The following is a 57,671-nucleotide window of genomic DNA, read 5'->3' as shown; positions in this document are numbered from 1 at the left end:
GGCTGCGCGCCGGCGTTCGGCCAATCCCTGGTGGTCTGCACCGAGGCCAGCCCGGAAGGGTTCGACATCACCCAGTACACCGCCGCCACCACCGCCGACGCCTCGGCCGAGACGGTGTTCGAGCGCCTGGTGCAGTTCGCCCCCGGCAGCGCCCGCGTGGTGCCGGCGCTGGCGGAAAGCTGGACGATCAGTGACGACGGCCTGCAATACACCTTCGCCCTGCGCCAGGGCGTGAAGTTCCACAGCACCGACTACTTCAAGCCCACCCGCGCGCTCAACGCCGACGACGTGCTCTGGAGCTTCCAGCGCCAGCTCGACCCGCAACACCCGTGGAACAAGCTGGCTCCGCGCGGCTTCCCCTATGCCGAGGCGATGGGCCTGCCCAGCCTGATCAGCGCGGTGGAAAAGCTCGACGACCAGCACGTGCGCTTCACCCTCAAGCATCCCGAGGCGCCCTTCCTCGCCGACCTGGCGATGGGGTTCGCCTCCATCTATTCCGCCGAGTACGGCGACCTGCTGCTGGCCGCCGACAAGGCCGGGCAGTTGAACAACCTGCCCATCGGCACCGGCCCCTTCGTCTTCCAGCGCTACCAGAAGGACGCCCAGGTACGCTTCAACGCCAACCCGGACTACTGGGGCGGCAAGCCGAAGATCGACCGCCTGCTGCTGGCGATCACCCCCGATCCGAACGTGCGCATCCAGAAGATCAAGGCCGGCGACTGCCAGATTGCCCTCTACCCCAAGCCCACGGACATCCCCGCACTACGCCAGGCGCCGAACCTGAAGGTGGAGGAACTGGATTCCCTGCTGGTGGCCTACGTGGCCCTCAATACCCGGCACAAGCCGCTGGACGACGTGCGCGTGCGCCAGGCGATCAACCTCGCCTTCGACCGTGCCGCCTACCTCAAGGCGCAGTTCGGCGAAGGTGCCGCCACCCCGGCGGTCGCGCCCTACCCGCCGACGCTCTGGGGCTCGGACCCGCAGCTCAAGGGCTGGCCGCACGATCCGGCGCGGGCGAAGCAACTGCTGGAAGAAGCCGGCATCAAGCCCGGCCTGAAGCTGTCGATCTGGACCCGCCCCGGCGGCGGCCCGACCAATCCCAACCCCGGTATCGGCGCGCAGATGCTCCAGGACGACCTGGGCAGGATCGGCATCCAGGCCGACATCCGCGTGTACGAATGGGGCGAGCTGATCAAGCGCGCCAAGCAGGGCGAGCACGACCTGATCTTCATGGGCTGGGTCGGCGACAACGGCGACCCGGACAACTTCCTCACGCCGAACCTGTCCTGCGCGGCGGCGAAGAGCGGCGAGAACCAGGCCGGCTGGTGCAACGCCGAATTCGACGAACTGCTGCGCCTCGCCCGCGCCAGCACCGACCAGCCGACCCGCGCCGGGCTGTACCGCCAGGCCCTGGCGATCTTCCAGCGCGAGGCGCCGTGGATCGCCCTGGCCTATCCGAAGCAGTTCGCGGTGGTGCGCCCGGAGGTGAAGGGCTTCACCCTCAGCCCCCTGGGCTCGAACAACTTTTCGCGGGTTGAACTCACGCCCTGAGCCTTTGCTGTAGGAGCGAGCTTGCTCGCGAACAAAACCCCGCAGTAAAGCGATTCGCGAGCAAGCTCGCTCCTACGAAGAGCCGCCAGCCTCAAGCTTCCAGGCCGAACGGATCGTCCACCGAGTGGCTCGGCTGGGTGAACCAGCGCGGCCCTTCGGCCGTCATGTAGAAGTGGTCTTCCAGGCGGATACCGAACTCCCCCGGCACGCAGATCATCGGCTCGTTGCTGAAGCACATGCCGGCTTCCAGCGGGGTTTCGTCGCCGCGGACCAGATAGGGGCCCTCATGCACGTCCAGGCCGATGCCGTGGCCGGTGCGGTGCGGCAGGCCGGGCAAGGCGTAGTCCGGGCCCAGGCCGCCGGCTTCCAGGCAGCGCCGCGCGGCGGCGTCCACCGCCTGGCAGGGCTGGCCCGGCATGGCGGCATCGAAGGCCGCCAGCTGGGCGGCCTTTTCCAGGTTCCAGAGGGCGCGCTGGCGGTCGCTGGGCGTGCCGAAGACGTAGCTGCGGGTGATGTCCGACTGGTAGCCGTGCAGCTGGCAGCCGGTGTCGATCAGCACCATGTCGCCCTCGCGCAGCGGGCGCGGCTCGCGCACGCCGTGGGGAAAAGCGCTGTCCTCGCCGAACAGCACGATGCAGAAGGTCGAGCCGGGGGCGCCGACGCAGCGGTGCGCCGCCTCGATGAAGCGCACCATCTCGGTGGCGCTGATGCCTTCGCGGAGGATGCTGGCGGCGGCCTTGTGCACTTCCAGGGTCATGTCCTTGGCGCGCTGCATCAGCGCCAGCTCGGCCGCCGACTTGCGCTGCCGGCCCTGGTCGACCACGGCGCTCGCATCCACCAGGCGCAGCGAACCGGCGGCCTGGCGCAGACGCTCGACCATGCCGAACGGCAGGCTCGGGCATAGGCCAAGACAGGCGTCGGCCGGCACGCCCAGTTCCACCAGCATATCCGCCAGCAGGCGATAGGGGCTCTCGTGCTCCTGCCAGGTGCGGATCGCCCCGGGCAGCACCTGGAAATCGCGCACCGTGCCCTCCTCGAAGGCCGGGGCGAGGTACAGCGGCTCGCCGTCGGCGGGCACCAGCAGGCCGACCAGGCGTTCGCTGGGGTTCCACTTCACCCCGCTGAAATAGCGCAGGTAGCTGCCGGCATCGATGAACGCCGCCGCCATGCCCTGCTCGCTCAAGCGCGCCTGCAGGCCGGCCACGCGGGCGCGGTATTCGGCCAGCCCGATCGGCTCGACGCCGCCGCTCATGTCGCGTAGATCCGCCAACGCCTGCTCGGGAGTACGCCCCCCAACACCCATTGTCATCGCCCAGTTCTCCTGGTGAAAAGTCTGCGAAAATTTAAGCACAGCTTAAAAAGCTCACCAAACAGAATTTAAGTAGAACTGAAAAATCATTGAGAGGAGGAATCCTCCCATCGTGCGCTCCCACGGTGATCCTTCGCCGGTATACTGCCGGCATTCCCCAAGAGCTCAACCCATGACCGTCGATCGAATCGGAGAGCGCCTGCGCCGCTACCGGCGCGCCGCGAAGAAGACCCTCAGCCAGGTGGCCAGCGAGTCCGGCCTGACCGCCAGCTTCCTGTCCCAGGCCGAGCGCAACCTCACCGGAGTTTCCATCTCTTCCCTGGCCAGCATCGCCAGGTCCCTCGGGGTGCCGCTCAACGAGCTGTTCGACCAGCCGCAGCAGGCCCAGCCGGACTCCCACCAGGGCGAGCGCGTGCGCTACACCATCGAGGGCCAGCCGCTGGGCTACGAACGCCTGACCACGGCCTTCCCCGGCAACCAGCTCAACGCGGTGAAGATGAACATGCCGGCCGGCTACCAGTCCGAGTTGATCGCCCACGAGGGCGCGGAATTCGCCTACGTGCTCAGCGGCAACATCGTCTACACCATCGACGGCCGCAGCTACCCCCTGGGCCCCGGCGACTCGGTGCACTTCGATGCCGGCAAGCCGCACTGCCTGCGCAATGCCGGCGAGGAAACCGCCGAAGTGCTGACCGTCACTACCATGCCGCTGTTCGGCGAGCATCCGGGCACCTGAAAGATATTCCCCGAGTGTGGAAGGACGCTTCCGATTTTTGCAGTGGCACTGAATTTAAGTTGACCTTAATTTCACCCTGACTTAACTTCGCGTTCGACATTCGCCGGCGCCCCCGGCGACATCCGGCCATCGCCCACGGAGGAGCGATGGCGCCCGAGCCGGCGCAGGCCCACAACGCCCATGCCAGGCTCCCTCAGAAAAAGAACAACGAGGTTAGGCATGCGTATGAAGCGTCGTATCTCCATGCATTCTCTGGTCGCCGGCAGCCTGCTGCTGGCCAGCTCGGCGAGCTTCGCCGCCAGCAATCTGGTGTTCTGCTCCGAAGGCAGCCCGGCCGGCTTCGACCCGGGCCAGTACACGACCGGCACCGACTACGACGCCACCTCGGAAACCCTGTTCAACCGCCTGGTGCAGTTCGAGCGCGGCGGCACCGAGGCCGTGCCGGCCCTGGCCGAAAGCTGGGAAACCAGTGCCGACGGCAAGACCTGGACCTTCCAGTTGCGCCGCGGCGTGAAGTTCCACAGCACCGGCTATTTCAAGCCGACCCGCGAGTTCAACGCCGACGACGTGGTCTTCACCTTCCAGCGCATGCTCGACAAGGACCACCCCTTCCGCAAGGCCTACCCCACCGAGTTCCCCTACTTCACCGACATGGGGCTGGACCGCAACATCGCCAGGGTGGAGAAGCTCGACGACCATACCGTCCGCTTCACCCTCAACGAGGTCGACGCCGCCTTCATCCAGAACCTGGCGATGAGCTTCGCCGCGATCCAGTCCGCCGAGTACGCCGACCAGTTGCTCAGCCAGGGCAAGGCCAGCGAGATCAACCAGAAGCCCATCGGCACCGGGCCCTTCGTGCTCAGCCGCTACCAGAAGGACGCGCTGATCCGCTTCAAGGCCAACAAGGATTACTGGAAACCCGAGGACGTGCGTCTGGACAACCTGATCTTCGCCATCAACACCGACGCCTCGGTGCGCATGCAGAAGCTCAAGGCCGGCGAATGCCAGATCAGCCTCAACCCGCGCCCGGCGGATCTCGACTCGCTGAAGCAGGACACCAACCTGGACATGCCGTCGCAGCCGGGCTTCAACCTCGGCTACCTGGCCTACAACGTCACCCACCAGCCGCTGGACCGCGTCGAGGTGCGCCAGGCGCTGGACATGGCGGTGAACAAGCAGGCGATCATCGAGGCCATCTACCAGGGCGCCGGCCAACTGGCGGTCAACGCCATGCCGCCGACCCAGTGGTCCTATGACGAATCGATCAAGGGCCAGGCCTACGACCCGGACAAGGCCCGCGCCCTGCTGAAGCAGGCCGGCATCGCCGAAGGCACCGAAATCACCCTGTGGGCCATGCCGGTGCAGCGCCCCTACAACCCCAACGCCAAGCTGATGGCCGAGATGATCCAGGCCGACTGGGCCAAGGTGGGCATCAAGGCGAAGATCGTCAGCTACGAGTGGGGCGAGTACATCAAGCGCGCCCACGCCGGCGAGCACGACGCCATCCTGTTCGGCTGGACCGGCGACAACGGCGACCCGGACAACTGGCTGGGCACTCTCTACGGCTGCGATTCGGTCAACGGCAACAACGTCTCCAAGTGGTGCGACCCGGCCTACGACAAGCTGGTGAAGCAGGCCAAGGCGACCAATGACCACGCCCAGCGCGTCGCCCTCTACCAGCAGGCCCAGCAACTGCTCGCCCGGCAGTTGCCCATCAGCCCCATCGCCCACTCCACCGTGTACCAGCCCATGCACAAGTCGGTGCACGGCTTCCTCATCAGCCCCTTCGGGCGCAACTCGTTCTACGGCGTGAGCAACCAGCCCTAGCCGAAGCCCGCGGCGTCCGCCGCAGGCAGGCCGGCCCGGCGCAGACCGGGCGGCCCTTCGTTTCGCCACTGCCTATTCCCAGCGCGCCCGCCCCGGCAGGCGCGGCGGGATGCGTTTGCCGTCTGGAAAACAACAACGAAGAAGAAGGAGCAATCCCATGCAGTGTCCGTATTTCAAACCCGCCGTACTGGGCCTGGCGATCGGCGCCGGGCTGCTCGGCCAGGCCTGGGCCGCCGAGGACGATGCGAACAGGGGCCAGGCCGGCGCCACAGGCTTCGTCGAGGGCCAGAGCCTGACCCTGACCACGCGCAACTTCGCCTCCCGCGAGCAGATGCACGACAGCTTCGGCTTCCGCATTCCCAAGGACGGCGGTTCGGAATTCACCCACAGCCGCCGCACCTGGGTGCAGGGCACCATCCTCCAGTACAGCTCCGGCTACACCCAGGGCACCGTGGGCTTCGGCCTCGACGTGGCCGGTTTCAACGCCATCAACCTGGAGCGTGGCAAGGGTGTGATCGGCGGTGGCGGCAACCGCACCCTCACCCACAGCGATGGCGAGGCCGTGGACGAGTGGTCGAAGATGGGCATCGCCAACCTGCGCCTGCGCGTTTCCAACACCGAACTCAAGGCCGGGCGTTTCCAGGTCGAGACACCGGTGTTCAACAGCATCGACAACCGCGCCCTGCCGTCGAGCTTCAACGGCGTGGCGCTGCTCAGCGAGGAACTGGCCGGCCTCCCGCTGCAGGCCGGCAGCTTCACCCGCGCCAGCCCGCGCACCGGGGCGGGCGACGAGGACTTCACCACCGAGTACGGCACGCGCCAGGTCAAGGGCGACCGCTACAGCTACATCGGCGGCAGCTACAAGGTCGCCGGGAACCTGTCGGTGATGGCCTACGGCGGCCACTTCGAGAACATCTGGAATCAGTACTACCTCGGCCTCTCCCACGACCTGGGCGATGCGCAGAGGCTGCTGCTGAACACCAGCTTCAACCTCTACAGCACCCGCGACACCGGCAACCGCGAGGCGGGCTACATCGACAACGACACCTGGAGCCTGGCCTTCACCCTCGGCCACGGCGCCCACTCGCTGATGCTCGGCTGGCAGCAGGTCGACGGCAACGAGTATTTCGACTACGTGCACGAGACCTCGGCCATCTACCTGGCCAACTCGCTGCTGTCGGACTACAACGGACCCAACGAGAAGTCCGTGCAGTTGCGCTACGGCACTGACTTCGCGCCCTACGGCGTGCCCGGCCTGACCACCGCGGTGTGGTACGCCAAGGGCTGGGACATCGACGGCACCCATTACGACGGGGACCGCAATGGCGCCTTCGGCAACTACGCCGAGGTCCGCGCCCAGGATGGCGAAAAGCACCACGAACTGGGCCTGATGGGCACCTACGTGATCCAGGACGGGCCGCTCCGGAGTACCAGGTTCCGCCTGATGTACATGAAGCACCTGGCCAGCCAGAACCAGGTCGACGGCAGCGTCGACGAAATCCGCCTGGTCAGCACCTTCCCCTTCGCCCTGCTGTAGGAGAACCGGCATGAACCCGCGCTACCTGCCCCTGCTCCTGGCGCTCGGCGCCGGCCCCGCGCTGGCGCAGAACCTGGTGGTCTGCACCGAAGCCAGCCCGGAAGGCTTCGACATCGTCCAGTACACCGGCGCGGTCACCGCCGACGCCGCCGCCGAGACGGTGTTCAGCCGCCTGGTGGCGTTCCGCCTGGGCACCACGGAGATCGTCCCGTCCCTGGCGCAGAGCTGGGAGGTCAGCCCCGACGGGCTGGCCTACACCTTCCACCTGCGCCCGGGGGTGAAGTTCCACAGCACCGCGTACTTCAAGCCCGACCGCGACTTCAACGCCGACGACGTGCTCTGGAGCTTCCGGCGCGCGCTGGACCCGCAGCATCCCTGGCACGATTCGGCGCCACGCGGCTACGCCTACTTCGAAGCGATGAACATGGGCGAGCTGATCAAGTCGGTGGACAAGCTCGACGACCTGACCGTGCGCTTCACCCTGAACCACCCGGAGGCGCCCTTCCTCGCCGACATGGCCATGAGCTTCGCCTCCATCTACTCGGCCGAGTACGGCGACCAGTTGCTCGAGGCCGGCCGGCAGGACCGGCTCAACGCCCAGCCGATCGGCACCGGCCCCTTCGTCTTCAGCCGCTACGCCCGCGACGCACAGGTCCGCTACAAGGCCAATCCGGACTACTTCGGCGGCAAGCCGGCGATCGACAACCTGGTGTTCGCCATCACCCTCGACCCCAACGTGCGCATGCAGAAACTGCGCCGCGGCGAGTGCCAGGTCGCGCTCTACCCCAAGCCGACCGACGTGCCGCAGTTGCAGAAGGAAGCGGGCCTGGCGGTGGACAGCACCGACGCCCTGCTGACCACCTACGTCGCCCTCAATACCCAACACAAGCCGCTGGACGACGCGCGCGTGCGCCAGGCCATCAACCTGGCGATCGACAAGCAGGCGCTGCTGGACGCGGTGTTCGGCCCCGGCGCGGCGACGCCGGCGGTCAACCCCTACCCCTCGACGCTGCTCGGCTACAACGAGCGGCTCCAGGACTGGCCGCACGACCCCGCGCGCGCCCGGGCCCTGCTGAAGGAGGCCGGGGCGGAGGGCGCGAAGCTGACGCTGTTCATCCGCAACGGCAGCTCGCCGACCATTCCCAATCCGGCGCTGGCGGCACAGATGATGCAGGCGGATCTCGCCAAGGTTGGTATCGAACTGCAGATCCGCGCGCTGGAATGGGGCGAGCTGCTCAAGCGCTCCAAGGCCGGCGAACACGACCTCTCGCTGCTCGGCTGGGCCGGCGACAACGGCGATCCGGACAACTTCCTCAGCCCCAACCTCAGCTGCGCCGCGGCGAAGTCCGGGGAAAACCAGGCGCGCTGGTGCGACGCAGCCTTCGAATCGTTGATCCAGCAGGCCCGGCGCACCGACGAACGATCGAAACGGCAGGAACTTTATGAAAAGGCGACAAAGATATTCCACGAGCAAGCGCCGTGGATTCCCCTGGCGCATCCTAAGCTGTTCAATGTGCGCCGCAGCGACATCGAGGGCTACACCATCAGCCCGCTAAGCAATAACAACTTCGCCGACGTGCGGGTTTCCGAAACCCGGGTGAAGTGACAAGAAAAGCGGCGCCCGCCAGCATTCCGGCGGGCAGCCGCGCGATGAGGAGTCCTCCGCCACCATGCTCAGTTTCATTGCCCGCCGCTTCGGGTTGCTGATCCCGACCTTCTTCGGCGTCACCCTGCTGACCTTCGCGCTGATCCGCCTGATCCCCGGCGACCCGGTGGAAGTGATGATGGGTGAGCGCCGCGTCGATCCGCAGATGCACGCCGAAGCCATGCACCGTCTCGGCCTCGACAAGCCGCTCTACCAGCAGTACCTGGACTACATCGGCAACCTCGCCCAGGGCGATCTCGGCGAATCGCTGACCACCCGCGACAGTGTCTGGCACGAGTTCCTCACCCTGTTCCCCGCCACCCTCGAACTGTCGCTGGCGGCCCTGCTGTTCGCCGGCACCTTCGGCCTGCTGGCCGGGGTGATCGCAGCGCTGAAGCGAGGCTCACTGTTCGATCACGGGGTGATGACGATCTCCCTGGCCGGCTACTCGATGCCGATCTTCTGGTGGGGCCTGATCCTGATCATGCTGTTCTCCGTGAGCCTGGGCTGGACGCCGGTGTCCGGACGCCTGGACCTGCTCTACGACATTCCGCCTGTGACCGGCTTCATGCTCATCGACACCCTGCTCTCCGGCGAGGAAGGCGCGTTCGTGGACGCCGTGCGCCACCTGATCCTGCCGGCCATCGTGCTGGGCACCATCCCGCTGGCGGTAATCGCCCGGATGACCCGCTCGGCGATGCTCGAAGTGCTGCGCGAGGACTACGTGCGTACCGCCCGCGCCAAGGGCCTGTCGCCGGCCCGCGTGGTATTCATCCACGCCCTGCGCAACGCCATGATCCCGGTGCTCACGGTGTTCGGCCTGCAGGTCGGCACGCTGCTCGCCGGTGCCGTGCTCACCGAGACCATCTTCTCCTGGCCGGGCATCGGCAAATGGCTGATCGACGCGATCAGCCGCCGCGACTACCCGGTGGTGCAGAACGGCATCCTCCTGGTGGCGACCCTGGTGATCCTGGTCAACTTCACCGTGGACATCCTCTACGGTCTGGCCAACCCACGCATCCGCCACCAACGCTGAGGAGCCCACGCCATGAATGCCAACGCCAAAGCTCCCGCCAGCGACCCGAGCCTGGTCTACCCCTCCCCGCTGAAAGAATTCTGGCAAGCCTTCTCGCGCAACAAGGGCGCGGTCGGCGGCCTGCTGTTCATGCTGGTCATCGTGTTCTGCGCGCTGTTCGCCCCCTGGGTGGCGCCCCATGATCCGAGCTGGCAGTTCCGCGAGTACCTGCTGACCCCGCCGGCGTGGCAGGAAGGCGGGCAGATGCGCTTCCTGCTAGGCACCGACGAACTGGGCCGCGACCTGCTTTCGCGCCTGATGCACGGCGCGCGACTGTCATTGAAGATCGGCCTGGCCTCGGTGGTGATCTCGATGATCCCCGGCATCATCCTCGGCCTGTTCGCCGGCTTCTCGCCCAACCGTCTGGGCCCGGTGATCATGCGCCTGATGGACATCATGCTGGCCCTGCCCTCGCTGCTGCTGGCGGTGGCCATCGTTGCCATCCTCGGCCCGGGCCTGATCAACACCGTGATCGCCATCGCCATCGTCTCGCTGCCGGCCTACGTGCGCCTGACCCGCGCCGCCGTGATGGGCGAGCTGAACCGCGACTACGTCACCGCCTCGCGCCTGGCCGGCGCCGGCACCCTGCGCCTGATGTTCGTCACCGTGCTGCCCAACTGCATGGCGCCGCTGATCGTGCAGGCCACCCTGAGCTTCTCCTCGGCGATCCTCGACGCCGCCGCCCTGGGCTTCCTCGGCCTCGGCGTGCAGCCGCCGACACCCGAGTGGGGCACCATGCTGGCCTCCGCGCGCGACTACATCGAGCGCGCCTGGTGGGTCGTCTCGCTGCCCGGCCTGACCATCCTGCTCAGCGTGCTGGCGATCAACCTGATGGGCGACGGCCTGCGCGACGCGCTGGATCCGAAGCTGAAGAACGCGGCGTGAGGAAGACACCAATGATGACTTTCGCATGTGCTGTAGGAGCGAGCTTGCTCGCGAACCTGCCGTCCTCCGCGCTCCCCGTTCGCGAGCAAGCTCGCTCCTACAAGAAGAACAGAAGCCTGATGGAGAGCGCCGTATGAGCCTCCTCGACCTGCGCAATCTCTCGGTACGCTTCGGCGACCGCAACGCCGTCCCGGTGGTGGACGGCCTCGACCTCGCCGTGGACAAGGGCGAAGTCCTGGCCATCGTCGGCGAATCCGGCTCCGGCAAATCCGTGACCATGATGGCCCTGATGGGCCTGATCGACGCCCCCGGCATCATCACCGCCGACACCATGCAGTTCGACGACACCGACATGCTGCGCCTGAAGGGCCGCGAGCGGCGGCGCATCGTCGGCAAGGACATCGCCATGGTCTTCCAGGACCCGATGACCGCGCTCAACCCCAGCTTCACCGTCGGCTACCAGATCGAGGAAGTGCTCAAGCTGCACCTCGGCCTGCGCGGCAAGGCGCTGCGCCAGCGCGCCCTGGAACTGCTCGAACGGGTGGAAATCCCCGGCGCCGCCCAGCGCCTGGAGGCTTACCCGCACCAGCTCTCCGGCGGCATGAGCCAGCGCGTGGCGATCGCCATGGCGATCGCCGGCGAACCCAAGCTGCTGATCGCCGACGAACCGACCACCGCGCTGGACGTGACCATCCAGGCGCAGATCATGGAACTGTTGCTGAACCTGCAACGCGACCAGGGCATGGCACTGATCCTGATCACCCACGATCTGGCCGTGGTAGCCGAAACCGCCCAGCGCGTCTGCGTGATGTACGCGGGGCAGGCGGTGGAGATCGGCGAGGTACCGGCGCTGTTCGACCTGCCGACCCACCCCTACACCGAGGCACTGCTCAAGGCCATCCCCGAGCACAGCGCCGGCGAGGAACGCCTGGCCACCCTGCCCGGCATCGTCCCCGGCAAGTACGACCGGCCGCAGGGCTGCCTGCTGTCGCCGCGTTGCCCCTACGCGCAGGACAACTGCCGCGCCGTGCGCCCGGCCCTGGAACCCCATGAGCGCGGCGCCGTGCGCTGCTTCTACCCGCTCAACCTGAACACCGAGGTGGCCCGATGAACGCCGTCCTGACCGCCCGCGACCTGACCCGTCACTACGAAATCTCCCAGGGCCTGTTCAAGCCGCACGCCCTGGTCCGCGCGCTCAACGGCGTATCCTTCGAGCTGCAGGCCGGCAAGACGCTGGCCGTGGTCGGCGAATCCGGCTGCGGCAAGTCCACGCTCGCCCGGGCGCTGACCCTGATCGAGGAACCCACCGCAGGCTCCCTGCAGATCGCCGGCCACGAGGTGAAGGGCGCCAACCACGAGACGCGCAAGCAACTGCGCCGCGACGTGCAGATGGTCTTCCAGAACCCCTACGCCTCGCTCAACCCGCGGCAGAAGATCGGCGACCAGCTGGCCGAGCCGCTGCTGATCAACACCAACCTGTCGCGCACCGAACGCCGCGAGCGGGTGCAGGCGATGATGAAGCAGGTCGGCCTGCGCCCCGAGCACTACCAGCGCTACCCGCACATGTTCTCCGGCGGCCAGCGCCAGCGCATCGCCCTGGCCCGCGCCATGATGCTGCGGCCGAAAGTGCTGGTGGCGGACGAGCCGACCTCGGCACTGGACGTGTCGATCCAGGCCCAGGTGCTCAACCTGTTCATGGACCTGCAGGAGGAGTACGGCACCGCCTACGTGTTCATCTCGCACAACCTCGCCGTGGTCCGCCACGTGGCCGACGACGTGCTGGTGATGTACCTCGGCCGCCCGGCGGAAATGGGGCCGGCGGAAAAGCTCTATGAACGCCCGTTGCACCCCTACACCCAGGCCCTGCTCTCGGCGACCCCGGCCATCCATCCCGATCCGGACAAGCCCAAGATCAAGATCCAGGGCGAGCTGCCCAACCCGCTCAACCCGCCCAGTGGCTGCGCCTTCCACAAGCGCTGCCCGTATGCCACCGAGCGTTGCAGGAGCGAAGTGCCGGAGCTTCGCTTGCTGGATGAGCGCCAGGTCGCGTGCCACCACGCGGAGCAATTCCTGAACTGAAACGAAATGGGCCGGTCTTAGGCCGGCCCATCCTTTCGGATACAACTGAGCCGGAACAGGCTGACCGCCTGATCCGCCCTGTCCCGCCAGGGGGGCGCCCCGCCGCTGTCCCACCGCAGTGGCCGTCATCCACAGGACCGGGCCATTCATGCTGCTGTTCTTCCTCTTGCTCATCCTCGCTGCCGCCATCGTCGCCAATGTCCAGATCCACAAGTGGAAGCGCCAGCGGCGACTGGACATTCGCGCGGCCGTGAATTCGCGGAAGAAGGCGGCTCCGAGGAAGAAGGCCCAGCCGGAGATCGATCTCGACGGGATCGACTGGGACGGCCTTGGCCAGGAAGAGCCGGACTTCGCCGCGCCCCCGGCAGCGCCAGTGGCATCGCCCGCGCCAACCTCCGTGAAGACGCCCGCCACACCTTGCGCAGCGAAACCGGAAGCGGAGCCGACGGACGAGTTCTATCCACTGGAACGCGCCTTGCCGCAGGGCCAACTCACCGCCGCACAGCGCAACGAGGCGATGGCCCAATTGCTCAAGGCCAACCTGCACATCCCCACCCCGGAGCCGGGCGAGAAGCACCTCGTGCTGGACATGGACGGCGGAAGCTACGTGCCCGTCGCCACTCATCCGGCGGCGGCCGCCATCGCCCTGGGGCATCTGGCCGAAAGCATGCAGCAACGCACGGGCGAGCAACTTCTGAAGGAACTGCGCGGCGGCGACCTCGGGTTGCTGGTCGTCGCGCGCAATCCGCATAGGCCCTCCGTAGCGCGCCTGTGGAAAATCCAGCCGGAAGACCTCTGAGGGAAACACCCTGTAGGAGCTTGCTCGCGAACCTCCTGGCAGCGGAGCTGGGGCCGTTCGCGAGCAAGCTCGCTCCTATGAAAAGCCCCAGTTCAAAGGTCGCGGATCAGCGCCAGGCGTACGCCGAAGCCCAGCAGGATGCCGCCGAAGCCCCACTGCTGCACTCGTTGCATCGTCCTGTGCCGCGCCAGCCAGCGCCCCATGCGCTCACCGCTGACCGCGTAGAAGCTGTCGAAGCCCAGTCCCACCAGCACCAGCACGCCGCCCAGCAGCGCGAACTGCACGGCCAGCGGGCCGTTCTGCGGCTGGATGAATTGCGGCAGCAGCACCGAACAGAACAGCAGCGCCTTGGGGTTGAGCAGGTTGGTCAGCACACCGCGGCGCAAGGCCCGTCGATAGCTCGCCGGGGCTTTCGCGCGTTCGGCGCTGTCCACGGCCGGACCGACCGGCGCACGCAGCAGTTGCAGGCCGATCCAGGCCAGGTAGAGGCCGCCGCCAACGCGCACCGCATCGAAGGTCCAGGGCGCGCTGCGGAACAGCAGCGCCAGGCCGGTTGCCGCCAGCGCCACATGACAGGCGCGCGCCAGGCCAAGGCCGAGCGCCGTGGCCAGCGCGGCACGGCAGCCGTCGCGGGCACCGGTGTGCAACAGGAGAATCATGTCCGGCCCCGGCAGCAGGTAGACCATCGCCAGGGCCAGCAGGAACACACCGATATCCATCAATCCGCTCCGAAACAGTCATTGCGGATAGGGATTCTATGTCCGAAAGCCGAGGCAGGTGCTTGCGTATTCGGCCAGCATCACGATGCTGTTTGGCATATTCTGCCAAGCAGAAAGCCAACGAGTATCCGCTTATGCCAATCCCCAAGCTGGACGCCTACGACCACCGCATCCTCGCCGCCCTGCAACGCGACGGCCGCCTGAGCAACGTGGAACTGGCCGAGGAAATCGGCCTCTCGCCCTCCCCCTGCCTGCGCCGGGTGCGCCTGCTGGAGGAAGCCGGGATGATCCGCGGCTACCACGCCGAACTGGGCCGCGACGAAGTCGGACTGGGACTGACGGTCTTCGTCGGGGTGAAGGTCGAGCGCCACAGCGACACCAGTGCCGCCGCCTTTCGCCAGGCGGTGATCGACCTGCCGGAAGTGATCTCGGTGCACCTGGTCAGCGGCGAGTCGGACTTCCTGTTGCAGGTCGTGCTGCCCGACCTGCGCGCCTACGAGCAGTTCCTCACCGGCACCCTGCTCAAGCTGCCGGGCGTCAGCGACATCCGTAGCAATTTCGCGATCCAGACGGTGAAGGAGTCGGCGCCTCTGCCGCTGCGGCACCTGCCTAGTGGCCTGTACGGCTGATTCGGCAATTGAAGTTCGAGTGCCAGGGTTTGCCAGACAAGGCGCCGCGACGAGTCGTAGCAAGGCTACGGTGAGGAGCGGCAACGCAGTATGGCGAAGCCTAGCGCCGAAATTGATTAGTCGAATTAGCCACACAGGCCACTAAGTAGCGAAGAAGCGCAGGAATGCGCGCAGGTCCGCTTGCGCCTGTTCCACGCTCGCCGGGGCGAAGCGCACCTCGCTGTGCGCCGGGCATTGCGCCAGGCGACCGATGTCCAGCGGGTGCAGCACGCCGAGTACGGAGTAGCCGCCCATGCTCTGACGGTCGGCCAGCAGGATGATCGGCTGGCCGTCCGGCGGTACCTGGATGGCGCCGTCCACCACGCCCAGCGACCATTGCCGGCGCGGCGCCTCCAGCGCCTCGCCGCGCAGGCGCACACCCATGCGGTCGGATTGCGGGCTGATCCGCCAGGGCTGGCGGAAGAAGGCTTGCCGTTGTGCGGCCGTGAACGCATCCGGGCCCGGCAGCACGCGCAAGGCGGGGGGCTCGCGATAATCCGGCCGATAGGACCAGGGCACACTCGCCCCCTGCGTGAAACGCGCTCCCTCGTCGGCGCACTCCAGCACGTCGCCCACGGCGAGCGGCTGGCCATCGCCGGACAGGCCGCCGAGTTTTTCCCGCGCATGGGTCGAGACGCTGCCCAGCACCGCTCGGACCCGGAAGCCTCCGGCAACGGCGAGACAGGCCCGCTGCCCGGCACGGGCAAAACCCAGTTTCAGGCGCTGTCCCGCCCGCACGCGAAAACGTGACCAGGCCGGTAGCGGCTCGCCGTCGAGACAGGCCGGCAGCTCGGCGCCCGTCAGCGCCAGCCAGGTGTCCGACCGCGCATCCAGCTCCACGCCGCCCAGGGCTATCTCCAGCAGCGGCGTATCGCGGCCATTGCCAAGCAATCGATTCGCCCAGGCCGCCGCGTGCCGATCCACGGGGCCGCCGGGCGATACGCCCAGTCCCTGCCAGCCGTGGCGCCCACCATCCTGCAACAGGCACAGCGGGCCGCAGGCGATCACCGTCAGGCTCATGGCTCGCCACCGGCGGCATGGTAGGCCGCTTCGTCGATGGGTACGAAGCGTACCCGGTCGCCCACCGCCAGCGGACAGGGCGGCTCCCGCCACGGATCGAACAATCGCTGCGCGGTGCGACCGAGCAGATGCCAGCCGCCGGGCGAGGCCTTTGGATAAACCGCCGTCTGCCGCTCGGCGATTGCCAGGCTGCCGGCGGGCACGTGCGTGCGCGGCGTGGCCCGGCGTGGCAGGGCGAGTCGTTCGTCCAGCTCACCGAGGTAAGCGAAGCCGGGGGAAAAGCCGATCGCGCCGACGCGATAGTCACGGCCGGCGTGCAGGGAGATGACCTGAGTGGACGTGAGCCCACACAGCCGGCCGACTTCAGCCAGGTCCTCACCGGCATACCACACGGCAATTTCATGCAGGCGGCCGGGGCTACTCGCCTGCGGTTCGCCCGGCCAGTCCGCCAGCGCCGCCCGGACGCGGCCCTGCAGTTGCGGCAGGTCGATACGCAGCAGGTCATAGTGCAGCAACAGGGTGGTCCAGCCGGGCACACAATCCGTCAATGCCGCGCCCAACTCGGCGCGCAGTCGCTCGGCAAGGCAAGCGATGCGAAGCGGCAGCGCTTCGTCGGGCTGCTCGGCGAGGGTGATCAGCAGCGCCGTGGCGCCGAAGGCTTCGACACGGATCATGCCTGGTCCAGCAGGCCACGCAGGCGCCGTAGCACCGCCAGGGATTCGGGGTTGTCGCCGTGCACGCAGAGGCTGTCGGCGCGCAGGCGCAGCGGGTTGCCGTCGATGTCCGGGAAGGGCTCGCCACGGGCAATCGCCAGGGCCTGGTCGAGGATGCGCTGTGGTTCGTGGTGCACGGCATCGGGCAGGCGGCGCGGGGCGAGCTGACCGTCGGGCAGGTAGGCGCGGTCGGCGAAGGCCTCGAACATCAGCGGTACGTCGGCGGCATCGGCCAGTTGCAGTTCGCGGCGGTTGTCGGCCAGGGCCAGTACCATCAGCGGCAGGCCCTTGCGGTAGGCGGCGCAGGCGTCGAGCACGGCACTGAGCAGCGCGTCGTCCCGCACCAGGTCGTTGTACAGCGCGCCGTGGGGCTTCACGTAATCGACGCGGGTGCCGGCGGCGCGGCAGAAGGCGTCCAGGGCGCCGATCTGGTAGAGCACCAGCGCCCGCACTTCCTCGGGCGAGCAGCTCAGGTGCCGGCGGCCGAAGCCGGCCAGGTCCGGGTAGGCCGGGTGTGCGCCAATGCTGACGCCCTGCTCTACCGCCAGGCGAACGGTGCGCTGCATGGTCAGCGGGTCGCCCGCATGGTAGCCGCAGGCCAGGTTGGCCTGGTCGATCAGCGGCATGGCATGGGTGTCGTCGCCCATGCTCCAGGCACCGAAACTTTCGCCCATGTCGCAGTTGAGCAGGATCCGCGTCGTGCGCTCGGTCATCGGCCTCACCATCCTTCGAAATTTCCTACAGGTTAAAACAGACACTGGCCTTTGGCCTTCGGAGAATACTCACTCACGATTAGGAGGAGTACCATTCACGGTCTCTATCCGCGGATACCTTCTCCGAATGATCAAAGCCGCCATCCTGGCCGCCTTCGGCCTGAGCATCGTTTATGTCCACCTGCGCGGACGGGTGCGTCACAAGTTCACGCGCCAGTTGACCGACCACTCCAGCTTCCTGGCACCGATCAACTGCATCATGTACCTGTTCTCCAGGGTACCGAGCCGCCCGTACCTGGCGACCGACGATTTTCCCGAGATGCGCCTGCTGACCGAGAACTGGGAAACCATCCGCAGCGAAGCCCTGCACCTGCGCGACGCCGGCAGCATCAAGCGTTCCGAACAGCTCAACGACGTGGGCTTCAACTCCTTCTTCAAGACCGGCTGGAAGCGCTTCTACCTGAAGTGGTACGACGACAGCCATCCGTCCGCCGATGCGCTGTGCCCGAAGACCACCGAGCTGCTGCGGCGGATTCCCTCGGTCAAGGCGGCGATGTTCGCCGAACTGCCGCCGGGCTCGCGCCTGGTGCGCCACCGCGACCCTTACGCCGGTTCCGTGCGCTACCACCTGGGGCTGATGACGCCGAACGATCCGGGCTGCTTCATCGAGGTGGACGGCGAGCGCTACCACTGGCGCGACGGCGAAGCGGTGGTGTTCGACGAGACCTACATCCACTATGCCGAGAACACCACCGGGCATGACCGGGTGATCCTCTTCTGCGACATCGAGCGGCCGCTGAAGTACCGCTGGGCCACGGCGTTCAACCGCTGGTTCAGCCGCAACGTGATGGCCGCCGCCGCCTCGCCGAACGACGCGGGCGACAAGACCGGCGGCATCAACCGCGCCTTTGCCTCGCTGTACAGGATCCGCCTGCACGGCAAGGCGCTGAAGAAGCGCAACCGCAAGCTGTACTACCTGCAGAAGTGGGGGTTCTTCGCGGCGGTGCTGGCGCTGTTCCTGTGGATATGAGTCGACGCAGGATCCGAGCCAGGCCCTGAAATCAAAAAGGCCTCCGCTTAGGCGGGGGCCTCTTGCTTTGCACCGCCTGGAACGCAGTGCGGTCTTTCCCTGTAGGAGCGAGCTTGCTCGCGAACCGACCCAGCTCCGGAGCTGCCGGGATATCTGTTCGCGAGCAAGCTCGCTCCTATAAAAAAGCTCGTCACGTCGTCGCGACTGGCTACGCTCGACGCCGGATCAATAAACGTCGCGCCGGTAGCGCCCGGTCTCCAGCAACTCCTCGACCTGGGCATCGCCAAGCATCTCGCGCAGCGCGCGGTCGACGCCTTCGGCCATGCCCTGCAGGCTGCCGCAGACGTAGATCAGCGCACCCTCGTCCAGCCATTGGGCGAGCACTTCACCGCTGGCGCGCAGGCGGTCCTGCACGTAGACCTTCTCGGCCTGGTCGCGGGAGAAGGCGACGTCCAGGCGCTGCAGTTCGCCCCGTGCCAGCGCGCTTTCCAGTTCCTCGCGGCAGTAGAAGTCGTGGGCGAGGTTGCGCTCGCCGAACAGCAGCCAATTGCGCCGGCGGCCTTCGGCGATGCTGGCGCGCAGCAGGCTGCGCAGCCCGGCCAGGCCCGTGCCGTTGCCGATCAGGATCAGCGGGCGATCCGCCTCGCACAGGTGGAAGCTGCGGTTGCGCCGCAGGCGCAGCAGCAGGTTGCCGCCCTCCGGCAGGTACGCGGTGAGCCAGCCGGAGCAGATGCCCAGCGAGCCGTCGGCGTGCTGTTCCTGGCGCACGATCAGCTCCAGCGCGCCATCGCTGCGCAACGAGGCGATGGAGTACTGGCGCACGGACAGCTTGATCAACGCGTCGTACACCGCCTGGCCATGCAGGCCTACCAGGTGTTCGAGGTTACCCGGCAGCAGGCAGCCGGCCAGGGCGATCTTCAGCGAGGTGGCGATCCCCTCGGCCTGGATGGTCGAACCGCCGTCCAGGCCGAGGCGATCCAGCCAGGCCTCGACCAGGAACGCCGGTTGGCGCGGGGCGATCTCCACCAGGTCGCCGGCGCTCCAGTCGATCCGCGAATCGTTCGGCGCGGCCAGGCGCAGCAGCCAGGTGGGTTCGCCCTGGCTGCCCGGATTGAGGTGCTCGCGGCCAGCCAGCGTCCAGACTTCGAAGGCCGGCGCGCTGAACGCGGCCTGCGGCGCGGCGCCGGAAAGTTCGGCAAGGCGCCGCTGCCAGTCGTGCAGCGCGGCGGCATCGCCATTGTCCACCTCGACGCCATCGAACAGCGCCCGCGCGCCCTGTCCTTGCAGCCAGCCTTGCAGGCGACGGGCGAAGCCACAGAAGTGCTCGTACTGGCGATCGCCGAGGGCAAGGACGGCATAGCGCAGGTCGCCCAGCCCCAGGCTCTGGCCCAGCAGGTGGCGCTCGAAGCCACGGGCGTTGTCCGGGGCCTCGCCGTCGCCGAAGGTGCTGACCACGAACAGCGCGTTGCGGGTCTGCTCCAGTTGCGCGCGGTCCAGCTTCGCCAGCGGCTCGACGCGCACCGGCAGGCCGGCGGCCTGCAATTGCCCGGCGCTCTGCCAGGCCAGTTGCTCGGCGAGGCCGCTCTGGCTGGCGTAGCCCACCAGCCAGGCGTCGCCGACGAGCGTACGCGTGTCGAGCTCGCCACGGGCGGCCTGGGCCGCGCGCTGCTTGCGGCGGCGGTCGAGGTAGAGCAGCCAGCCGGTGATGAAGAACAGCGGCATCGACAGGCTCGCCAGCATCATCAGGATGCGCCCGGCGAGGCCGAAATAGCTGCCCACGTGCAGGGCATAGACGCTGGTCAGCAGTTGCTTGCCGAAGGAACTGTCGGTGTAGCGCTTGTCGGCCAGGAGCTTGCCGCTGGCCGGGTCGATGGTCATTTCGTTGAAGGCGCGCTCGTGGGCGGCGTCGTCGAGGAGGTAGAAGACGGTTGCCGGCTGGCCTTTCACCGGCGGCAGGCGCAGGTTGTAGGCGGTCATCGCGGCGCCGCCGGTCTGCTCGATGGTGGCCCAGACGGCGCTTGCATCGACCTCCGGCGGCGGGCCCTTGGGCGCCGGGCCGCGCTTGCCGCCACGCAGCCCCTTGGGCTGGCCGGCCGGGGTGTCGTCGAGCAGCTTGAACAGGCCGCCTCGGTACCAGTCGTAGGACCAGTACAGGCCGCTCAGGGCTGCCAGGAGGTAGAACGCCAGGCACCAGGTACCGGCCACGGCATGCAGGTCCCAGTTGAACGCCCGGCCCTTCTTGGCCCAGTCGAAGGTCAGCCAGGCGCGCCAGTTCAGGGCCTTGCGCGGCCAGCGCAGGTACAGGCCGGAGAGGCACAGGTAGAGCAGGATCAGCGTACTGGCGGCGGTGACCTGTTTGCCCAGCTCGCCCGCGGCGAGGAAGCGGTGCAGCTGCATGACGAAGTTGAAGAAGCCTTCGCCCCTGGGCGCCGGCAGGAACTGGGCGGTGTACGGGTCGACGTAGCGCGATTCGCCCCGGCGCTGGCCCGGCTTGGGCGTGTAGAAGAGGCGGCTGGCCTGGTCGCCGTCGAGGGTCACCCAGACGAAGGCGACTTTCTTGCCCGGCTCGGCGCTCTCCACCCGATGGATCAGTTCGTCCATCGGCAACGTGCCCTCGGCGCGCTTTTCCACGGTGAGGCTGGCGGGATTCACGGCGCGCAGGATTTCGTCCTGGAACGACAGCATCGCCCCGCTCAGGCCCATCAGCGCCAGCACCAAACCGGCGCTGATGCCGAACAGCCAATGCAACTGGAACCAGACTTTCTTCAACACCGTGGCCTCACGTCATGCCGCCCTTCGCGCGGGGCGGAATTTTATTGAGAACAGCTCGCAAATGCAGCCGATTTTTACAACCTTTACCCAAACCTGGCGGCCAACAAACAAAAACCCCGGCCGAGGAGCGTCGGCCGGGGTGGTTCGCCAGCAGGCGAGCCTTAGAAGTGGAAGTTGGTGGACAGCAGCACGGTGCGGCCGGCCGCCTGGTTCGCGTAGTGCGAGGCGTAGGCCTTGTCGAAGTACTTCTTGTCGAAGACGTTCTGCACGTTGAGCTGGAAGTCGACGTTCTTGGTCAGCTTGTAGGCGGCCATCGCGTCGTAGCGCCAGTAGTCCGGGACGTACATGGTGTTGGCCACGTCGCCGTAGACCTTGTCGACATAGAAGGTGCCGCCGCCAATGGTGGCGTTGGGCAGGATGTCGTAGGTGGTCCACAGGCTGAAGCTGTTCTTCGGCGTGTTGGGCATCTGGTTGCCGTTGTTGGACGGCGCGCTGGCGTTGATGTTGCCGTTACGGCCGGCGCGACCGGCTTTCACCAGTTCGCTGTCGAGGTAGCTGTAGCCGGCGAAGACCTTCCACTTGTCGGTCAGCTTGCCGCTGGCGCTCAGTTCCAGGCCGTCGACGCGGGACTCACCGGCGTTGTCGTAGGTCTGCGGCGCCACCAGGATGCGCGCGTTGTCCTTGTCGGTGCGGAAGATCGCGGCAGTCAGTTCCAGGCGCTCGTCGAGGAAGTTCCACTTGGTGCCGATCTCGTAGTTAGTGGTCTCTTCCGGCTCGAGGCTGTTCTTCACCGCAAAGGCGTCGACCGCGTTGGAACTGTCGCCGTTGTCCAGCATGCTGCCCGGCGGCGTCGCCGAGGTGGCGTAGGAGGCGTAGATGCTGCCGTTGGGCGCCGGCTTGTAGACCACGCCGGCCTGCCAGTTCCAGAAGTTGGAGCTGTCTTCGAGCTTGCTGGCGGGCGATGCGTTGTGGTTCTTCGCGGTGGTCTCGAAGCTGTCGAAGCGCACGCCGAGGTTGACCTGCCATTGCTCGTTCAGGTCGATGGTGTCGAAACCGTAGATGGCCTTGGTGGTGCCGACGGTGTTCAGCGGCTTGTAGTTGCGGGTGATGCTGCCGTTCCACGGATCGTGCGGGTTCGGGTTTTCCAGGCTGGTGCAGTTGTAGCCGCTGGGCGCGCCGATGATCGACGGGTTGCACTTGTTGTTGTTCAGGCCGGTGTTGGTGTCGACCGTGTAGCCGTCGCGCTTGCTGTCCTCACGGGTGAACTCGAGGCCGGTGGTGAAGCTGTTCTTGAAGCCTGCCAGGTAGAACTCGCCGAACAGGTCGGTCTGGTTGGTCGCGGTGGTGGTGGTCCCGACGCGGTTGTTGTTGCGCCGCCACACGCTGCCGTTGTTGATGTTGCCCTGGCTGTCGTCCGGCTGGGTCCAGATGTAGTCGATGTGGCTGGTGCCGTAGCGCGTGGTGTTGCGCAGGCTCAGATTGTCGTTGAAGTCGTGCTCGACGGTGATGGTGCTGGTGTCCACGCGGCTCTTGGAGAAGTCGCGGTCTTCCAGGCCGTAGTAGTTGTCGCGGTCGACGTTCACCGGCTTGTCCGGGTTGTGCTTGCTGCGGTCGGCGCTCTTGGCGTACGGGATGCCCGAGTCCGGGGTGTCGTCGCTTTCCAGGTGGTAGTGACTGACGGTGACGCGAGTCGGGCCATTGAGGCCGAAGGTCACGGACGGCGCGATGCCCCAGCGGCTGGCGTCCACCGCCTGACGGCCGGCAACGTTCTGGTCGTGGGTCATCAGGTTCAGGCGGAAGGCGGCGTTGCCGTCGAGGAACTCTTGATTGGTGTCCAGGGTGTAGCGGCGGGTCTGGTCGGAACCGTAGGTGAAGCTGCCGTCGGTGAAGTTGCCGGCCTTGGCCTGCTTGCTGATCAGGTTCAGGCTGCCGCCGGCCGAACCACGGCCGCCGAAGGCCGAGTTCGGGCCCTTGCTGACTTCGATCTGCTCGAGGTTGAAGACCTCGCGGGATTGCGCGCCAGTATCGCGGACGCCATCGACGTAGGTGTCGCTCTGCGCGTCGAAGCCACGGATGAACGGACGGTCGCCAGTCGGGTTGCCGCCCTCGCCGGCGCCGAAGGTGATGCCCGGCACGGTGCGCAGGGCGTCCTGCAGGGTCAGCGCGCCGGTGTCCTTGATCACCTGCTGCGGCACCACGGTCACCGAACGCGGCGTATCCAGCAGCGGGGCGGTGTATTTCTTCGACGCGGACTTCTCGACGTTGTAGGTGGTCGGGTCCTGCTGGGTGCCGACGACGGTATCGGCGTCCAGGGACAGCACGTCCTGGCTTGGTTTCTTTTCCGAGGAATCGGCGGCATGGGCCAGGTGGCTGCCGGACATGGCGGTGATGGCGACACCGACGGCGGATGCCAGAAGGCGCGGCGTGTTGCCGGCGAGATCGGACGATTGGCGCGACATTGCAAATCCCTCCCCAGGGGCTCATGAAGGCCGCGCAATCTAGTGCAATTAAGAATTTGTATCAATTACCAGATATTCTCAAACGCAGATGATTTACAAGATTTACACTTTGTGACCGCTCCGCGACAAAACGGACAGTTGTAGCCGTCTGTTGCAAATCATTATCATTGGCACTTCCCCAGGCACCGACGGAACCGTCCCATGCTGCTGCACATTCCCGGCATCTTTACCCGCGAGGAAGTGGCGCGCATCCGCGCCGCCCTGGAACAGGCCGAATGGGCCGACGGCAAGGCCACCGCCGGCTACCAGTCGGCCCGCGCCAAGCACAACCTGCAACTGCCGCTGGACCACCCGCTGGCCCGCGAGATCGGCGAAGCCATGCTGCAGCGCCTGTGGAGCAACCCGCTGTTCCAGTCCGCCGCGCTGCCGAACAAGGTCTTCCCGCCGCTGTTCAACTGCTACACCGGCGGCGGCTCGTTCGACTTCCATATCGACAACACCGTGCGCGACACCCACGGCGGCCGCGAACGGGTGCGCACCGACGTGTCCTCGACACTGTTCTTCAGCGACCCCGAGGACTACGACGGCGGCGAACTGGTGATCCAGGACACCTACGGCACCCAGCAGGTGAAGCTGCCGGCGGGCGACCTGGTGCTCTACCCCGCCACCAGCCTGCACAAGGTCAACCCGGTGACCCGTGGCGCGCGCATCGCCTCGTTCTTCTGGACCCAGAGCCTGGTGCGCGAGGACAGCCAGCGCGCCCTGCTGTTCCAGATGGACCAGTCGATCCAGGCGCTGACCCGCGACGTGCCCGACCACCCCGCGCTGGTGGAACTGACCGGCACCTACCACAACCTGCTGCGCCGCTGGGTGGATGTCTGACCGCCCATGAGTTTCGTCCTGCGTCGTACCGAAGAAATCGCCGTTGACGACCTCAGCGGCCAGCTCGCCGACAACCCGCGCCAGGCGGCCCGGCTGATCCTCGCCGCGGCCCGCGACGGCGAGCTGGAAGCCCAGGCGCTGCTCGGCCAGATCCTCCTCGACGGCCACGGCATCGAGCGCGATCCGGCGCTGGCCCTGACCTGGTTCGGCATCGCCGCCGAGCGCGGCCATGCGATGGCGCGCAACATGCTCGGCCGCTGCCTGGAACACGGCTGGGGCTGCCTTGCCGACCCCGCCGCGGCCGCCGGGCACTATGCGCTCGCCGCCGGGGCGGACCTGGACTGGGCGATGTACAACCTGGCCAACCTGCTGGCCACCGGACGCGGGGTGGCGCGCGACGAAGCGCACGCCCTGGCGTTGTACCGCCGGGCGGCGGAACTGGGACACGCCAAGTCGATGAACCTGGTCGGCCGTTTCCACGAGGAAGGCCTGGTGGTCGCCCGCGATACCGAGACAGCCCATCGCTGGTATCGGCGTTCCGCCGAAGCCGGCGATTTTCGCGGCCAGTTCAGCCACGCCACGGTCCTGGCCGAGGCCGGCGACCTGGAAGGCGCCCTGCCCTGGCTGCACCGAGCGCTGGAAGGCGGCAACCTGAACTTCCTGCGGGTCGCCCGCGAACAGTTGGCCCGCTCCCCGCTGGAGGCCTTGCGCCGGCTGGCGCACGCCTATTGCCAGCGCGCAGCCGAGTTGGGCGATGAGTCCGACCGGAATCGCCTGAGTTCACTGCGTCTCCCACAGGATTGTTGTCATTTAACGCATTTTTCACGTCATTCCTGATAGCCTCCCCGCCCCCTGCGGCTGCTGGAGTGCAGCCGTTTGTCCCTATTCGATGAGGCGTGTGTGTCTACCACTACTTCCCCTTCCGCCCGCAAAGGCGTCGACTGGGCCGGCCTGGGCTGGCTGCTGCTGTTCTTCTGGTACTTCTCCGGCGTCACCCAGCTGCTGATTCTGCTCACCGGAACCACCGGTTTCGCCGGCTTCCGCGACGCCTTCTTCCTCAGCAGCCTGTGGCTCGCTCCGGTCCTGCTGCTGCCGCGCTTCACCCGCGGGATTTCCGCCGTCATCGGTCTGGTGCTGTGGGGCGCCTCGCTGGTGGGCCTGAGCTACTTCGGCATCTACCGCCAGGAGTTCTCGCAGAGCGTCATCTTCGTCATGTTCGAGTCGAACACCGCCGAGGCGGGCGAGTATTTCAGCCAGTACTTCAGCCTCTGGCTGGGCCTGGCGCTGCTGGCCTACACGGTGGTCGCAATCCTGTTGTGGCGGCGCATCCGCCCGGTCAGCCTGCCGCTCTCTACCCGAGTGCCGGTGGCCGTGCTGCTGGTGGCGCTGAATCTGGTCTACCCCTTCTACAAGCAGATGGTCACCCAGGAGCGCAGCTTCGCCGAAGCGCTGGAGAAGGTGCAGCAGCGCATGGAGCCGGCCGTGCCTTGGCAACTGGTCGTGGGTTACGCCCAGTACCGCCAGCAACTGGACAACATGCAGAAGCTGCTGGAGCAGAACGCCTCCCTGCCGCCGCTGCGGAACCTCCAGGACAGCAGCGGCGAAGCGCCACGCACCCTGGTGCTGGTGCTGGGCGAATCCACCACCCGCGAGCACATGCACCTGTATGGCTACCCGCGCGAAACCACGCCGAACCTCGACGCGCTGGCCGCCGAAGGCCACAACCTGACGGTGTTCCAGAACGTTGTCTCGCCGCGTCCCTACACCATCGAGGTGATGCAGCAGATCCTCACCTTCGGCGACGAGCAGAACCCCGACAGGTTCCTCACCGATCCGTCGCTGATCAACCTGATGAAACAGGCGGGCTACAAGACCTTCTGGATCACCAACCAGCAGACGATGACCAAGCGCAACACCATGCTGACCACCTTCTCGCAGCAGACGGACGCGCAGTTCTACCTGAACAACCAGCGCAACCAGAACGCCAGCCAGTACGACGGCGTGGTGCTCGAGCCCTTCGAGAAGGCCCTGCAGGACCCGGCGCAGAAGAAGTTCATCGTCATCCACCTGCTCGGCACGCACATGGACTACCGCTACCGCTATCCGGAGCAGTACGCCCACTTCAACGACCGCCAGGGCGTACCCTCGGCGCTGTCGGATGACCAGGTGGAAACCTACAACTTCTACGACAACGCTGTGCTGTACAACGACTTCGTGGTCTCCAGCCTGATCAAGCGCTACGCCGCGACCGATCCGAACGGTTTCCTGCTGTACCTCTCCGACCACGGCGAGGATGTCTACAGCTCGGGCAACCATGACCGCCTGGGCCGCAACGAAGGCGCCCCGACCCGGCCGATGTACACCATCCCGTTCATGCTCTGGACCTCGTCCAGCTGGCAGGCGGCGCACCCGCGCGACCTGCAGGCGGCCGCCAAGCGTCCGTACAGCAGCTCGCACCTGATCCACACCCTGTCGGACCTCGCGGGCCTGAGCTACGACCGCTTCGAGCCGGTGAAGAGCCTGGTCAGCCCGCAATTCGCCGTGGCGCCGCGCTGGATCGGCGATCCGTACAAGAAGGGCGGCCTGCACGATTTCGACAAGCTGCCGCCGACCCAGGCCGCGCCGCAGCAGGAGATCGTCAAGGACCTCAGGTCACCGGCCACCGCGCAGGTGCCGGCTGCGACGAAGCCCAACGAGGGTTGAGTCGAACCTGACCATGAAAACGCCCCGCACTGCGGGGCGTTTTCATTTCACGGCGCACGAAGGCTCTTCGTAGGAGCGAGCTTGCTCGCGAACAGCCCCCGCTGCGAGTCTGGTTCGCGAGCAATAACGATGGCGTTCCCCTCGCTCCTACAGGGATGCCGGGTTCATTCGTGGACCAAAAGCGCGCTGCCAGAAACGAAGAGGCCCCGCATCGCGGGGCCTCTTCATTCGAGCCTGAACCTACAGGTAGAACGCCTTCAGCGGCGGGAAGCCGTTGAACTCCACCGCGCTGTAGCTGGTGGTGTAGGCACCGGTGGACAGCCAGTACAGGCGGTCGCCGGCGGCCAGGTTCAGCGGCAGGCCGTACTTGTAGTGCTCGTACATGATATCGGCGCTGTCGCAGGTCGGGCCGGCGATCACCACTTCTTCCAGCTCGCCCTGCTTCTCCACGTGGATCGGGAACTTGATGGACTCGTCCATGGTTTCGATCAGGCCGGAGAACTTGCCCACGTCGGTGAACACCCAGCGCTCCACGGCAGTGCGCGACTTGCGCGCCACCAGCACCACTTCGCTGACCAGGATGCCGGCGTTGGCGATCAGCGAACGGCCCGGCTCGAGGATGATTTCCGGCAGTTCGTCACCGAAGTCTTCCTTGAGGAAGCGGATGATCTCTTCGGCGTAGGTTTCCAGGCTGTTGGTCTTGGCGATGTAGTTGGCCGGGAAGCCGCCGCCCATGTTGATCATCTTCAGTTCGATGCCGTCTTCTTCCTTCAGGCGCTCGAAGATCACCTTCACCTTGGCGATGGCCGCGTCCCACACGCCGATGTCGCGCTGCTGCGAGCCGACGTGGAAGGACACGCCGTAGGGCACCAGGCCCAGGTCGCGGGCCAGCACCAGCAGGTCCATGGCCATGTCGGTCTGGCAGCCGAACTTGCGCGACAGCGGCCAGTCGGCGGAAGTGGAACCCTCGGTGAGGATGCGCACGTAGACCTTGGAGCCCGGCGCCGCCTTGGCGATGTTGCGCAGGTCGGCCTCGGAGTCGGTGGCGAACAGGCGCACGCCCTTCTCATAGAAGTAGCGGATGTCACGGGCTTTCTTGATGGTGTTGCCGTAGCTGATGCGCTCCGGACCCACGCCGGTCTTCATCACCTTGTCCAGCTCGTAGATCGAGGCGATGTCGAAGTTCGAACCCTTGTCGCGCAGCAGCTCGGTGATCTCGGTGGCCGGATTGGCCTTCACCGCGTAGTAGATCCTGGCGAACGGGAAGCAGTCGGTCAGCTGGTCGTACGCGTTGGCGATGGTCTGCTTGTCGATGACGACGAAGGGGGTTTCCTGCTTGTCGGCAAACGCCTTCATGCGCTGGAAGGTTTCCGGGGCGAAGTAATCCTCGACCTTGATGGACATGGTTGGGACTCCAAATGGCAAAACACGCAATTGAAAAGAGGGACGGCTCTTTTACTTTCGAGCCACGAACGCCTGATCAGTTTCCCCACTTTGGTTCGCCTACTTCCCAAGGCATGTCGCCGAGCATTACCGGCTCCGACTTCTCCTGGGGCTCCCTGCCCCTGTCGGGGCGCGGAGTCGCCGGGTCGGCAACCTCTCGTCGTCAGTACTTGAGCCGGATGGATCGTTTCCAGCATGAGCGTTCGGGCGCGAACTTTAGGACCAGAGGCAGCACAGATCAATCAAAAATTGCCGCTTTTTCATAACCCTTTGTCGCCATCCGGCATTTCGTTTCGAATCCTTAACAAAGCGCCATGAAATGCTGCACAGGCGCGGGTTTCAGGGGGATGACAAGGGCGGCCGGACGGCCTTTTCGCGGCCCCCGATACAGGGGTCATTGCCGGCTTGGCCGATGACACCCGATCGCCTGCCGAAACCGCGCCCCGGAGCGAGCTCATCGGCGCCCCACCGACGCCCATAGGCCGCCGGGTGCCCGGTGGCGCTGATCGACCGGTCATTTCCCGTTATAATCCCGCGCTTTTGGGCCGATCCGGGCCCATCCTCGATTCCAGCCAGGCACGCATCCATGACCCTCCAGGCCGCCGAAGTCGCCAAACGCCGCACGTTCGCGATCATCTCCCACCCCGACGCCGGTAAGACCACCATTACCGAAAAGCTGCTGCTGATGGGCAAGGCGATCGCCGTCGCTGGTACCGTGAAGTCGCGCAAGTCCGACCGCCACGCCACCTCCGACTGGATGGAGATGGAGAAGCAGCGCGGCATCTCCATCACCACCTCGGTGATGCAGTTCCCCTACCGCGAGCACATGATCAACCTGCTCGACACCCCCGGCCACGAAGACTTCTCCGAAGACACCTACCGCACCCTGACCGCGGTGGACTCGGCGCTGATGGTCCTCGACGGCGGCAAGGGTGTAGAGCCGCGCACCATCGCCCTGATGGAAGTCTGCCGCCTGCGCGATACGCCCATCGTCAGCTTCATCAACAAACTCGACCGCGACATCCGCGACCCCGTCGAGTTGCTCGACGAGATCGAAGCGGTACTGAAGATCAAGGCCGCGCCGATCACCTGGCCGATCGGCTGCTACAAGGACTTCAAGGGTGTCTACCACCTCGCCGAAGACAAGATCATCGTCTACGTGCCGGGCCACGGCCACGAGCGCATCGAGACCCAGGTCATCGACAAGCTCGACTCCGACGAAGCGCGCGCGCACCTGGGCGACCTCTACGACAACTTCCTCGAAGAGCTGGAACTGGTGCAGGGCGCCTGCCACGCGTTCGACAAGGACGCCTTCCTCAAGGGCGAGATGACCCCGGTGTTCTTCGGTACCGCGCTGGGCAACTTCGGTGTCGACCAGGTGCTCGACTGCATCGTCGACTGGGCCCCGCAACCGCTGGAGCGTGGCGCCCACGAGCGCAGCGTGGCGCCGACCGAGGAGAAGTTCACGGGCTTCGTGTTCAAGATCCAGGCGAACATGGACCCCAAGCACCGCGACCGCATCGCCTTCATGCGCATCTGCTCGGGCAAGTACGAGAAGGGCATGAAGATGCGCCACGTGCGCCTGGGCAAGGACGTGAAGATCGCCGACGCACTGACCTTCTTCTCCAGCGAGCGTGAGCAGCTGGAGGAGGCCTTCGCCGGCGACATCATCGGCCTGCACAACCACGGCACCATCCAGATCGGCGACACCTTCACCGAAGGCGAGGCGCTGGGCTTCACCGGCATCCCGCACTTCGCCCCGGAACTGTTCCGCCGCGTGCGCCTGAAGGACCCGCTCAAATCCAAGCAGTTGCGCCAGGGCCTGCAGGAACTGGCCGAGGAAGGTGCGACCCAGGTGTTCTTCCCCGAGCGCAACAACGACATCATCCTCGGCGCCGTCGGCGTGCTGCAGTTCGACGTCGTCGCCAGCCGCCTGAAGGAGGAATACAAGGTCGAGTGCGCCTACGAGCAGATCAACGTCTGGTCGGCGCGCTGGATCGAGTGCAAGGACGAGAAGAAGCTCAAGGAGTTCAAGGACAAGGCCTTCGAGAACCTGTCCGTCGACGGCGGCGGCCACCTCACCTACCTGGCCCCGACCCGCGTCAACCTGAGCCTGATGGAAGAGCGCTGGCCGGACATCACCTTCCGCGCCACCCGCGAACACCACTGAGTTCGCCCTTCCGAAAACGCCCGCCCTGTGCGGGCGTTTTCATTTGCACCGATCCGCCTTTCGTAGGAGCGAGCTTGCTCGCGAACCTGCCGGGTCCGGTTCGCGAGCAAGCTCGCTCCTACAGTCAGGCCTCAATTCCTCTGCAACCGTAAGCATCGGTACACATAGGGGAGTTGAGATGGGGTTTCATGGCAAAAATCTGCGCAATGGACGTCACTCGATCGAAGGGCAGATATACCTGGTGACAACCGTCACCTATCAGCGTGAACCGGTATTCACGCACTGGAACGCTTCCTGCCCAGTTGCTCAAGCACTGCACCAACTGGCCCAGGCCAATCTCCTCGCCTGGGTATTGATGCCGGACCATTTGCATTGCCTGGTCCAACTCGAGAGCGGTTCATTGAGTGACTTTATGCAACAACTGAAATCCCTCACTGCAATCTCACTGAACAGAGCGCTGAAACGCACAGGTAAAGTCTGGCAATCGGGCTTCCACGATCACGCCCTGCGCCGCGACGAAGACTTGAAAGCCGCAGCCCGTTACCTGATTGCCAATCCCTTGCGAGCGGGTCTGGTCAAATCCCTCTGCGACTACCCATTTTGGAGCGCCGTCTGGCTGTGACGCATAGCCCTGTAGGAGCGAGGGGGACGCCATCGTTATTGCTCGCGAACCCGGCCTCGCAGCGGGGTTTGTTCGCGAGCAAGCTCGCTCCTACGAAGAGCAAACCTGCGTTACGGGTCGAGCGCGCCCGAACTCCAGGTGCTGGAAGTCGCGCTGCCGGTCAGCTTGGCGGCGATGGCGCCCTGCGGGATCAGCCGGTCGCGATAGCGCGTGGCGAGCAGCCCGCCCTGCGGTGCGCGCAGGATGTGCTCGCTACCGGCATCGCCGGGACGGGCGATGATGCGGGCGAAGCGTTCACCGGCCTCGATGCGTTCGCCCAGTTCGCGCTCGAACACCAGCACGCCCGCAGCCGGGGCGAACACGGTTTCCATGAAGCCGATGGGCGTGGCAACGCCCTTCCACTCCGGCAACGGCCCGGCATCGGTGACCACGCCACGGGCGCCGAGGAAGCGGTAGAGCCCGTCCGCATCCTGCCGCGCCAGCGCGTCGCTGACGTCGCCCTGGCCGCGCAGTTCGACGGTTGCCACCAGGCGTCCGGCGAAGCGCTGCTCCGCCAGCCACGGGGCGATCACCACTTCCTCGAAGGCGCCATCGCTGTCGCCCTCCCAGATGATCGCCAGTTCCGCGCGCAAGGCGGCGGCGAGGTCCTGCGCGGCAGGCCAGAAGCATTCGTGCAGGTAGATGTACTGCAGCGCCTCGTCATCGGTATGCAGGTCGAGCACGATGTCCGCCGGCGCGGCCAGTTCCGCCAGGCGCTTCTGCCACAGCGAGAGGTTATCCAGGATGCCGCTGGCGGCCGCCGAGGCGATGAAGCCACGATTGAAATTGCGCGAGGTCGCGTCGTGGTTCCGACCGAGAATCCGTCCCTGGCGGAACTGCCCGATGCCGAAGGGATTGGCCTGCGGCACCACCGTCACGCTGCCCTTGAGCGCACCGCGTTCGGCGGCATCGCGCAGGCGTGGCAGCAGTTCGTGAAGCACCAGCATCCCGGCGATTTCATCGGCGTGCACGCCTGCCTGCAGGTGCACCTTCGGCCCCGGTCTGCCGCCGTCGATACGCCAGGCGCGCACGCGCAGCTCGGCGCCGGAATCACCGGGTACGGCAAAGGATACGTCCTCGATCATCTGTCTTCTCTCCTCTGTTTGGCCTCTGTCTGGTCTCTGTCGGCTCTCTATCCAAAAGGCCCGTGGAAATCTTCCTCGTCGCCTCCTAGTATCGAAACCGTTCGCCGCTTGCCGGCACCCCGCAACACAGGACGCCCGCCCTTGGATATCCCCCGCCAGAAAGCCCAGCGCACCACACCCGAGGAACGCCGCGACCACCTCGTGCGCGCCTGCCTCAAGTGCCTGGTCGCCGATGGCCATGCGGGCATCTCGGTGCGTCGCATCGCCAAGGAAGCCGGCGTCGCGGTGGGCCTGGTGAACCACCACTTCGGCAGCATCGACGCGCTGGTCGCCCAGGCCTACGAAACCCTCGCCAGCGAGGTCACCCAGGCGCTCTACCAGCAGGTCGACGCGGTCGGCAACGACCCCGCCGCGCGCATGGAAGCCTTTCTCACCGGGTCCTTCTCGCCCCAGGTGCTGGACCCGGACCTGCTCAGCCCCTGGGTAGTGTTCTGGAGCCTGATCCGCCACTCGCCGCCGGTGAACGAAGCGCACGAGCGCGGCTACCACAGCTACCTCGCGATCCTGGAAAAACTCATCAGCGAACTCGCCAGCGCCGAGGGTTTCAGCGTGGCGCGCCCGCGCCTCGCCGCCATCGGTCTCTCCGCCATGCTCGACGGACTGTGGCTGGAGTGGTGCCTGAATCCGACCACCTTCAGCGCCGCTGACGGACTCGAACTCAGCCGCTGCTGGGTGGAAGGGCTCAGGCGCGGAGCCTACGCATGACTCAAACGGCCGTGCGCGGCCTGCGCTTGCCCAGCCAGCTCCGCTGCGTCGACTTCTGTGCCTCGCGGCGGACCGGCGTGGCGCGCTCCAGCACGGCAAACAGCGCCTCGATGATGAAGGTCAGGCAGATGTAGATCGCCGCCACCAGCAGCAGCGGCTCATAGACCTGGAAGGTCTGCGCGCGCACCACGTTGGCCGCGCCGAGCAGGTCGACCACGGCGATGGTGGAAGCCAGCGCAGTGGACTTGAGCAGCATCACGCTCTCCCCTGCCAGGGTCGGCAGCAGCAGGCGAATGGCCCGTGGCAGCCATACGCGGTAAAGCACCAGTGTGCGGTTCATGCCGAACGCCGAAGCGGCCTCCAGCTCGCCGCGCGGCACAGCCTTCAGCCCGCCACGAACCACCTCGCCGACATAGGCGCCGACCGAGAGGATGAGCGCTATCACGATGTACCAGAAGCCATCGCGCAGATACGGCCAGAGGAAGCTGCCACGGATCAGCGGGAACTGCGCGAAGAGGCTGCCCAGGCCGTAGTAGAAGATGTAGATCTGCACCAGCAGCGGCGTGCCGCGAATCACGCTGGTGTACGCCAGCGCCAGGCGCGAGACCAGGAAGTTGCGCGACATCCGCGCCAGCGCCACACCCAGCGCCAGCACGAAGCCCAGCGTGGCGGAAATCAGCAGGATCACCAGGGTGGTGCCCAGACCCTTGAGCAGCAGGGCCCCATAGACGAATAGCCAGTGTTCGTTCATCGCCGCGCCTCGTTCAGACCGCCGGAATCCAGCGGCGGAAGCGCCGCTCCAGGTAGCCCGCGAACAGGTTGGAAAGCACGGTGAGCACGTAATACAGCGCCGCCGCGGTGAGGTAGAAGGTCAGGTAGTGACGGGTCGAACCGGCGGCCTGCTTGGCGGTGTAGAGCAGCTCGTTGGTACCCACCACACTGATCAGCGCACTGTCCTTGATCAGGTTGACCCACAGGTTGGCCATGCCAGCCAGCGCGTTGGGCGCCATCATCGGCAGGGTCACCCGGCGGAACAGGCCGAAGCCGTGCATGCCGTAGGCGCGCGCCGCTTCGATCTGGCCATAGGGAATCGACTGGATGGCGCCACGGAAGATTTCCGAGGCGTAGGCGCCCTGCACCAGACCGAGCACGACGATGGCCACCATCATGCCGTTGAGCTTCACCTGGCCGTAACCGAGCCACTCGAAGAACTGGTTCAGGCCCATGGAGCCGACGTAGAACAGCAGCAGGATCAGCAGCAGCTCCGGCACCGCCCGGCACAGCGTGGTGTAGCCGCGCGCGAGCATCGCCAGCGGGCGCGGTCCGCCGATCTTGGCGCTGGCCGCGGCCAGGCCGATCAGCAGGCCGACGAGAAAGGCGCCGACGGAAATCTGCAGGGTGACCAGCAGCCCCTTGAGCAGGGCCGGGCCCCAGCCGGTGGGGCCGAAGCCGATCAGGTCGAAGATGCTTTGCATGGCCGTCTCCAGGCTGGGAGGCTCAGGGTCGTCCCCGTGCCCGCAGCGGGCACGGGTCCAGCTCACTCCGGGATCACTGCTTGGGCGCGACGCTCATGCCGAAGTACTTGTCCGACAGCGCCTTGTAGTCGTCGCTGGCGAGCAGTTTGCCGATGGCCTCGTCCATCTTCGCCTTCAGCTCGGTGTCGCCCTTGCGCAGGCCGGCGCCGACGCCACGGCCGAACACCGGGTCGTACTTCACCTCGCCCTTGTTGACGATGCCGGCCGCCTGGGCGTCCGGCGACTTGACGAAGGACGCCACGGCGATGCCGTCGGCCATCATCAGGTCGATGCGCCCGGCCACCAGGTCGGCGTTCACCGAGTCCTGGGTGTCGTAGTAGCGCACGTCGGCGATCTTCTCGTAGTACTTCTTCAGGTAGTTGGAGCTGACGGTGGAAATCTGCACGCCGATGGTCTTGCCCTTCAGCCCCTCGGGGCTGATCTGCACGTCCACCGCCTGGGGCGCGGCAACGGCCACCGGGGTGTCGTAGTAGGGGCGGCTGAAGGCGATCTGCTTCTCGCGCTCATCGGTGATCGACAGCGAGTTGAAGATCACGTCGATCTTCTTCGCCAGCAGCGCCGGGATGATGCCGTCCCAGGCCACCTCGTCGATCTCGCAGGTCGCCTTCATCTCGGCGCAGACCTTGTGGATCAGGTCCGGCTCGAAGCCGACCCAGCTGCCATCGGGCTGCTTCTGCGAGAACGGCGGATAGGGTTCGGCGGCCAGGGCGAAGCGGATCGTCTCGGCCTGGGCACTCGCCACGCCGGCCACCAGCATCGCCGCACCCACCATCAGATTGCACAGACCTTTCTTGTTCATCGTGATCCCCTGCATTGTTGTATTGAGTGTTGGGTCACGCTCATCGATGCGCCGACAGCGCGGCATCGGTCAGCGATTCTGGTGCGCGTTGACGAACTGCCGGCAGCGCTCGCTGCGCGGCCGCGAGAAGACCTCCTCGGCGGTACCCTCCTCCTCGATCAGGCCCTTGTGGAGGAACGCCACATGGCTGGATACGTCGCGGGCGAAAGCCATCTCGTGGGTGACCAGGATCATGGTCCGCCCTTCCTCCGCCAGCGAGCGGATCACCTTCAGCACCTCGCCCACCAGCTCCGGGTCCAATGCCGAGGTCGGCTCGTCGAACAGCATCACCTTCGGCCGCACGGCCAGCGCACGGGCAATGGCCACGCGCTGCTGCTGGCCGCCGGAAAGGAAGGCCGGGTACTCATGGCGCTTCTCGGCCAGGCCGACGCGTTCCAGCAGCGCCTCGGCGCGCTCGCGGGCCTCGGCCTTGCTCTCGTGGAGGACGAAGGTCGGCGCCTCGATCAGGTTCTCCAGCACGCTGCGGTGCGGCCACAGGTTGAAGCTCTGAAACACCATGCCCAGTTGCGAGCGGATGCGGGTGAGCTGCTTCTGGTCGGCCACCATCGGCTCGCCGTGGCGGTTCTGGGTCAGGCCGATGGTCTCGCCGTTGACGGTGACCGAGCCCTGGTTGGGAATCTCCAGCATGTTGATGCAGCGCAGCAGGGTGCTCTTGCCCGAGCCGCTGGCGCCGATCAGCGAGATAACCTCACCCTCGCGCGCCGACAGCGACACGCCCTTGAGCACCTCGAAGTCGCCGAAGCGCTTGTGCAGATCGCGCACTTCGATGACGGGCTTGCTCGCGGGCTGCTGCGGCTCTTGTAGGAGCGAGCTTGCTCGCGAACCCGCCTCTGCACCGGAAACATCAAGAGCGTTCGCGAGCAAGCTCGCTCCTACAGGGGCAGACTTTGCATTCGTCGGAAGGGATTCAACGAACCGAATGATCCGCGCACACGCCTCGGCCATGCTCTCGTCGCTCAGGCCGAACGACAGCCGCACGAAGCCTTCCGCCTGCGGGCCGAAGGCCGCCGCGTCGAGCACCGAGACACCGGTGGCGTGGAACAGCTGCCAGGAAAAGTCCAGCGAACTCAGCCCGGTATCGCGCACGTCTACCATCACGAACATGCCGGCCTCGGGCTTCAGCACCTTTACCCGCGGGCAATCGCTCAGCGCGGCAACCACCAGGTCACGACGCCGGCGATAGATCCCGCGCATCGACGACACCACCTCATCGTGCCGCTCGACAGCCACCCGCGCGGCTTCCTGCACGAAGCCCGGCAGGCCGTACAGCATGTTCAGCGCGAGGTTTTCCAGGTGCCCGACCAGGGTCGGGTTGGCAACGATCCAGCCGGCGCGCCAGCCGGTCATGGCGTGGGATTTCGACAGGCTGCCGATGCTCAGGGTGCGCTCGGCCATGCCGGGTAGCGCGGCGAAGCCCTGGTGCTCGCGTTCGAAGGTCAGCCCCTCGTAGACCTCGTCCACCACCACCCAGAGATCGTGGGCCCCGGCCAGTTCGGCGATGGCCAGCAGTTCCTCGCGGTTGAGCACGACGCCGGTGGGGTTGTTCGGGTTGGCGAAGAAGATCGCCTTGGTGCGCGGGGTGATGGCGGCGGCCAGGTCCGCGGCGTCGAGGCGGAAACCCCGCTCGGCGCGGGTCGGCACCGGCACCAGCACGGCACCGGTGGATTTCAGGGTGGCCTCGTAGGTGACGTACACCGGGTCGAAGACGATGACTTCGTCGCCCTGTTCCAGCAGGCACATGGCGGCGGCGAACAGACCGTTCTGCGCACCGGCCACGACGATGACGTTTTCCGCCGCCACCGCCTGCCCGCATCGTCGCTCGTGCAGCGCGGCGATGGCCTGGCGCAGCTCCGGGCGCCCGGCCACGTCGCTGTAGTGGGTATCGCCGGCGCGCAGCGAGGTGACGGCGGCCTCGGTGATGAAGTCCGGCGTGGCGAAATCCGGGTCGCCGACGCTCAGGACGATCACGTCCCGGCCTTCACGCTGGGCGGCGATGGCCGCGTAGTGAATGTCCCAGGCGGCGACGCCGGGTCCGAGCATCCTGTCCACAAGCGACGAATAACGCATGCGAAGACCTCATCCGAATGACGGCTTGTCCGGCGGGTATTGGAGTTTTTGTCCGCCAGAGCGTGGAGCCACCATAGCCAAGGATGAACGAGTGTTCAACAGCGATTACCGACAGCAAAAGGTCGTTTTCAGAACACTCCCGACAGACCGCCTCCAGCTCGGACAAGCCGCGCGGCCCGGTCGCAGAGCGGCGATGACAGTTTCACCACATGTACTTAACGGGTTCTTAACGAGCGTCTCGCTAGCGTTCCGGCACTCAAGCAGCGTGGCCCGGCCCGTCAGGACTCATCGCATGGACATGAACTTCCTCCCCTTCTCCCGCCCCGGCATCGGTGACGAGGAGATCCGGGCGGTCAACGAGGTGCTGCGCTCAGGCTGGATCACCACCGGCCCGAAGAACCAGGAACTGGAACAGCGCTTCGCTCAATCCATCGGCTGCCGGCACGCCGTGGCGCTGGCCTCGGCCACCGGCGGCATGCACCTGGCGCTGCTGGCGCTGGGCATCGGCCCGGGCGACGAGGTGATCACCCCGTCGCAGACCTGGGTGTCCACCGCCAACATGATCTGCCTGCTCGGCGCCACGCCGGTGTTCGTCGATGTCGACCGCGACACCCTGATGACCGACGCCGCGCGCATCGAAGCGGCGATCACCCCGCGTACCCGCGCCATCATCCCGGTGCACTACGCCGGCGCCGCCGCCGACATGGACCCGATCAACGCGCTGGCGCAGCGCCACGGCATCGCCGTGATCGAAGACGCCGCCCACGCCGCCGGCACCCGCTACCGGGGCCGGCCCATCGGCCAGAGCGGCACCGCGATCTTCTCCTTCCACGCGATCAAGAACATGACCTGCGCCGAAGGCGGCATGTTCGTCACCGACGACGACGCCCTGGCCGATCGCGTGCGCATGCTCAAGTTCCACGGCCTGGGCGTGGACGCCTACGACCGCCTGACCCACGGCCGCAAGCCCCAGGCCCAGGTGATCGAGCCCGGCTTCAAGTACAACCTCACCGACATCAACGCGGCCATCGCCCTGGTCCAGCTCGACCGCCTGGCAGCGATCAACGCGCGCCGCGCCGAACTGGCGGCGGCCTACCGGGAGCGCCTGGCCGGCCTGCCGGTCGAGCCCCTGGCGGTGCCGGACCAGCCTCACGACCACGCCTGGCACCTGTACATCCTGCGCATCGACGCCGAGCGCTGCGGCATTGACCGCGACGGCTTCATGCAGGCCCTGCAGCAGCGCGGTATCGGCAGCGGCATCCACTTCATCGGCAGCCACCTGCACAGCTACTACCGCCAGCGCTTCCCCGACGTGCACCTGCCCGACACCGAATGGAACTCGGCGCGCCTGTGCTCCATCCCGCTGTTCCCCGACATGACCAGCGGCGACCTCGACCGCGTGGTGGAAGCCATCGAAACCCTCACCCGGTGACGCCATCGTGAAACCCTATCCGATCAACCGCGTGTCCATCGTCATCCCGGTGTACAACGAAGAGGCCAGCCTGCCCGAGTTGCTGCGCCGCACCACGGCGGCCTGCGACACGCTGGGCCGCGACTACGAGATCATCCTGATCGACGACGGCAGCCGCGACAGTTCCGCCGACCTGCTCCTGGAGGCCGCCGAGGCTCCCGGCAGCCACGTCGTGGCGGTGATCCTCAACCGCAACTACGGCCAGCACGCGGCGATCATGGCCGGCTTCGAGGAATGCCGTGGCGACCTGGTGATCACCCTGGACGCCGACCTGCAGAACCCGCCGGAGGAAATCCCGCGCCTGGTCGAGCAGGCCGCGCAGGGCTACGACGTGGTCGGCAGCGTGCGCCAGCAGCGCCAGGACTCGGCCCTGCGCCGCTGGCCGTCGAAGCTGATCAACCTCGCCGTGCAGCGCTCCACCGGCGTTGCCATGAGCGACTATGGCTGCATGCTGCGCGCCTACCGCGCGAGCATCGTCAAGGCCATGCTCGCCTGCCGCGAGCGCAGCACCTTCATCCCGATCCTGGCCAACAGCTTCGCCCGCCACACCAGCGAGATCCTGGTGGCCCACGCCGAGCGCGAGCACGGCGAGTCGAAGTACGACTTCATGCGCCTGATCAACCTGATGTTCGACCTGGTCACCTGCATGACCACCACGCCGCTGCGCCTGCTGTCGCTGGTGGGCGGCACGATGGCGCTGGCCGGCTTCTGCTTCGCCCTGCTGCTGCTCGCCCTGCGCCTGGTCTTCGGCGCCGCCTGGGCCGGCCACGGCGTGTTCGTGCTGTTCGCCGTGCTGTTCACCTTCACCGGCGTGCAACTGGTGGGCATGGGCCTGCTCGGCGAGTACCTGGGCCGCATGTACAACGACGTGCGCGCCCGCCCGCGCTTCTTCATCGAGCGCGTCGTCCGCCCACGGGCCGCGCTCGAAGCCCGCACAACCACCCCGTCTTCCTCTCTCGAGTCCCTCCAGCCATGACCCAGCAGACCATCGTCTTCGCCTACCACGACATCGGCTGTACCGGCATCGAAGCCCTGCTCGCCGCCGGCTACCGGATCGACGCCGTCTTCACCCATGCCGACGATCCGCAGGAAAACCGCTTCTACGGTTCCGTCGCGCAGCTCTGCGCACGCCACGGCATCCCCGTGCATGCCCCGGAAGACGTCAACCACCCGCTGTGGATCGCCCGCATCCGCGAGCTGCAGCCGCAGTACATCTTCTCCTTCTACTACCGCCACCTGCTCAGCGAAGAGCTGCTGGCCTGCGCCGCCAAGGGCGCCTACAACCTGCATGGCTCGCTGCTGCCGCGCTACCGGGGCCGCGCTCCGGCCAACTGGGTGCTGGTCAACGGCGAGACCGAGACCGGCGTGACCCTGCACCGCATGGTCACGCGCCCCGACGCCGGCGCCATCCTCGCCCAGCAGCGCGTGGCGATCGCTGAGGACGACACCGCCCTGATCCTCCACGGCAAGCTGCGCCAGGCGTCCCGCGAACTGCTCGACGACGCGCTGGCGAAACTGGCCAGGGGCGAGCTGAGCGAAGTCGCCCAGGACGAGTCCCGCGCCAGCTACTTCGGCCGCCGCACCCCGGCCGACGGCGCCATCGACTGGCAGCGTCCGGCCCGCGAACTGCACAACCTGGTCCGCGCGGTGACCCAGCCCTACCCCGGCGCCTTCGCCCCCGTGGGCGAGCGCAAGCTGATCGTCTGGAGCTCCCGCGTCGCCAGCGGCAATGGCGGCCAGGCGCCCGGCTCGGTGCTCAGCGTCGATCCGCTGCGCATCGCCTGCGGCGAAGACGCCCTGGAAATCCGCTCCGGCCAGCAGGGCGACGCCGGCCTGTTCCTTGCCGGTCCGCAACTGGCCCGCGAAATGGGCCTGGTGGAAGGCTCGCGCCTGCACGGCGCCGCTCGCAAGGCCAAGCGCAAGACCCGCGTGCTGATCCTCGGCGTCAACGGCTTCATCGGCAACCACCTCTCCGAGCGCCTGCTGCGCGATGGCGACTACGAGGTCTACGGCCTGGACATCGGCTCCGACGCCATCGAGCGCCTGCGCACCAACCCGGATTTCCACTTCGTCGAAGGCGACATCAGCATCCACACCGAGTGGATCGAGTACCACATCAAGAAGTGCGACGTGGTCCTGCCGCTGGTGGCCATCGCCACGCCCATCGAATACACCCGCAATCCGCTGCGCGTGTTCGAGCTGGACTTCGAGGAAAACCTCAAGCTGGTCCGCTACTGCGTGAAGTACGGCAAGCGCGTGATCTTCCCCTCGACCTCCGAGGTGTACGGCATGTGCTCCGACGCCAACTTCGACGAGGACAAGTCCAACCTCATCGTCGGCCCGATCAACAAGCAGCGCTGGATCTACTCGGTCTCCAAGCAACTGCTCGACCGGGTCATCTGGGCCTACGGGCAGAAGGGCCTGAAGTTCACGCTGTTCCGTCCGTTCAACTGGATGGGGCCGCGCCTGGACCGTCTGGACTCGGCCCGTATTGGCAGCTCGCGCGCCATCACCCAACTGATCCTGCACCTGGTGGAAGGCACGCCGATCCGCCTGGTCGACGGCGGCGCGCAGAAGCGCTGCTTCACCGACGTGGACGACGGCATCGAAGCACTGGCGCGCATCATCGACAACGAGGGCAGCCGCTGCGACGGGCAGATCGTCAACATCGGCAACCCGGACAACGAAGCCAGCATCCGCCAGCTCGGCGAAGAGCTGCTGCGCCAGTTCGAGGCCCACCCGCTGCGCGACCAGTTCCCGCCCTTCGCCGGCTTCCGCGAAGTGGAAAGCCGCAGCTTCTATGGCGACGGCTACCAGGACGTGTCGCACCGCAAGCCGAGCATCAGGAACGCCCGCCGCCTGCTGGACTGGGAACCCACGGTCGAGCTGTCCGAGACCATCGGCAAGACGCTGGACTTCTTCCTGCGCGAAGCCCTCGCCGAGCGCTCCGGCGGCGCACCGCACGCCGTGCCGCTGAAAAGCATCGCCTGATGCGCGCGGGACTGCGTATCGATGTGGACACCTACCGCGGCACCCGTGAAGGGGTACCGCGGCTGCTGGATATGCTCGACGAAGCCGGCGTGAAGGCGACCTTCTTCTTCAGCGTCGGCCCGGACAACATGGGCCGCCACCTGTGGCGCCTGGTCCGCCCGCGGTTCCTGTGGAAGATGCTGCGCTCCAATGCCGCCGGGCTCTATGGCTGGGACATCCTGCTGGCCGGCACCGCCTGGCCGGGCAAGCCCATCGGCCGCGACCTCGGCCACCTGATGCGGCGCGCCCAGGACGCCGGCCACGAAGTCGGCCTGCACGCCTGGGACCACCACGGCTGGCAGGCCAACGCCGGACGCTGGAGCGCGCAGCAACTGGAGCAGCAGATCCGCCGTGGCGTGGACACCCTCGCCGACATCCTCGGCAACCCGGTGGAGTGCTCGGCGGTGGCCGGCTGGCGCGCCGACGAGCGCACCGTGGAAGCCAAGGAGCGCTTCGGCTTTCGCTACAACAGCGATTGTCGAGGCCACTCGCTGTTCCGCCCGCGCCTGGCCGACGGCCGCGCCGGCACCCCGCAGATCCCGGTGGACATGCCGACCTTCGACGAGGTCGTCGGCCCGCAGGTGGCGCCGTCCGCCTTCAATGACTACATCCTTTCCCGCTTCGACATGGACGCCTTGAACCTGTACACCATTCACGCCGAGGTCGAGGGCATTCTCATGGCCCACGACTTCCGCCGCCTGCTGGTCCAGACCCGGGCCAACGGCATCCGCTTCGTTCCGCTGGGCCGGCTGCTGCCGGACGACCCGAGCACCCTGCCCGTCGCCCGCCTGGTGCGCGGCGAACTGGCCGGTCGCGAAGGCTGGCTGGGGGTGCAGCAGGCATGAAACGCCTCGCCTACCCGACGCTGCTGGCCGCGTTGGTGCTCGGCATCCTGCTGCCGCTGGGCTTCCACGGCCTGTGGATCCCCGACGAAACCCGCAACGCGCAGATCGCCCAGGCCATGCTGCGCAGCGGTGACTGGCTGTCGCCGCACCTGCTGGGCCTGCGCTACTTCGAAAAGCCCACCGGCGGCTACTGGCTGATCGCCGCGAGCCAGGCGGTGTTCGGCGAGAACCTGTTCGGCGCGCGCTTCGCCTCGGCGCTGGTCACCGCCCTCAGCACCCTGCTGGTACTGTGGGTGGCCCGGCGCCTGTGGAGCGACCCGCGCCGTACCTGGGCCGCGGGGCTGCTGTACGCCAGCTTCGGGCTGATCATCGGGCAGGCCGGCTACGCCAACCTCGACCCGCAATTCACCCTCTGGGCGAATCTCAGCCTCGCCGCCCTCTGGTTCGCTTTCGACGCCGCCACGCCACGGACGCGCGCCATCGCCTGGAGCCTGCTCGGCGCGGCCTGCGCCTTCGGCTTCATGACCAAGGGCTTCCTCGCCTTCCTGCTGCCGGTGATCGTCGGCGTGCCCTACGCGCTGCTGCACCGGCGCTTCCTCGAGCTGCTGCGCTACGGCCCGCTGGCGGTGCTGGTGGCGGTGCTGGCGAGCCTGCCCTGGGCCTTGATGATCCACGCCCGCGAGCCGGACTTCTGGAATTTCTTCTTCTGGCACGAGCACATCCGCCGCTTCGCCGGCGAGGACGCCCAGCACGGCCGGCCCTTCTGGTTCTTCGTGCCGTTGCTGTTCGCCGGCGCCCTGCCCTGGGCCGTGCTGGTAGTCCCCGCGCTACGCAAGGGCTTCGTCCGCCTGCGCGATCCCCGGCTGGGCTTCCTGCTGCTCTGGTTCGCCATGCCGTTCCTGTTCTTCAGCCTGGCCAAGGGCAAGCTGCCCACCTACATCATGCCGTGCTTCGCGCCGCTGGCCCTGCTGATGGCCGACAGCCTGGCGGATGCCCTGCAGCGCAGCCGCCAGCGGGTACTGCATCTGAACGGCGCGCTCAACCTGCTGCTCGGCCTGGTCGCCCTGGTCGCCCTGGTGGTCCTGCAACTGCGCCATCCCCTGTACCGGGGTGAAACGCCCAGCGTGCTGCTGGTCGGCATCGTCTGCGTCGCCTGGCTGGTCTGCGGCGCGCTGCAACTGATGCGCCCGGCGCAACTGTGGGCCGCTCCGGCCTTCGCCCTGTGGATACTGGTGGCGCTGGTGCCCACGGCCATGCCCAATCGCCTGGTCAACAGCAAGATGCCCGACCAGTTCGTCCTCGAACACCTGGACGAGCTGCGCGCTGCCCACAGCCTGCTGAGCAACGACCTCGGCGCCGCCACCGCGCTGGGCTGGCGTACCGGGCGCAGCGACGTCAACCTGCTCAACACCGTCGGCGAGCTGAAGTACGGCCTCGGCTATCCCGAAGGCGCCGGACGCAGCATCAGCCTGGACGAAGCCCAGGCCTGGATCGCCAGAGCCCGCGCCGAGGGTTCCGTCGGCGTGCTGCTGCGGGTCAACGGCACCAGCGACGAGCACGACCTGGCGCAGATGCCCAAGGACGCCATCAGCTACCGGCAGAACCACCTCGTGGTGCTGCTGATCCCGAAGGCCGCGCCATGATCGCCCTGATGCTGGCCGGCGTGTGCCTGCTCACCTGTGCGGGACAGATCGCCCAGAAGCTCGCGGTGGAAAGCTGGCGCGGCGGCGAACGCGGCTGGCCGGCCAGGCTGCTCAGCCCCTGGCTGCTGCTGGCCATCGCCTGCCTGGGCGGCGGCCTGCTGCTCTGGCTGTTGCTGCTGCAACGCCTGGACGTGGGGCTGGCCTATCCGATGCTCAGCCTGAATTTCGTGCTGGTCACCCTGGCCGCGCGGGCGCTGTTCCGCGAGCCCATCGATGCGCGCCACTGGTGCGGCGTCGCCCTGATCGTGGCCGGGGTGGCCTTGCTGGGGCTGCAGTCATGAGCGCCGGGCGCGGCAGCGTCCTCGCCCTGGGCAGCGTGCTGCTGGTCAGCGGCGCGCAGCTGGGCATGCGCTGGGGCATGAGCCGCCTGCCGCCCCCCGACCGCTGGCTCGACACCCTCGTCAGCCTCGACCCGGCCGCCCTGCTGGTGCTGGCCGGCGCGGTACTGGCCTACGCGCTGTCGATGCTGTGCTGGCTGGTCGCCCTCGATCACCTGCCGCTGGGCCGCGCCTACTCGCTGCTCAGCCTGAGCTACGCGCTGGTCTACCTCGGCGCCGCCTGGCTGCCGGGCCTGGGCGAGCCGCTGGGGCTGTCGCGCACGCTGGGCGTCGGCCTGGTCATCGCCGGTGTGATCACGATCAACGCACCACGCCGCCGCGACGGAACAAACGTCATCAAATCCGGCGACGCTCGCCAGAAACTCACACAGTTCGACTGACCCAAGCGGTCATGAGCCCTCAGCGGGAGAGCACAGCATGAAAATCAGCGTATTCGGCATCGGCTATGTGGGGCTCGTGCAGGCCGCCGTGATGGCGGAGGTCGGCCATGACGTCCTGTGCATGGACATCGACGAGGACAAGATCGCCAGGCTCAAGCGCGGGCAGATCAGCATCTACGAACCCGGCCTCGCGGAGTTGGTGAAGGACAACCTGGAAGCCGGGCGCCTGCGCTTCACCAGCGACGTGGCCGAAGCCGCCGGCCACGGCCGCGTGCAGTTCATCGCCGTGGGCACGCCACCGCTGCCCGATGGCTCGGCGGACCTGCGCGCCGTGCTGGCCGTGGCCGAGGGCATCGCCCGCCACCGCACCCAGCCGGTGATCATCGTGGAGAAATCCACCGTCCCGGTGGGCACCGGCGACCGCGTCAGGACGCGGGTCCAGCAGGTACTCGCCGAGACCGGCCGGACGCTGGACTTCGAGATCGTCTCCAACCCGGAATTTCTCAAGGAAGGCTCCGCCCTGGCCGACTGCCGCAAGCCCGACCGCATCGTCATCGGCTGCGGAAGCCAGGACGTGCTGGACGTGATGCGCGAGATCTACGAGCCGTTCAACCGCAACCACGACCGCATCATCAGCATGAGCCTGCGCAGCGCCGAGCTGACCAAATACGCGGCCAACTGCATGCTGGCGACCAAGATCAGCTTCATCAACCAGATGGCCGAACTGGCCGAGCACGTCGGCGCCGACATCGAGGCCGTGCGCCAGGGCATGGGCGCCGATCCGCGCATCGGCTACCACTTCATCTACCCCGGCTGCGGCTACGGCGGCTCGTGCTTCCCCAAGGACGTCCAGGCCCTGATCCACAGCGCCGAGGAAGCGCACTGCTCCAGCGACCTGCTGCGGGCGGTGGAATCGGTGAACCAGCGGCAGAAGAACAAACTCTTCGAGCGCATCCGTCATTACTACGGCGGCAAACTCAAGGGCCGCACCTTCGCCCTCTGGGGCCTGTCGTTCAAACCCAATACCGACGACATGCGCGACGCTCCCAGCCGCACGCTGATGGAAGCGCTGTGGGCCGCCGGCGCCAAGGTGCGCGCCTTCGACCCCGAGGCCATGCCCGAAGCCCAGCGCCTGTACGGCCACGACGAACGCCTGACCCTGATGGGCACCCCGGAAGCCACCCTGGGGGGCGCCGACGCCCTGATCATCTGCACCGAATGGCGGCAGTTCAAGGCACCGGACTTCGAGCTGATGGCCGGACGCCTGAAGTCCCCGGTGATCTTCGATGGCCGCAATCTGTTCGACCCCGAACGCATGGCCCGCTACGGCTTCGAATACTTCGCGATGGGCCGCGGCGATTCCTACCGCCTGCCCGTGCCGGCGCAGGTCGTCGAGCAAGGTCACCGACACCGCGCCTGAGGCCATTCCCGACTTGTCGGCGCTGGGCGCTGGGCGCTGGGCGGTTCGCGAGCAAGCTCGCTCCTACAGAACGGCTCCGGTGTTTTCCTGTAGGAGCGAGCTTGCTCGCGAACATCGCCGCATCGGCGCGGTGGAAATGCGCCGGAAGCCGATCGCGGACAGAGTCCGCTGCTGGTCTCCGTCACACCTGCCCCATCACCATCATCGGCGCCGCCTCGGAGCGCTTGAGCACGGCATAGAGCACGCCCGTCACCACGCTGCCCGTGGCAATCGCCAGCAGGTACAGCAGCGCGTGGTTCATCGCGTTGGGGATCAGCAGCACGAACAGCCCGCCGTGGGGTGCCAGCAGCTTGCAGCCGAACAGCATCGACAGCGCGCCGGTCAGCGCGCCGCCGACGATGCTCGCCGGGATCACCCGCAACGGGTCCTTGGCGGCGAAGGGAATCGCGCCTTCGGAAATGAAGCACAGCCCCAGCACCAGCGCCGCCTTGCCGGCCTCGCGCTCGCTCTGGGCAAACTTGCGCCGCGCCAGCAGCGTGGCGATGCCCATGCCGATCGGCGGGACCATGCCGCCGGCCATCACCGCCGCCATCGGCGCATAGCTCTGCGAGGCCAGCAGGCCGACGGAGAAGGCATAGGCCGCCTTGTTGATCGGCCCGCCGAGGTCCACGCACATCATCCCGCCCAGCAGCAGCCCGAGCAGGATGGCGTTGGTGGTGCCCATGCCGGCGAGGAAGTCGGTCAGCCCGCGCATCATCGCCGCCACCGGCGAGCCCACCACATAGATCATCACCAACCCGGTGAACAGGCTGGCCAGCAATGGAATGATCAGGATCGGCTTGAGCGCGGCGACACTGTCCGGCAGCGGAATCCACTGCGCGATGAATCGCGCCGAATAGCCGGCCAGCAGACCGGCGACGATGCCGCCAAGAAACCCCGCCCCCAGCGTACTCGCCAGCAGGCCGCCGATCATGCCCGGTGCGAGCCCCGGACGGTCGGCGATGGACCAGGCAATGTAGCCGGCGAGCATCGGCACCATCAGCTTGAACGCGGCGTCGCCGCCGATCTGCATCAGCGCGGCGGCCAGCGTGCCCTGCTGCTTGAACGCCTCGATGCCGAAGACGAAGGACAGCGCGATCAGCAGGCCGCCCGCCACCACCATCGGCAGCATGAAGGACACGCCGGTGAGCAGGTGCTTGTAGACCCCGCGCGCCTCCTTGCTTCCCGACGCCGCGCCGGCGCCGGCCGTCGCGGCGGATTCCGCCGTCGCCTCATTCAGCGCGCGCTCGATGATCGCCTGCGGCTGCTTCAGCGCCACGCCCGTGCCGCAACGGAAGATGCGCTTGCCGGCGAAGCGCTCGCTGTTCACTTCGATGTCCGCCGCCAGCAACACCACGTCGGCGGCGGCGATGTCCTCGGCGGAGAGCGGATTGCGGGCGCCCACCGAGCCCTGGGTCTCCACCTTCAACCCGTAGCCCAGTTGCTGCGCCGCCTGCTGCAACGCCTCGGCGGCCATGAAGGTGTGCGCCACGCCGGTCGGGCAGGCCGTGACCGCCACCAGTTTCGCAACTCGCGCGGCCTCGGCGGGGCTGGCCGATCGCTCGTCACCCCGCCACACCGCCGCTTCCCGGGCCGCTCGCTGGAGGAAGGCCGCGGGATCGGCCAGCGCCTCCGCCGGACGCACCTGCAGCAGGCGCTTGCCGATGAAGCGCGAGAGCTCCAGCGGCTGCGCGCTGACCACCAGCACCCAGTCGGCCGCCTCGATCTGTGCGGCGGAGAGCTGGCGCCCGGACTGCTGCGGATCGCGCTGCTCGACGCACACCGACCAGCCCAGGCGCTCGGCGGCCACGCGTAGCAGGCGCGCGCTGAGCACGCTGGTGATCTGGCCGTTCGGGCAGGCCGTGATGAGGGCAAGGTTCATCGTCATACCTCGTGTTGTTCCGTCGCTCAGGCCTGCGCCTGAACCTGCACCGCATCCTCGATGCGCTTGAGACGCTGCGCATCGCCGATGCCGAACTCGAACTGGGTCACCGCCAGCGCCGCCACCGCCGTCGCCTGGCGCAGCACGCGCTCGGCCGGCCAGCCGGCGAGCAGGCCGTGGAGCATGCCGGCCAGCAGCGAATCGCCCGCCCCCACCGTGCTCGCCACCTCGACCTTCGGTGGAATCGCCCGCCAGTTGCCCTGCGGACCGAACCAGCGCACGCCGTCCGCACCCTGGGACAGCACCACCTGCTCGATACCCCGCGCCCGCAGCGCCTCGACCTGTTCGACCAGCGCCGCCGGCGTAGCCAGGGGTTGTCCACAGGCCTCGGCCAGTTCGGCATCGTTGGGCTTGATCAGCCAGGGCGCCGCGTCGAGCCCTGCGCGCAGGGCCGCGCCGCTGCTGTCGAACGCCACCCTCAGGCCGCGCCGGCCGAGCCGCAGCAACAGCTCGCGCAACCAGCCGGGGTCGACGCCGCGCGGCAGGCTGCCGGCGACCACCACCAGCTCATGCTCGCCGGCGATGCGCTCGAGGCGATCGAGCAAGGCGTCCTGCTCGCGGGGGCTCACCTGCGGACCGGGGCCGTTGATGTCGGTGATGCGTCCGCCGCCTTCGGCCAGCTTGATATTGCGACGGGTTTCCCCCGGTACGCGGACGAAGGCATCGACGAAGCCGCGCCGCTGGAACAGCGCCTCGAAGGGGGCGGCGTTGTCCGCGCCGAGAAAGCCGGTGACGCTCAGCGAATGACCGAGATCGGCGAGCACCTGGGCGACATTCAGCCCCTTGCCGGCGGCCTGGGCGAGCACCGACTCGCTGCGGTTGACCTCGCCGACCTCCAGCCGGGGCAGGCGTACGGTCAGGTCCAGCGCGGGATTCAGGGTGACGCTGAGAAGCCTGGCCATCAGTCCACCTCCGGCAGCGCCTGGGCGACGCGTTCACGCACCTCGGCGGCGGCGCCGAGGGTCAGCGCGGCCCGCGCCAGGTCGCGGGCCGCCGGCAGATCGAGCCCGCGCACCCGCGCCTTGACCAGCGGAATGCTGCGCGCCGAGACGCTCAGTTCGTCCACCCCCAGCCCCACCAGCAATGGCACCGCCAGCGCATCCGCCGCCAGCTCGCCGCAGACGCCCACCCATTTGCCGTGGGCATGGGCGGCGCGCACGGTCATGTCGATCAGTTGCAGCACCGCCGGGTGCAGGCCGTCGGCCTGCGCCGAGAGAGTCGGGTGACCACGGTCGATGGCCAGGGTGTACTGGGTCAGGTCGTTGGTGCCGACGCTGAAGAAGTCCACTTCGCGGGCCAGCACCGGCGCCAGCAGCGCCGCCGACGGCACCTCGACCATGATGCCCAGTTGCAGGTCATGCTCGCCGCCCAGCTCCGCGCAGAGCTGCCGGGTGAGGTCGCGGGCCTGCCGCCATTCCTCCACCTGCCCGACCATCGGGAACATGATGCGCAGCGGGCGCCCGGCGGCGGCCCGCAGCAGGGCACGCAGCTGGGTCTGGAAGATCTGCGGACGCTGCAGGGTCAGGCGTACGCCGCGCACGCCCAGGTAGGGGTTCTCCTCCTGCGGAATCGGCCAGTACGGCAGCGGCTTGTCGCCGCCCACATCGAGCGTGCGCGCCACCAGCGGGCGGCCGCCCAGTGCATCGAGCACCCGGCGGTACTCGGCCTCCTGGGTCGCCTGGTCCGGCGCCTGGGGGTTGTCCATGAAGACGAACTCGGTGCGCAGCAGGCCGACGCCCTCCGCGCCCAGCGCCACCGCCGCCTCGGCGCCGGCGGTATCGCCCAGGTTGGCGCAGACCTCCACGGCATGGCCATCGCGGGTGATCGCCGGTTCGTGACGCCGCGCCTCGGCCCGCTCGGCGCGGCGGCGGCGGCGGTCGCGCTGGCGTTCGGCCTCGGCCAGGCTCTCGGCACCGGGCGCGACCAGCAGCTCGCCGTGGTCGCCATCGAGCAGCAGGAGGGTTTCCGGCGCCAGCGCCAGGACCGTCGCACCGGCGCCCACCAGCGCGGGAATGCCCAGCGCGCGGGCGATGATCGCGCTGTGCGAAGTCGCCCCGCCGCGCGCGGTGAGAATGCCGGCCACCCGCTCGCGGTCCAGCCGCGCCACGTCGGAGGGGCCGACCTCGTCCATCACCAGGATGTAAGGCCGCTCCGGCGCGGCGACGCTCTGCACGCCGCACAGGCGAGCCAGCACCCGCCGGCCCACGTCGCGCAGGTCCGCCGCGCGCTCTGCCAGCAAGGCATCGCGCAGCGCTTCCTGCTCGCTGGCGACGCGCTCGATCACCTGGCTCCAGGCGGTCTCGGCGCTGGCGCCTTCGGCCAGGCGCGACTGCACCTCGTCGGTCAGTTCCGGGTCCTCCAGCAGCGCCTGGTGAGTGACGAAGATGTCGCGGATCGCCTTGACCTGGGTGCGCGTCACCAGCGCCTCGATCTCGGCGGAAATCGCCGTGCGCGCCTCATCCAGACGCTGCCGCTCCACCTCGACGGATTCCCCGCGCTCGGCAAACTGGAAGCGACGTTCGACCTGCAGATAGGCCGGACCGCTGGCGATGCCGGGGGACGCGGCGATGGCCTGCAGGCGGCTGCCCGCTTCCGGCGCGGCGGGCGTTTGCGCTTCGACGACCTCGACAACCGGCTCCGGCGTTTCGGGCAGCGGCTCGACCTCCTCGCCCAGCCCCTGCTCCACCGCCAGGCGCACCGCCGCCAGTGCGCGCTCGGCGATCGCCGGCTCGGCGAAGAACTCCAGCACCTGCCCACGCCGCGCGCCGAGGCTGAGCAGCTTGCTCAGGCTGCGGATCGACACCGGCGCGCTACCGGCCTCGGCGATGCGCACGCGAATCTCGCCCTCGAAATCCCGCGCCAGCAGCATCAGCACCTGCGACGGGCGGGCATGCAGGCCGTGGGGATTGGCCAGCGCAACCCGGACGCTCGGCCAGTCCACCGGCAATTCGCCGCCCAGGGCTTCCAGCACCTGGCGGCTGGACGTGACCCGCGCCAGCTCGGCGGCGCGGCCGTCCACCAGCAGGTCGCACAGGCGCTCGAACATCGCCCGGTGCGCATCGCCCTGGCTGGCCAGGCAGAACAGCCCGCGCACCGGCAGGCCGGCATGGTTCAGCTCGCGCGTGGGGGTGACGAAGACAAGGCCGGGACGCGTGACGCACTGCCCGCTGTCCTGCCACCACAGCCCGGCCCCCAGCGGCAGGGCTTCCCGGTCGTGCAGCGCGGCGGCGAAGCCGGGGACCACGCAGCCGGCCTTCTTCAGGCGTCGGGCGCCGGCCAGCGCCAGTTCGTCGAAGTCCTCGGCGGCGACGCCCAGCCCGACCAGGTGCTCGTCGAACAGCAACGGCTGCGGCGCGCCACCCTGCAGCAACTGCAGCAGGTCCTCGGGCCTCTCCGCCGCACGCAGCGCCGCACCCACCTCCCCGTCACCCAGCGCGCGGGTGAGCAGTTGCAGCAGGTGCAGGTGTTCGTCGGACTTGGCCGCGATGGCGATGGCCAGGTGCACTACCTGGCCATCGCCCCAGGCAACGCCCTCGGGGAAGTGCAGCAGGCGCACGCCAGTGCGCTGCACCAGGTGGCGGGTATCCGGTGTACCGTGGGGAATCGCGATGCCCTGCCCCAGGTAGGTGGAGCCCTGCGCTTCGCGGGCCTGCAAGCCGGCGAGGTAGCCGGCGGCGACCAGCCCGTCGTCCTCCAGGGCCGCGCCGAGCAACGCCAGGGCGGCCTGCTTGTCGGCGGCGCGCTGGTCCATGCGAACCTGCTGCGCGTTCAGTTCGAGCATCGCGATCTCCTCGCCGGCGTTCTGGCACGTCGGCGCTTGGGGCGGTCATCCGCTTGTATGGTGAACAGCTTAGAACCTGTGGCTTTCTCGACCGCCGAGCGGTCTTCAGGCAATGTCCACGGGCAATGCTGAATCGTTTCACCTTTTGAGACTGGAACGTTACTCGATAATGCGTGATCCTTGAAGCCCCCAATTGTCGGCAGCCCATTGCGTTGAAACTCAGTGATATCGCCCGCCTGGCCGGTGTTTCGGTCACCACCGCCAGCTATGTGATCAATGGCAAGGCCGTGCAGCGACGCATCAGCGCCGCCACGGTGGAGCGCGTGCGCGCAGTGATCGAAGAACACGGCTACCACCCGGACCAGCAGGCCGCCAGCCTGCGACGCGGGCAGACCCGCACCCTCGGCTTCGTCCTCCCGGACCTGGAAAACCCCAGCTACGCCAAGCTGGCCAAGCTGCTCGAACAGGGCGCCCGGGCTCGCGGCTACCAACTGCTGATCGCCAGCTCCGACGACGAGCCCGACACCGAGCGCCAGGTGCTCAATCTGTTCCGCGCGCGGCGGTGCGATGCGCTGATCGTCGCCAGTTGCCTGCCGGGCAACGACGACAGCCTGGCCCGCCTGCAAGGCATCGGCGTGCCGGTGATCGCGGTGGACCGCCAGCTCGATCCGCAGCGCTTCTGCTCGGTGGTCAGCGATGACCGCGACGCCTGCCAGCGCCTCACCGCCAGCCTGCTGCAACCCGCGCCGCGGAGTATCGCCCTGCTCGGCGCGCGCTCGGAGCTGATCATCAGCCAGGAGCGCGCCGCGGGCTTTCGCAGTGCGCTGCGCGAGTTCAAGGGACAGGTCCTCGTCGAGCACGGCGAAACCTTCAGCCGCGACTGCGGCCGCCGCCTGATGGAAGAATTGCTGGCGCGCCAGGGCCGCTTGCCCGACGCGCTGATCACCACCTCCTACGTGCTGCTCGAAGGCGTGTTCGACGTGCTCCAGGCGCTGCCCGAAGGCTGGCCGGCAGGGCTGCGCATCGCCACCTTCGGCGACACCCAACTGCTGGACTTCGTGCCGCTGAAGGTCAACGCGATCTCCCAGCAGCACGCACTGATCGCCGAGCGTGCCCTGGACCTGGCGCTGAGCGCGGTCGAACAGAACAGCTACACCCCCGGCGTTCATCCCGTGGCGCGCACCCTGAAGCTGCGCACGGAGTAAGACCATGCAACTGATCGACACCCACAACCATCTCGACTGCCCGGACTTCGCCGACGACCGTCAGGCGGTGCTACGGCGCAGCCGCGAGCGCGGGGTGATCCGTCAGGTGCTGCTGGGGGTGTTCCGCGAGAACTGGGAGGACGTCTGGACGCTGGTCGAGCAGGAGCCGGACCTGTATGCCGCCCTCGGCCTGCACCCGATCTACCTGGCGCGCCATCGCGCCGAACACCTGGCGGCGCTGCGCGAGTGGCTGGAACGCCTGGCGGGCCACCCCAAGCTCTGCGCGGTGGGCGAGATCGGCCTGGACTACTACCTGGAAGACCTCGACCGCGACGGCCAGCAGGCGATCTTCGAGGACCAGCTGCGCGCCGCCATCGACTTCGAACTGCCGGTGCTGCTGCACGTGCGCCGCTCCCACGCGGCGGTGATCGCCACCCTCAAGCGCTTCAAGCCCCCGCGCCAGGGCATCATCCACGCCTTCGCCGGCAGCCGCGAGGAGGCCCGCGAATACCTCCGGCTGGGCTTTCGCCTGGGCCTGGGCGGCGCGCCGACCTGGCCGCAGGCCAATCGCCTGCGCAAGGTGGTGCCGGAGATTCCGCTGGAATCCATCGTGCTGGAGACCGACTCGCCGGACATGGCGCCGGCCATGTACCCCGGCCAGCGCAACAGCCCCGAACACCTGCCGGAGATCTGCGCAGCACTGGCAGAGCTGAAGGGAGTCAGCCCGGAAGAGCTGGCCAGCGCCAGCACGCGCAATGCGATGGAGTTGTTCGGCTGGACCTGAGCACGCGCTTTTCGTAGGAGCGAGCTTGCTCGCGAACCGCCCAACGATGGAGCGACAAGGAAAGCCCGTTCGCGAGCAAGCTCGCTCCTACAGGATCAAAAGCCGCTCGACTGAAATCCTGAATTCACCGACAACCCGGTATCCGCGAGATGGGGAAGCGTCCTTGCGCTCGCGCGGATACCGGGCTGCTGGTGAAAACCCTTCCTCAGACCCGGAACGCGCCGATCAGGCGCTTGAGCTCCACCACCTGCCCGCCGAGCTCGCGGCTGGCGCGCTCGGTCTCGCTGGCGCCCTCGGCGGTGCGCTCGCCGGCCTGGTTGATCTGCACGATGTTCTGGTCAATGTCGTGGGCGACCGCCGTCTGCTGTTCGGCGGCGGCGGCGATCTGCTGGTTCTGGTCGACGATGGCGCCCACCGCCTGGAGGATGTTTTCCAGCGCCAGCTGCACCCGCGCCGACTGGCTGACGGTGCCGTCGGCGGTCTGGTGGCTGCTGCCCATTGCCTTCACCGCCGCGCCGACGCCGCTTTGCAGGCGGGCGATCATCTGCTCGATTTCCTCGGTGGACTGCTGGGTGCGCTTGGCCAGCGTGCGCACCTCGTCGGCCACCACGGCGAAGCCTCGGCCCTGCTCGCCCGCCCGCGCCGCCTCGATGGCGGCGTTGAGCGCGAGCAGGTTGGTCTGCTCGGCGATGCCCTTGATCACATCCAGCACGCGGCTGATGGACGCACTGTCGGCCGCCAGCTGGTTGATCACCGCCACCGATTCGTCGATCTCGCCGGCCAGGCGCTGGATGCTGCCCACCTGCGACTCCACCAGGGCACGGCCGCTGGCGGTTTCCTGGTTGACGTTGTGCGCGCTGCCCACCGCGACGGCGGCGCTGCGCGCCACTTCCTGGGCGGTGGCGGCCATCTGGTTCATCGCCGTGGCGACCTGCTCGATCTGGTTGCGCTGGCCGGTCACCGCCTGGTTGCTCTCGGCGGACACCGACTCGACGCGCACGGTCTGCCGCTCGACCTCGGCGACGGTGCGGCCGACCTGCTCGATGAGGTCGTGGATCTTCGCCACCGTCTGGTTGAACGCCTGCCCGAGTTCGCCGAGTTCGTCCCGGCTCTGCGCGCGGAAGGTGACCGTCATGTCGCCGGAGGCGACGCGTTCCATCATCTGCCCCAGGTTCTTGAGGGTGGTGCGGGTGGACACATAGAAGCCGCCGTAGAGGTAGCCGATGGCGAGGAATACCACCAGCAGCGCCACCACCAGCAACAGCATCTGCCGCTGCTTGCTGGCCAGGCGCTCCTGCAGGGCGCCGTCGATGAAGGCCAGCACCTGGTCGTCGAGGCGATAGGTCTTGTCCATCGCCCGGCTGACCTGCTCGTAGAAATCGGCCCACGGCATGTCGAAGGTATCGGCCATCACCACCTTGTCCTCGAAGAACTTGCCCAGGCTCTTGAGGGTGTCGCGGCTGGCATCGGCGTCGGCGGCCAGCGCAGCCTGCGCGGCGGCGCTGCCGCCCAGGGCGTCCTGCAGCTTCAGGCCATACTCGGCGTGGAGCTTTTCCAGCTCCTGCTGCAAGTCGTTGAACCTGTCGCTGGAGGACGAATTGAGGAAGCCCTGCCCCAGCGCACTGGAGCCGAGGGTACGGCCGACGCTGACGGTCCCGGTGACCTGCGGGGTGACCGCGCTGATCAGCTCGGCGAGCTGGCGCACGTCGCGGGCGTCGTCCTGGCTCAGGCCGGCCTGGGACACCAGCAGTTTGTTGAAGACCTGGACCTGGTTGAGCAGGCGCGCCGCCATCGCCGCCTTGCTCTGCAGCGAGCCTTCGGACTCGACCCCCTTGAAGGAACTGAGCAGCTCATCGCGCTTGGCGTTGAACTCGGCAACCTGCTCGGCATCCTGGGTGACCGGCTGCAGCGCATCGATCTGCGCCTGCAGGTCCTTGTGCAACCGGGCGATGCGCTCCTCGATACCGCCGCCCTTGCCGGACTGGCCGAGCACGCCGTTGATCTGCAACAGATCGTTGTAGGCCTCGACGTTGCGGCGGATCTGCTGGCCATTGCCGATCAGTTGCAGGCTTTCCAGTTCGGCACGGGTACTGACGAACTGGCGATAGGAATCACGCACCAGATAGAAATTGGTGATCAGCATCGGCAGGAAAAACAGCACGCTGATCAGGCTGAACTTCATGCCGAAGCTCAGGCGATTCATCAGCGCGATGGCCGGATAGAGCACAGTCCTCACAAAGACGTCTCCTGTTCCCTTTATTGTTATGTCGCTTGTCGGGGATGGCAGGCGCGCGCCTGGACTGGCACACACCCCCACGCGCTCGCCGGGACGGTTCGTGATGGGCATCACAGACAGCAACGGCGCGCACGGGCTTCTGTGTACCTGATATCGGCGGGGAGTTCTGTAACTTAAGGTTAAAATGCCATCATCGGACCAACGGCAGGGAGGCCGGCGTCAGGCCCTTGCAGCAGTCCTACCTATCCGACGAAGCCGAGCCAAACCTGCAGGAACGAGGGGAACGCCCAGTCCCTGCTCGCGCACCTCCAGCCGCGGAGCTGCCCGGCGAAATCCATTCGCGAGCGAGCTCGCTCCTACACGTCAGTCCATGCAGGGGCATGGTTATTCGCCTTACGGCCCCGGAACGTGCAGGCACCGGCCGGGCAGCGCGGACAGCCTTTCTGTAGGAGCGAGCTTGCTCGCGAACCAGCCCCGCAGCGGAATCCGTTCGCGAGCAAGCTCGCTCCTACGAGAGATATCTGCGCTCGGGGGCGGTCCTCTCCCTGAGGGAGAGGGGGAAGCGCAGGCACAGATCGTCCAGAAATAGACAGTTGCTCCTACCGTCATGCCGACAGAGACGGGCTCTTACAGCAGTAGAGTCCAGATGGCGAAAACGGCGTACCACAGCACTGCCGAGCGCACCAGCAACTGCCAGAGCGCATCCAGGCTGGCGACGCCCTTGGCGCCCAGTCCGCCCTCGTTGAAATCCTCGGCCACGTAGCCGGCCCGCGCCAGCAGCCGGGCGGCG

The 57,671-nt window shown here is 67.3% G+C and carries 46 protein-coding genes (2 of these 46 only partly in view); 28 read left to right on the top strand and 18 right to left on the bottom strand.

Translation table 11 applies throughout. From position 1 onward, the window contains the following. Window positions 1-1,551, top strand: the 3' portion of a protein-coding gene (locus tag H681_RS05240) for an ABC transporter substrate-binding protein (RefSeq protein ID WP_015475793.1). It extends 42 nt beyond the left edge of the window; only the last 1,551 of its 1,593 coding nucleotides appear in the window; its start codon lies off the left edge, out of view; its stop codon occupies window positions 1,549-1,551. Window positions 1,552-1,642: 91 nt separating this feature from the next. Here the strand turns inward: H681_RS05240 and H681_RS05235 are convergent, their stop codons facing one another. Next, window positions 1,643-2,860 (bottom strand): M24 family metallopeptidase, encoded by a 1,218-nt coding sequence (locus H681_RS05235; RefSeq protein ID WP_015475792.1) that lies wholly within the window; start codon window positions 2,858-2,860, stop codon window positions 1,643-1,645. A 172-nt stretch (window positions 2,861-3,032) separates the two neighbouring features. On the opposite strand from H681_RS05235, the gene H681_RS05230 reads away from it, so the two are divergent. From H681_RS05230 to H681_RS05190, 9 genes are all read left to right on the top strand, one after another. Further along, window positions 3,033-3,596, top strand: a complete 564-nt coding sequence (locus tag H681_RS05230; RefSeq protein ID WP_015475791.1) for a helix-turn-helix domain-containing protein — start codon at window positions 3,033-3,035, stop codon at window positions 3,594-3,596. 243 nt (window positions 3,597-3,839) lie between these two features. Beyond that, window positions 3,840-5,423 (top strand): ABC transporter substrate-binding protein, encoded by a 1,584-nt coding sequence (locus H681_RS05225; protein ID WP_442961260.1) that lies wholly within the window; start codon window positions 3,840-3,842, stop codon window positions 5,421-5,423. Between the two features lie 157 nt (window positions 5,424-5,580). Beyond that, window positions 5,581-6,960 (top strand): OprD family outer membrane porin, encoded by a 1,380-nt coding sequence (locus H681_RS05220; protein WP_015475789.1) that lies wholly within the window; start codon window positions 5,581-5,583, stop codon window positions 6,958-6,960. A 10-nt stretch (window positions 6,961-6,970) separates the two neighbouring features. After that, complete coding sequence (locus tag H681_RS05215; protein WP_015475788.1) at window positions 6,971-8,566, top strand: ABC transporter substrate-binding protein; 1,596 nt, start codon at window positions 6,971-6,973, stop codon at window positions 8,564-8,566. 64 nt (window positions 8,567-8,630) lie between these two features. Beyond that, window positions 8,631-9,641 (top strand): ABC transporter permease subunit, encoded by a 1,011-nt coding sequence (locus H681_RS05210; RefSeq protein ID WP_015475787.1) that lies wholly within the window; start codon window positions 8,631-8,633, stop codon window positions 9,639-9,641. A 12-nt stretch (window positions 9,642-9,653) separates the two neighbouring features. Then, on the top strand, window positions 9,654-10,565 hold the full coding sequence (locus tag H681_RS05205) for an ABC transporter permease subunit (RefSeq protein ID WP_015475786.1): 912 nt from the start codon (window positions 9,654-9,656) through the stop codon (window positions 10,563-10,565). Between the two features lie 133 nt (window positions 10,566-10,698). Then, window positions 10,699-11,676 carry an ABC transporter ATP-binding protein gene (locus H681_RS05200; protein WP_015475785.1) on the top strand — a complete coding sequence of 326 codons (978 nt, stop codon included), beginning with the start codon at window positions 10,699-10,701 and terminating at the stop codon, window positions 11,674-11,676. Continuing rightward, entirely contained in the window at window positions 11,673-12,644 is a 972-nt protein-coding gene (locus H681_RS05195) for a peptide ABC transporter ATP-binding protein (protein WP_015475784.1), read from the top strand. Before H681_RS05200 ends, H681_RS05195 begins: the two co-directional genes overlap by 4 nt. 148 nt (window positions 12,645-12,792) lie before the next feature. Next, on the top strand, window positions 12,793-13,443 hold the full coding sequence (locus H681_RS05190; RefSeq protein WP_015475783.1) for a hypothetical protein: 651 nt from the start codon (window positions 12,793-12,795) through the stop codon (window positions 13,441-13,443). Window positions 13,444-13,535: 92 nt separating this feature from the next. Here H681_RS05190 and H681_RS05185 read toward each other — a convergent pair whose 3' ends face one another. Continuing rightward, window positions 13,536-14,162, bottom strand: a complete 627-nt coding sequence (locus H681_RS05185) for a LysE family translocator (RefSeq protein ID WP_015475782.1) — start codon at window positions 14,160-14,162, stop codon at window positions 13,536-13,538. Window positions 14,163-14,296: 134 nt separating this feature from the next. Between H681_RS05185 and H681_RS05180 the strand changes: the two genes are divergently transcribed. Next, window positions 14,297-14,791, top strand: a complete 495-nt coding sequence (locus H681_RS05180) for an Lrp/AsnC family transcriptional regulator (RefSeq protein ID WP_015475781.1) — start codon at window positions 14,297-14,299, stop codon at window positions 14,789-14,791. Between the two features lie 141 nt (window positions 14,792-14,932). Here the strand turns inward: H681_RS05180 and H681_RS05175 are convergent, their stop codons facing one another. The 3 genes from H681_RS05175 to H681_RS05165 are packed head-to-tail and all read right to left on the bottom strand — an operon-like array spanning window position 14,933 to window position 17,276. Further along, entirely contained in the window at window positions 14,933-15,850 is a 918-nt protein-coding gene (locus H681_RS05175; RefSeq protein WP_015475780.1) for a biotin-dependent carboxyltransferase family protein, read from the bottom strand. Further along, window positions 15,847-16,524 (bottom strand): 5-oxoprolinase subunit PxpB, encoded by a 678-nt coding sequence (gene pxpB, locus H681_RS05170; protein ID WP_015475779.1) that lies wholly within the window; start codon window positions 16,522-16,524, stop codon window positions 15,847-15,849. The genes H681_RS05175 and pxpB overlap by 4 nt, the downstream gene beginning before the upstream one ends. Beyond that, a complete protein-coding gene (locus tag H681_RS05165; RefSeq protein ID WP_015475778.1) occupies window positions 16,521-17,276 on the bottom strand; it encodes a 5-oxoprolinase subunit PxpA in 756 nt (251 codons plus the stop codon). Before H681_RS05165 ends, pxpB begins: the two co-directional genes overlap by 4 nt. A gap of 130 nt (window positions 17,277-17,406) precedes the next feature. On the opposite strand from H681_RS05165, the gene lpxO reads away from it, so the two are divergent. Next, a complete protein-coding gene (gene lpxO, locus H681_RS05160) occupies window positions 17,407-18,306 on the top strand; it encodes a lipid A hydroxylase LpxO (RefSeq protein WP_086009594.1) in 900 nt (299 codons plus the stop codon). A 225-nt stretch (window positions 18,307-18,531) separates the two neighbouring features. Here the strand turns inward: lpxO and H681_RS05155 are convergent, their stop codons facing one another. Together H681_RS05155 and H681_RS05150 are read right to left on the bottom strand one after the other, a co-directional pair. Then, the gene (locus H681_RS05155; RefSeq protein WP_041711741.1) at window positions 18,532-21,075 is read right to left on the bottom strand and encodes a sulfite reductase flavoprotein subunit alpha; all 2,544 of its coding nucleotides are present in this window, start codon (window positions 21,073-21,075) and stop codon (window positions 18,532-18,534) included. A 164-nt stretch (window positions 21,076-21,239) separates the two neighbouring features. Then, window positions 21,240-23,537 carry a TonB-dependent receptor gene (locus H681_RS05150; RefSeq protein ID WP_015475775.1) on the bottom strand — a complete coding sequence of 766 codons (2,298 nt, stop codon included), beginning with the start codon at window positions 23,535-23,537 and terminating at the stop codon, window positions 21,240-21,242. A 201-nt stretch (window positions 23,538-23,738) separates the two neighbouring features. Here H681_RS05150 and H681_RS05145 point away from each other — a divergent pair, with 201 nt between their 5' ends. The 3 genes from H681_RS05145 (at window position 23,739) to H681_RS05135 (ending at window position 27,122) form a co-directional block, all read left to right on the top strand. After that, a complete protein-coding gene (locus H681_RS05145; RefSeq protein WP_015475774.1) occupies window positions 23,739-24,419 on the top strand; it encodes a Fe2+-dependent dioxygenase in 681 nt (226 codons plus the stop codon). A gap of 6 nt (window positions 24,420-24,425) precedes the next feature. Further along, window positions 24,426-25,256, top strand: coding sequence for a tetratricopeptide repeat protein (locus tag H681_RS05140; protein WP_015475773.1), 831 nt, complete (start codon window positions 24,426-24,428; stop codon window positions 25,254-25,256). 63 nt (window positions 25,257-25,319) lie between these two features. Next, window positions 25,320-27,122 (top strand): phosphoethanolamine transferase CptA, encoded by a 1,803-nt coding sequence (locus H681_RS05135; RefSeq protein WP_015475772.1) that lies wholly within the window; start codon window positions 25,320-25,322, stop codon window positions 27,120-27,122. Window positions 27,123-27,362: 240 nt separating this feature from the next. Here H681_RS05135 and H681_RS05130 read toward each other — a convergent pair whose 3' ends face one another. After that, on the bottom strand, window positions 27,363-28,526 hold the full coding sequence (locus H681_RS05130) for a type III PLP-dependent enzyme (RefSeq protein ID WP_015475771.1): 1,164 nt from the start codon (window positions 28,524-28,526) through the stop codon (window positions 27,363-27,365). A 625-nt stretch (window positions 28,527-29,151) separates the two neighbouring features. Between H681_RS05130 and H681_RS05125 the strand changes: the two genes are divergently transcribed. Together H681_RS05125 and H681_RS05120 are read left to right on the top strand one after the other, a co-directional pair. Beyond that, window positions 29,152-30,735 (top strand): peptide chain release factor 3, encoded by a 1,584-nt coding sequence (locus tag H681_RS05125; RefSeq protein ID WP_015475770.1) that lies wholly within the window; start codon window positions 29,152-29,154, stop codon window positions 30,733-30,735. Between the two features lie 178 nt (window positions 30,736-30,913). Continuing rightward, entirely contained in the window at window positions 30,914-31,357 is a 444-nt protein-coding gene (locus tag H681_RS05120) for an REP-associated tyrosine transposase (protein ID WP_015475769.1), read from the top strand. A 110-nt stretch (window positions 31,358-31,467) separates the two neighbouring features. On the opposite strand, the gene H681_RS05115 is transcribed toward H681_RS05120, so the two are convergent. Then, a complete protein-coding gene (locus tag H681_RS05115; RefSeq protein WP_015475768.1) occupies window positions 31,468-32,481 on the bottom strand; it encodes a succinylglutamate desuccinylase/aspartoacylase domain-containing protein in 1,014 nt (337 codons plus the stop codon). Between the two features lie 141 nt (window positions 32,482-32,622). Here H681_RS05115 and H681_RS05110 point away from each other — a divergent pair, with 141 nt between their 5' ends. Next, window positions 32,623-33,246 (top strand): TetR/AcrR family transcriptional regulator, encoded by a 624-nt coding sequence (locus tag H681_RS05110; RefSeq protein ID WP_015475767.1) that lies wholly within the window; start codon window positions 32,623-32,625, stop codon window positions 33,244-33,246. Window position 33,247: 1 nt separating this feature from the next. Here H681_RS05110 and H681_RS05105 read toward each other — a convergent pair whose 3' ends face one another. From H681_RS05105 to H681_RS27090, 4 genes are all read right to left on the bottom strand, one after another. Then, window positions 33,248-33,997, bottom strand: a complete 750-nt coding sequence (locus H681_RS05105) for an ABC transporter permease (protein ID WP_015475766.1) — start codon at window positions 33,995-33,997, stop codon at window positions 33,248-33,250. A gap of 13 nt (window positions 33,998-34,010) precedes the next feature. Beyond that, window positions 34,011-34,721, bottom strand: coding sequence for an ABC transporter permease (locus H681_RS05100; RefSeq protein ID WP_015475765.1), 711 nt, complete (start codon window positions 34,719-34,721; stop codon window positions 34,011-34,013). Between the two features lie 73 nt (window positions 34,722-34,794). Continuing rightward, the gene (locus tag H681_RS05095) at window positions 34,795-35,580 is read right to left on the bottom strand and encodes a transporter substrate-binding domain-containing protein (protein WP_015475764.1); all 786 of its coding nucleotides are present in this window, start codon (window positions 35,578-35,580) and stop codon (window positions 34,795-34,797) included. A gap of 69 nt (window positions 35,581-35,649) precedes the next feature. Next, on the bottom strand, window positions 35,650-37,707 hold the full coding sequence (locus tag H681_RS27090; RefSeq protein WP_041711739.1) for an aminotransferase class I/II-fold pyridoxal phosphate-dependent enzyme: 2,058 nt from the start codon (window positions 37,705-37,707) through the stop codon (window positions 35,650-35,652). 292 nt (window positions 37,708-37,999) lie between these two features. Here H681_RS27090 and arnB point away from each other — a divergent pair, with 292 nt between their 5' ends. From arnB to H681_RS05050, 8 genes are read left to right on the top strand one after another with little or no spacing between them, the layout of a single operon-like run. Beyond that, the gene (gene arnB / locus H681_RS05085; protein WP_015475762.1) at window positions 38,000-39,139 is read left to right on the top strand and encodes a UDP-4-amino-4-deoxy-L-arabinose aminotransferase; all 1,140 of its coding nucleotides are present in this window, start codon (window positions 38,000-38,002) and stop codon (window positions 39,137-39,139) included. A gap of 7 nt (window positions 39,140-39,146) precedes the next feature. Further along, window positions 39,147-40,154, top strand: coding sequence for an undecaprenyl-phosphate 4-deoxy-4-formamido-L-arabinose transferase (gene arnC, locus H681_RS05080; protein WP_015475761.1), 1,008 nt, complete (start codon window positions 39,147-39,149; stop codon window positions 40,152-40,154). Beyond that, the gene (arnA, locus tag H681_RS05075; RefSeq protein ID WP_015475760.1) at window positions 40,151-42,169 is read left to right on the top strand and encodes a bifunctional UDP-4-amino-4-deoxy-L-arabinose formyltransferase/UDP-glucuronic acid oxidase ArnA; all 2,019 of its coding nucleotides are present in this window, start codon (window positions 40,151-40,153) and stop codon (window positions 42,167-42,169) included. The genes arnC and arnA overlap by 4 nt, the downstream gene beginning before the upstream one ends. Continuing rightward, window positions 42,169-43,053: a 4-deoxy-4-formamido-L-arabinose-phosphoundecaprenol deformylase gene (arnD, locus tag H681_RS05070; RefSeq protein ID WP_015475759.1), complete on the top strand. Its 885-nt coding sequence runs from the start codon at window positions 42,169-42,171 to the stop codon at window positions 43,051-43,053. Before arnA ends, arnD begins: the two co-directional genes overlap by 1 nt. Continuing rightward, the gene (gene arnT / locus H681_RS05065) at window positions 43,050-44,696 is read left to right on the top strand and encodes a lipid IV(A) 4-amino-4-deoxy-L-arabinosyltransferase (RefSeq protein WP_015475758.1); all 1,647 of its coding nucleotides are present in this window, start codon (window positions 43,050-43,052) and stop codon (window positions 44,694-44,696) included. The genes arnD and arnT overlap by 4 nt, the downstream gene beginning before the upstream one ends. Further along, window positions 44,693-45,037 carry a 4-amino-4-deoxy-L-arabinose-phosphoundecaprenol flippase subunit ArnE gene (arnE, locus tag H681_RS05060; RefSeq protein ID WP_015475757.1) on the top strand — a complete coding sequence of 115 codons (345 nt, stop codon included), beginning with the start codon at window positions 44,693-44,695 and terminating at the stop codon, window positions 45,035-45,037. Before arnT ends, arnE begins: the two co-directional genes overlap by 4 nt. Then, a complete protein-coding gene (gene arnF / locus H681_RS05055; protein ID WP_015475756.1) occupies window positions 45,034-45,474 on the top strand; it encodes a 4-amino-4-deoxy-L-arabinose-phosphoundecaprenol flippase subunit ArnF in 441 nt (146 codons plus the stop codon). Before arnE ends, arnF begins: the two co-directional genes overlap by 4 nt. A gap of 37 nt (window positions 45,475-45,511) precedes the next feature. Continuing rightward, a complete protein-coding gene (locus tag H681_RS05050) occupies window positions 45,512-46,894 on the top strand; it encodes a UDP-glucose dehydrogenase family protein (RefSeq protein ID WP_015475755.1) in 1,383 nt (460 codons plus the stop codon). A gap of 181 nt (window positions 46,895-47,075) precedes the next feature. On the opposite strand, the gene H681_RS05045 is transcribed toward H681_RS05050, so the two are convergent. The 3 genes from H681_RS05045 to ptsP are packed head-to-tail and all read right to left on the bottom strand — an operon-like array spanning window position 47,076 to window position 52,656. Next, entirely contained in the window at window positions 47,076-48,815 is a 1,740-nt protein-coding gene (locus H681_RS05045) for a PTS fructose-like transporter subunit IIB (protein ID WP_015475754.1), read from the bottom strand. A gap of 26 nt (window positions 48,816-48,841) precedes the next feature. After that, on the bottom strand, window positions 48,842-49,777 hold the full coding sequence (pfkB, locus tag H681_RS05040; protein ID WP_015475753.1) for a 1-phosphofructokinase: 936 nt from the start codon (window positions 49,775-49,777) through the stop codon (window positions 48,842-48,844). Further along, window positions 49,777-52,656, bottom strand: coding sequence for a phosphoenolpyruvate--protein phosphotransferase (gene ptsP, locus H681_RS05035; RefSeq protein ID WP_015475752.1), 2,880 nt, complete (start codon window positions 52,654-52,656; stop codon window positions 49,777-49,779). The genes pfkB and ptsP overlap by 1 nt, the downstream gene beginning before the upstream one ends. A 212-nt stretch (window positions 52,657-52,868) precedes the next feature. Between ptsP and cra the strand changes: the two genes are divergently transcribed. Both cra and H681_RS05025 read left to right on the top strand, forming a co-directional pair. Further along, window positions 52,869-53,861 (top strand): catabolite repressor/activator, encoded by a 993-nt coding sequence (gene cra, locus H681_RS05030; RefSeq protein WP_015475751.1) that lies wholly within the window; start codon window positions 52,869-52,871, stop codon window positions 53,859-53,861. A 4-nt stretch (window positions 53,862-53,865) separates the two neighbouring features. Continuing rightward, window positions 53,866-54,645, top strand: coding sequence for a TatD family hydrolase (locus H681_RS05025; RefSeq protein WP_015475750.1), 780 nt, complete (start codon window positions 53,866-53,868; stop codon window positions 54,643-54,645). A 205-nt stretch (window positions 54,646-54,850) separates the two neighbouring features. Here H681_RS05025 and H681_RS27210 read toward each other — a convergent pair whose 3' ends face one another. Both H681_RS27210 and ampE read right to left on the bottom strand, forming a co-directional pair. Continuing rightward, window positions 54,851-55,555, bottom strand: a complete 705-nt coding sequence (locus tag H681_RS27210; protein WP_442961259.1) for a methyl-accepting chemotaxis protein — start codon at window positions 55,553-55,555, stop codon at window positions 54,851-54,853. A 1,953-nt stretch (window positions 55,556-57,508) separates the two neighbouring features. Next, window positions 57,509-57,671 carry the 3' end of a regulatory signaling modulator protein AmpE gene (ampE, locus tag H681_RS05015; protein WP_015475748.1) on the bottom strand. 674 nt of this gene lie beyond the right edge of the window, so the window shows 163 of its 837 coding nt (coding positions 675-837); its start codon lies beyond the right edge, outside the window; its stop codon occupies window positions 57,509-57,511.

This window comes from Pseudomonas sp. ATCC 13867, from assembly GCF_000349845.1.
GTDB lineage: Bacteria > Pseudomonadota > Gammaproteobacteria > Pseudomonadales > Pseudomonadaceae > Pseudomonas.
This window is presented reverse-complemented; position numbering and strand designations above follow the sequence as displayed.

Bases quoted from the DNA above. Each gene is read 5' to 3' on its own strand.
- H681_RS05235 (WP_015475792.1), bottom strand. From the start codon at position 2,860: ATGACAATGGGTGTTGGGGGGCGTACTCCCGAGCAGGCGTTGGCGGAT.
- H681_RS05230 (WP_015475791.1), top strand. From the start codon at position 3,033: ATGACCGTCGATCGAATCGGAGAGCGCCTGCGCCGCTACCGGCGCGCC.
- H681_RS05225 (WP_442961260.1), top strand. From the start codon at position 3,840: ATGCATTCTCTGGTCGCCGGCAGCCTGCTGCTGGCCAGCTCGGCGAGC.
- H681_RS05220 (WP_015475789.1), top strand. From the start codon at position 5,581: ATGCAGTGTCCGTATTTCAAACCCGCCGTACTGGGCCTGGCGATCGGC.
- H681_RS05215 (WP_015475788.1), top strand. From the start codon at position 6,971: ATGAACCCGCGCTACCTGCCCCTGCTCCTGGCGCTCGGCGCCGGCCCC.
- H681_RS05210 (WP_015475787.1), top strand. From the start codon at position 8,631: ATGCTCAGTTTCATTGCCCGCCGCTTCGGGTTGCTGATCCCGACCTTC.
- H681_RS05205 (WP_015475786.1), top strand. From the start codon at position 9,654: ATGAATGCCAACGCCAAAGCTCCCGCCAGCGACCCGAGCCTGGTCTAC.
- H681_RS05200 (WP_015475785.1), top strand. From the start codon at position 10,699: ATGAGCCTCCTCGACCTGCGCAATCTCTCGGTACGCTTCGGCGACCGC.
- H681_RS05195 (WP_015475784.1), top strand. From the start codon at position 11,673: ATGAACGCCGTCCTGACCGCCCGCGACCTGACCCGTCACTACGAAATC.
- H681_RS05190 (WP_015475783.1), top strand. From the start codon at position 12,793: ATGCTGCTGTTCTTCCTCTTGCTCATCCTCGCTGCCGCCATCGTCGCC.
- H681_RS05185 (WP_015475782.1), bottom strand. From the start codon at position 14,162: ATGGATATCGGTGTGTTCCTGCTGGCCCTGGCGATGGTCTACCTGCTG.
- H681_RS05180 (WP_015475781.1), top strand. From the start codon at position 14,297: ATGCCAATCCCCAAGCTGGACGCCTACGACCACCGCATCCTCGCCGCC.
- H681_RS05175 (WP_015475780.1), bottom strand. From the start codon at position 15,850: ATGAGCCTGACGGTGATCGCCTGCGGCCCGCTGTGCCTGTTGCAGGAT.
- pxpB (WP_015475779.1), bottom strand. From the start codon at position 16,524: ATGATCCGTGTCGAAGCCTTCGGCGCCACGGCGCTGCTGATCACCCTC.
- H681_RS05165 (WP_015475778.1), bottom strand. From the start codon at position 17,276: ATGACCGAGCGCACGACGCGGATCCTGCTCAACTGCGACATGGGCGAA.
- H681_RS05150 (WP_015475775.1), bottom strand. From the start codon at position 23,537: ATGTCGCGCCAATCGTCCGATCTCGCCGGCAACACGCCGCGCCTTCTG.
- H681_RS05145 (WP_015475774.1), top strand. From the start codon at position 23,739: ATGCTGCTGCACATTCCCGGCATCTTTACCCGCGAGGAAGTGGCGCGC.
- H681_RS05140 (WP_015475773.1), top strand. From the start codon at position 24,426: ATGAGTTTCGTCCTGCGTCGTACCGAAGAAATCGCCGTTGACGACCTC.
- H681_RS05130 (WP_015475771.1), bottom strand. From the start codon at position 28,526: ATGTCCATCAAGGTCGAGGATTACTTCGCCCCGGAAACCTTCCAGCGC.
- H681_RS05125 (WP_015475770.1), top strand. From the start codon at position 29,152: ATGACCCTCCAGGCCGCCGAAGTCGCCAAACGCCGCACGTTCGCGATC.
- H681_RS05120 (WP_015475769.1), top strand. From the start codon at position 30,914: ATGGGGTTTCATGGCAAAAATCTGCGCAATGGACGTCACTCGATCGAA.
- H681_RS05115 (WP_015475768.1), bottom strand. From the start codon at position 32,481: ATGATCGAGGACGTATCCTTTGCCGTACCCGGTGATTCCGGCGCCGAG.
- H681_RS05105 (WP_015475766.1), bottom strand. From the start codon at position 33,997: ATGAACGAACACTGGCTATTCGTCTATGGGGCCCTGCTGCTCAAGGGT.
- H681_RS05100 (WP_015475765.1), bottom strand. From the start codon at position 34,721: ATGCAAAGCATCTTCGACCTGATCGGCTTCGGCCCCACCGGCTGGGGC.
- H681_RS05095 (WP_015475764.1), bottom strand. From the start codon at position 35,580: ATGAACAAGAAAGGTCTGTGCAATCTGATGGTGGGTGCGGCGATGCTG.
- H681_RS27090 (WP_041711739.1), bottom strand. From the start codon at position 37,707: ATGCGTTATTCGTCGCTTGTGGACAGGATGCTCGGACCCGGCGTCGCC.
- arnB (WP_015475762.1), top strand. From the start codon at position 38,000: ATGGACATGAACTTCCTCCCCTTCTCCCGCCCCGGCATCGGTGACGAG.
- arnA (WP_015475760.1), top strand. From the start codon at position 40,151: ATGACCCAGCAGACCATCGTCTTCGCCTACCACGACATCGGCTGTACC.
- arnD (WP_015475759.1), top strand. From the start codon at position 42,169: ATGCGCGCGGGACTGCGTATCGATGTGGACACCTACCGCGGCACCCGT.
- arnT (WP_015475758.1), top strand. From the start codon at position 43,050: ATGAAACGCCTCGCCTACCCGACGCTGCTGGCCGCGTTGGTGCTCGGC.
- arnE (WP_015475757.1), top strand. From the start codon at position 44,693: ATGATCGCCCTGATGCTGGCCGGCGTGTGCCTGCTCACCTGTGCGGGA.
- arnF (WP_015475756.1), top strand. From the start codon at position 45,034: ATGAGCGCCGGGCGCGGCAGCGTCCTCGCCCTGGGCAGCGTGCTGCTG.
- H681_RS05050 (WP_015475755.1), top strand. From the start codon at position 45,512: ATGAAAATCAGCGTATTCGGCATCGGCTATGTGGGGCTCGTGCAGGCC.
- H681_RS05045 (WP_015475754.1), bottom strand. From the start codon at position 48,815: ATGAACCTTGCCCTCATCACGGCCTGCCCGAACGGCCAGATCACCAGC.
- pfkB (WP_015475753.1), bottom strand. From the start codon at position 49,777: ATGGCCAGGCTTCTCAGCGTCACCCTGAATCCCGCGCTGGACCTGACC.
- ptsP (WP_015475752.1), bottom strand. From the start codon at position 52,656: ATGCTCGAACTGAACGCGCAGCAGGTTCGCATGGACCAGCGCGCCGCC.
- H681_RS05025 (WP_015475750.1), top strand. From the start codon at position 53,866: ATGCAACTGATCGACACCCACAACCATCTCGACTGCCCGGACTTCGCC.
- H681_RS27210 (WP_442961259.1), bottom strand. From the start codon at position 55,555: ATGGCCGCCACCGCCCAGGAAGTGGCGCGCAGCGCCGCCGTCGCGGTG.